Source organism: Nostoc sp. DedQUE12b (assembly GCF_034530835.1).
Classification (GTDB): Bacteria; Cyanobacteriota; Cyanobacteriia; order Cyanobacteriales; family Nostocaceae; genus Nostoc.
In genome coordinates this window covers 144,208-201,878 of sequence record NZ_JAVRCI010000003.1, presented here as the reverse complement: position 1 = coordinate 201,878, position 57,671 = coordinate 144,208, and the positions used below count along the sequence as shown (strand labels likewise).

Sequence of the window (57,671 nt, the reverse complement as noted above, 5' to 3'; positions counted from 1 at the left end):
AGATAAAAAATCTCTATTTTTTTCGTAGTTTTCGGTAATCTATTTTACGCATTACATTATTTATTGTGTACAAATCCCTATTTCATATCAATCAATATTAATAAAAAATCTTAAAAAGCTTTTCATGTTTGATCCTATGCAGAAACTCTTAAATCTAAATTTATGATAATTTACAACAAAAATAAACATTTTTGTTAGAATACTAAAAACCGATTGATTTACCGATGTTTGTCTAATATTGATAAATTACATCTTGTGCAAACATAAGTCAAGCACTATATATATTTAGCTGTGAAAAAGCTTAAGACCGCCTCACTTAGATATTGGTGTAGCCACAAAACCAGTTTTGATAACCTTCTTAAACGAGGAATAATATTTAACCCTGTGCCAACACCTGGCTCTAAAAAACAGGTTTCAGGAGTAGCACTAAGCTTAAGAATAAAATCGGCAACTTCCTCTGCAACTGATTCTGTTAGCCAGCGTATTTGGTCATATCTTTGTGCAGTATAGTCATAGTAGTTGGATTTTTTCATATCTATAGGCTTCAGTTGGTCTATAGCTATGTATATCTGTTCTACTGTATTTTTTATCCATAAAGCCCCGTTTCTGAAATTTGTAAATCCGAGGCAATATCAAGAGGATAATTGAGTATAATGCTGTTTGAGCTACTTTTACAAGCTTGTATTCAGGCAGCAGATGAGGGATTAGGCGGTATAGATTTCCTGTACGAACCGTATGACACCGAGGCGGATTGGACAACTGCCTATCATATCGCGGAGCGGGCTGCTGCGGTGGGGCTAGGTATTACCGCGCACGCGGGCGAATTCTCCACCGCCAATATTGCTGCTGCTCTGCGCGTTCTTGGACTGACCCGGATCGGTCACGCAACACAGGCTGTTCGTGACCCGCAGTTGTTAGAACTGTTGGCAACGAGCGGCGTTACCGTTGAGTGTTCCCTTAGTTGTAACGTTGTCCTGGGAGCCGTCGCTTCTTATACAGAGCATCCGGTTCGGCAGCTTGTGGAGTCTGGTATTGCGATCGCCCTTTGTACAGATGATCCTGTCCAAATCTGTACTACCATTGGGCGAGAGTATACAGTAGCCCATACCCTCGGTTTTTCAGCAGCTGAATTGCTTGCCATAACTCGTAATGCCATCAAAGTAGCATTTACATCACCAAAGCGACGAAACGAACTCTTAATCGAGTTGAGCCAATGGGGTAATCCTGATTCAGGTTGGCTGCAAACTCAAAGTAGCACTTTGTCAAACTAAATCAAATCTTAAAAGGGAACTCTTAACGGGCAACATAGCGTTCCCGTAGGGTAGCAACTGCACCAAGTCGTAAAGCCTGCGGCATAGCTACGCTTCGGGCGCAGCCTCTCGTAAAGAAGGGTATCAGTGTTTCAATTCCGAAGATCCTAGCTGCAAAAACACAGGAAATTGTTAAATAGCATTGCATACTACGGTAAATCTATCGGAATAATGCATAATATTCTCAGTTCTACTCCCAGCACAGGAATGTTGCGACCAGGTATTGGCAAAATTCCAAAGGAAACAGGCGAGTGTGAACACCACCCTACAGATCCAAACCTTGGAGAATCTACATGGGCTACAAACATATAGAAGTTAAACAAGTTGCTGGTTTCATCGGTGCTGAAATCGGGAATGTAGACCTTTCCCGTCCTCTTTCTGACGAGCAAGTTCAAGAAATCCGTAAAGCGTTATTGAAATGGAAAGTTGTATTCTTTCGTGGCCAGAACATCGATCACGCTGCTCAGGTTGAGTTCACATCTCGTTTCGGTGAAGTAACTTTCGCGCATCCACTCGGAGAGCCTGAACCAGTACCGGGATTCCCACAGATCAAACCCGTAGATCGTAAGCTCTATGAGAAGCAGTACGGTTTTCGCACTGGTGGCCCTTGGCACACAGACGTAACGGCAGCTATTAACCCACCAGCAGGGTCAATTTTACGCGCGGTTAATGTCCCCAGCTTTGGGGGTGACACTCAGTGGAGCAATCTAGTTGCGGCTTATGAGGGACTGTCAGCACCCCTACGGGCGCTAGCAGACACATTGAAAGCTGAACATCGCTTTAATGGGGGCGGGTATCAGCCCCGCAATGGCAAATTCGACGAGCGCATTGCTGTTAATCCACTAGTCTCAATCCACCCAGTAGTCAGGGTTCATCCTGAGACTGGTGAACGTGCGTTGTTCGTTAACCCTGGCTTTACCTCGCACATTATTGATGTGTCACCACAAGAGAGCAAACTGTTACTTGAGTTGTTCTTCAACCAAATCACCAAACCTGCCTACACCACCCGTTTCCGTTGGAACAATGGTGATATCGCGTTCTGGGATAACCGCGCCACCGTGCATTTAGCTCCTCAAGATTTAGATCATTTGGATGTGGAGCGTCTGTTATATCGCACCACTATTACTGGTGATGTTCCAGTTGGAGTTGATGGTTTCCGCTCCCAAGTGGTTCAAGGTGAGGTGTTCAACGCAGAAGTACCAACTGTCTTCAAGCAGAAAGCTGAGTCTAAGGAACCACAACCAGTGCTTTCGTAAACCTGAGTCCCGTTAGCTTTTTTTAAGGCAGTGCTGAGTAAATTTAAAAGTACTCTGAACCGAATGGCACGCTTGTTAAGATACAGCCCTTGCTCTGACTGGTTAAGAGCCTTTAGTGGTCTGCCAACCCAAAAATGCGCTTGTGGAGGTTGGGTAAAGGGTAAAGGGAAAAGGGTAAGGGATAAAAAACATGAGTCCCTTTCACCCTTCCCCTTTACCCCGCCAAGTTGCCTTGGCGTACTACTAGGCTCTTAACCCATTCTGGGACAATACGGTTCAGTTAAGGAAAATTGTAGGTTGGGTTAAGCAAAGCGCAACCCAACAAAGCCCCGAAAATGTTGGGTTTCGTTCCTCAACCCAACCTACACATTTCAAGGTTTTTGGCACTAACTGAACCGTATTGCATTCTGGGAGGCTCCGCCTCCGATCTTCTTGACAAGAGGCAGAAGCCCACTTTAAATACATTCCCAGCCTGGAGGCTGGGAACAAGATGACAAAAGCCTTTGGGCTTTACAAGCGTGCCATTCCATCCTGCACCTTACACCCTCGTATATTTACAAATCCAAGGAGACCCGATCGTGACACTCACGGCAAGTCGGATTGAAATTACATCTACCGAAGCAGCTCTTGGTGCCATTATTACCGGAGTCGATGCTAGTCGTTCTGCCCAACCAGAGGTGATTCTGCAACTAAAGCAGGCATGGCGCGATCGCCACATCCTCATCTTCAAAAACCAGACATTAACTGATGATCAGTTGTTAGCCTTTGCCAATTACTTTGGCGATATTCTTCAGCAGCCTGCTTACATTCGTAAAGGAGAAACGGAAGAATATCTACCACCCCTAGTTCTCACTCTCGCTAATGCTGCTACCCAAGAGAGTTCAGTCAATATCCGACCGAACTATCAAGAACTTTTACCTCACATCGATCACTACTGGCTTCCTGTGCCATCTAGCGGTTCCTTCTTATACGCAGTAGAAGTACCTGAAAATGGCCCCGATACCTATTGGGTGAATTTGGCTCAGGCTTACGAAGAGTTAGATGATGCGACCAAGCAACAAATTGCTGGCTTACACATACGCTACTTTAATTTTTATGGCAGCAAAGATCAAGATGAGTATGGTGAGCCGAAATATGCAGCTGGTCGCGAAGTTAAACCCGGCGAACGAGTTGCAATTCATCCTCTGGTTCGCACTCACCCAGATACCGGCAAAAAAATCCTCTTCTTCAATGCTGCTAGCGATGTGGATATTCTCGATTATGACCATGTAGAAGGAGCAAAACTAATTGCACGGTTGCAGGAGCATATTAAGCAACCCCGGTTTGCCTATCGGCACCAGTGGAACAAGGGCGACCTGCTTTATTGGGATAATCAGGCAACCTCTCACTACCGCCCTGAATTTGATGCCAATGCAACTCGTGTTCTGAAACGGGTCAGCCTTCGGGGTAGCCGTCCGTTCTAAAGTTCAGCTAGCTAACATTTGTAGATTATTTCTGATACAAAGACAAAGCATTTTCTCCCTTCTCTCTTAGAGAGAAGGGAGAAAAGCTAGTACAACAGTGCCTAAATTTTTACCTAAAGGTATCAACATCAAAGTTAGATGAGCAGTTATGAGAAAAGTACAAATTGGCGAATATTCGATATCCAGACGTGATTTACTCTACGCTTTCTATGGATTAATTTCTTTTACGACTTTAGCCAGTTGTGGTACAAACAAGACCAGTATCGGCAATAGTACTGCCAGTAACACTAATATTATTAAGAGTAGTAGCAGTACTAAGGTTGTTCGGCTTGGCTACCAAGTTTCTGGGGATCTAACACACGAAAAAGGCGTAATTGAAAAACGTTTAGCTCCTCAAGGAATAGGTGTTACTTGGTCTCAATTTGTGTCCGGGCCACCACTCTTAGAAGCCTTAAATGTGGGTAGTATCGATATGGGCCCAACCGGTGAAACACCACCTATTTTTGCTCAGGCAGCTGGTACTAATCTGATTTATGTAGTTAATACGCCGCCAGGTACTGGAGAAGGTTCAGCAATTGTTGTGCTAAAGGATTCTCCAATCCAAACATTGGCAGGTCTTAAAGGTAAAAAAGTTGCTTATTCTAGAGGGACGGCTCAGACCTATTTTGTGGTGAAAGCGTTTGAAGAGGTAGGGCTAAAAATCAGTGATATTGAATCAGTGAATCTAGCCATTGCAGATGGAAGAGCAGCGTTTTTGAACAAGACGGTTGATGCTTTTGTAGAAAGCGATCCTAGTCTGATCAAGCTGCAACGGCAAGGCACTATTCGAGTCTTACGAAACGCCCAAGGAATTAAGACGCCAGGGGGTTATTACTTAGCTTCACGAGATTTTGCCACTAATAACGCTGACCTCTTGAAAGCAATTTTGTCAGAGTACTATGAGATTGGGTTGTGGGCAAATAAAAATAGGCGTGCAGCTGCCGAAATCCTTGCCCCAAAGGTCAAGACTGATGTCGATACTATGGAGTTGGCGCTGACGAGAAGAAAATATGACATGAGACCAATTACTGAGGAAGTAATTAGCGCTCAACAAAAGGTTGCGGATCTTCTATATCAACTGAAAGTCGTGCCGAAACTAGTCGATATTCGAGGAGCAACTCTAACCGCCCAACAGTATGCAGCAATTACACCGGATGCCGTTAGGAATAAAGCTTAACCTTTGAATCAGCAAGCTTGCTACAAAACCAGAGGCGATGCCCTTCTCTACGAGACGCTCCGCGTAGCTTGCTTCTCCGAAGGAGTACGACAGCCTCAGGGTAAGACCTACGGTGGTCACTGAGCCTTGCCGAAGTGCGGTAAACTACGCATTATCCTATAATTATTAGTGAAACTAAATATTAGGTATTCTAAGATTTAGGATAACATCGTATAATTCCGCTAATGAAAATTTGGAATAGACAACTGGGCGATCGCGTAAGTAATATCATTTACCAATATTTACCCGCCTTTCGCTGGCGTAATTTTCGCCTGTTTTTTGGGGGACAGTTACTATCAATGTCTGGGACATTTATGACCCAGCAGTTAACTATTCCTTGGCTAGTATACGATTTGACTAAATCGGCTTGGTTGTTGGGAGTTGCGGGCTTTGTGCAATTTTTACCGACGTTATTAGTGATTCCCTTTTCCGGCGTATTGTCCGATCGCTGGAGTCGTCGTGACTTGTTAATGTTGGTGCAGATATTGGGAATTAGCGTTTCCCTAGCTTTGACAATTCTTACCTTTAGGAATTGGATTACGTTTCCCATCCTATTGGTACTGAGTGTTCTCAATGGTTTGCTCAAGGGATTAGATATGCCCGTGCGCCATACAATCGTCACCGAAACCGTAGATGATCGCGCTGATTGGAGTAATGCGATCGCCTTGAATTCAGTGATGTTAAGTTCCTCTTCGGTATTGGGGCCAGCTATGGGCGGGATTTTGATTGCGACGCTAGGGGTGAAATATTGTTTTCTCTACGATACCCTCAGTTATATCCCTGCCATCTTTACCCTGCTAGCAATGCGGCTGAAAATCAGACCGATGCAAACCCTGACGAGCCTGAGCGATACTTTGCAGAAATTGCGGGAGGGCTTTGAATATGTCTCCAAATTCCAGCCCATTAGAGCAATTTTATTAATACTGGCATTACAAGGTTTAGTCGGGATGTCTCATGTCGCGCTCATGCCTGTCTTCGCGGCTAAGATTTTAAATGGCGATGCAACTACGATGGCTCACCTCAGCACCTCAGCGCCCATTGGCTCGTTGTTTGCTTGTTTGTATCTGAGTGTTAGGCGAGGGATTGCGGGCTTAGAACGTTTGATTGTAGTCGCTCAAGTCTTGATTGGGATAAGTGTGATTTCCTTCTCACTATCGCGCCAAGTTGGATTATCCATAATCATACTGGTGTTTACAGGCTGCTTTTCTATCCTCCTGATTACCAGTAGTAATATGATTATCCAAACCTTAGTTGCCGAGGATAAGCGCGGACGGGTGATGAGTTTTTATGCCCTAGCAATGGTGGGTATGATGCCCTTTGGGAATCTGTTAGCTGGAACTTTGGCACAGAATTTTGGTGCAACTAATGCCTTGATCGTCTCTGGCAGTCTAAATATCTTAGGTGCTATATGGTTCTCTGCACAATTGCCAGCAGTGAGGCGTTGGATTGATTCTTAATTTTATAATCATTAACTCCGGCAACTCGATTGATATATAGTATTTAAATCCTAGCTGTTGCAAAATAATGCTCATCGCTTTGCAATACTCTAGGCAGATAAAGTGTACGAGAAAAGTGCAAAGCCTCTGGTAACAACATTCTACTGATTCATTAAAAATTAGCTTGAGAACGCACCGATGAAACCAATTGCACCTCCCAACTGCTTATAGAAACCTCACAACGTTATTAAGTATCCCAACAGAAGTAGAGCAGACAGTATGATCAAATATGTGAATCTTGGCAAAACTGGACTCAAAGTATCACGTGTCACCCTCGGCACGATGACTTATGGCTCCCGTAAATTGCGCCAATGGGTATTAGAAGAAGAAGAAAGTCGCCCATTTATAAAACTGGCTTTGGAATTGGGGATTAACTTTTTTGATACCGCCGATGTCTATTCCTTGGGCGCTAGTGAAGAAATTGTCGGGCGAGCGCTTAAAGACTTTGCAAACAGAGATCAGGTTGTTATTGCTACCAAAGTACATGGTAAAGTCGGCGATGGCCCAAATGATCGAGGACTATCTCGCAAACATATTTTTGATAGCATTGATGCTTCTTTGCGGCGACTACAGACTGATTATGTAGACTTATACCAAATTCACCGTTGGGACTATGAGACACCAATCGAAGAAACCCTAGAAGCATTGCATGATCTTGTGAAAGCGGGTAAAGTCCGTTACCTGGGGATTTCTAGTGTTTACGCATGGCAGTTTGCCAAAGCCCTTTATACAGCAGACATTCACGGCTGGACTCGCTTTGTATCAATTCAAAATCACTACAACCTAGTTTATCGAGAAGAAGAACGAGAAGTGATACCTCTAGCCCAAGATCAAGGGATTGGTATTATTCCTTGGAGTCCCCTGGCGCGGGGCTTTTTGTCAGGGAATCGCAGCAAGTCAGACTATGGGCAAACACTACGTGCAAAAACTGACGAATTCGCTCACAAGCTCTACTATCAAGATTCAGATTTTCAAATAGTTGAGCGCGTAGTTGAATTAGCTACAAAACGAGGGGTTAAACCTACACAAATTGCCCTAGCTTGGCTATTGCATCAACCAGGTGTAACATCTCCCATAATAGGCGCTAGCAAGATCGAACATCTCAAAGAGGCTGTCGAGGCGGTGGATTTAGAACTGTCTGATCAAGAGCGCAAATTCCTAGAAGAACCTTACACACCCCATCCTATCTTAGGGCATGAGTACCCTTCTGGAAATCGCCCATAGAGCGACTAAGTAATTGACCAACCCTTGCATTGCGATGTGCAGCGTCGTTTTTCCGTCTTGTTCCGAAGACGAGTTTGCGTGGGGCAATACTGCACGCTTTGTGCATTTTTAAGTCGGAATTGGATTTGGGGAAAAGGTTAAAGGGTAAAGGTTAAAGGTTTTTTCTTTCCCTTTTCCCATTCCCCTTTTCCCCAAAACCCGACAAGTCTTGTTGCGTAGGGCATTAAAGACGCGAGTTACGACGCTTTTTCTAACCAATGGCAATGTCAATCATAACCTATGAGCGATCGCGTTTCTTTTCCTCTGCTAGCAATTGTTGTAAATACTCATCCAGACGATCAAAACTCTGCTCCCAGAATTCAAATTTCAAAAGAAATACCACATTTACTCCGGTTAACCGATAAATTTAGTGTATATTCAAATTAATCAGGCTATGATGACCTAAATCTAAGGTGCTATAAGCGTTAAATAAGATACTTATAAAAGTATTAGTGAAAAATTAAATTCCTTAGTTAAATCATCAAACATAAAACAAGGTACAGAGAGACAATGTGCCTAATTCTTCTGTTTAATTATCTAATAATATTTGGTTTAAAAATATAACAATAATAATTGTTTATTTAAATATTAGTTATGCTAATATTTAAATAAGCTAAAACTAGCAAAAAATTATAGTGGTTCTCATTTTAGTGAGTTACATCTCGTTGAGGAGAGGGGCTAGAGGTTAGAAGCTAAGATGTACCTCATGCAATTAAGGATTGCTATAACTGGCTTTCTAAAAATACAGAATGCGTCAGAATAGTTGCTTGTTTTATCTGAAATACTAGTGGATCAATTGCTGTTTTTTGCAATTTTCTAGAAATCAGTCTCAATCAACTTCCTCTAACTCGATCTATGACGAGGAGTGGATAATAGTGAGAAAAATTGGTAATTAAGAATAGTAGAAGAAAGGAGGTAGAGACAAAATAACACTCTTAACTCCTCATTCTTGACTGTTTTGTATTCATCTTCAACAGGAGAAAAAACATGAAGAATACTCAAGTAACAATTAACGAAGCACTCAGTGAAACAGTTTGCAAATCTAAACAGAAAAAACTCACTTGTACAAAACCACCACAACCAGGTTCAACCCAAGGAAATTGTCCTTTTGATGGAGCGATGGTTTCTGTCGGAGCTATTACTGATGCTGTTCATTTAGTACATGGTGCTGTTTCTTGTACTCATAATCCTTGGGCAACTCATGGTAGCCTCTCATCAGGTTCTGAATTATATCAAACAGCTTTTACTACTGACTTTAGTGAGGGTAATATCGTTTTTGGTGGGGAAAAGAAACTGTACAAAGCTATTGTGGATGTTGCCGATCGCTATCATCCTGCCGCTATTTTTGTTTACGCTACTTGTCTGTCTGCTTTGATTGGTGATGATATTGATAGTGTCTGTAAACTAGCTACACAAAAAATCAATATTCCAGTTATCTATGTAAATGCGCCTGGATTTATTGGTAGTAAAAATTTAGGAAATCGCATTGGTAATGAAACTTTATTGAATGCTGTCATTGGTACAGCAGAACCTGAAGTTATCACACCATTTGATATTAATATTGTTGGTGATTATAATATTGCAGGTGAAACTTGGAATATCCTACCATTATTCACAAAAATGGGTATTCGCGTTCTTTCCAAAATCACAGGTGATGCTCGTTATCAAGAAATTTGCTATGCTCATCGTGCCAAATTAAATGTAGTACTTTGCTCAAATGTAGCTATACAAATGGCACAAACTATGGAAAAACGCTATGGAATTCCTTATATTGAAGAGTCTTTCTATGGTGCGACTAACTTAAACAATTGCTTACAGAATGTTGCGGCAAAATTAAGTATATCCTTGGGAGATAGTGTTGTTGTCCATGAACTTCAAAAACGTACAGAAAAGTTAATTGCCCAAGAAAATGCTGCTCTAGATATTGCTTTAGCTCCTTACCTTGCTGATTTAAAAGGTAAGCGAATTCTTCTTTCTACTGGTGGTGTGAAAAGTTGGTCACTGATCTTAGCAGCCCAAGACTTGGGAATGGAAGTTATTGCAGCTACGGATGGTAAAACAACACAGGAGGAGAAAGCTAAAGTTAAACAATATCTTGGTGAAGATGGAATGATTTTGTCGGACACAACTGCCCAGGCATTATTAAAGGTATTAAACCAAACAAAAGCTGATGTGTTGATTGCTGGGGCTGGAAATAAATATACAGCACTCAAAGCGCAAATTCCTTTTTTAGACATTAACCATGAACGTCACCATGCTTACGCTGGTTATGCAGGTTTGGTGGTACTAGCACGCGAACTACATGAAGCCTTGTATAGTCCTGTATGGAAGCAAATTAGCAAATCTGCCCCTTGGGATGAAAAAATTAGCTTGTGGGTTTAACCCCTGGCACCAGTTACATAAGCAACTGTTAAAGGATGTTGAGGATAATTAAAAACCGGGCAAGTTTTAAACTAACTTCTCGACGATGCTTAATAGATCGTCTAGAAGTTAGTTTAGTAGCGGGAAGAGACAGCCTGCTCATAGTTCAAGTTTCGTCTTGCATACCACTGAGCTTTGCGTAATAACCATCAAGGGCAATTAGTTCATCATGACTGCCAGTCTCCACGATGCGTCCTTGCTCAAGTACGTAGATCCTGTCTACATAACGTGCCGCTAACATCCGGTGAGAAACCAGCACCGTGGTGAGTCCGTCCCTAACCGATCGCAATTGGGACAGAACCAAGGCCTCTGTTCTGGTATCCAGCGCCGAAAAGCAGTCGTCCAGCAGCAAAATGGGGGTCTGGCGAATCAGACCGCGGGCTAAACTGGTTCTCTGTTTCTGTCCGCCCGATAAAGTTACCCCACGCTCACCAATCAATGTGGACAACCCTGCACTGAATTTGTTGATCGTTGCTTCAAGCTGGGCAGATCGGGCAGCCTGCCAGATTAAATCCTGTGGTCGCTCCGGGTTATCGAATGAGATGTTTTCCGAAATTGGTGCAGCGAATAGGAAAGTATCCTGGGGGACAAATGACAGGTTCTTGCGTAGATGACTTAGCGGGATGTCTCGTAGGTCTTGCCCATCCACTTTGATTTGTCCGCTATTAGGCTCCAATTGCCTAGCCAGCAGCCGCAGCAAGGTGGATTTGCCAGAGCCTACACGACCGATGATAGCAATCATTTCGCCAGGACTAATACTCAGGGATATCTGTTCGAGAACCAAACGCGATCGCACTTCAGCACTGACCGGGTAACTGTATGACAGATCATAAACCGCGATTTCGCCCTTGATTGGTTGGGCTGATGAGCCTGCCGGAGCATCTTCAATCTCAGGTTTTTCATCCATGATTTGAAATACTCTGGTTGCAGCTGTACTGGCATTCAGCAAAGCATACATTACAAAACTGCTCTCCTTGATTACCCCCAGAATCATAGCCAAATAAAAGATGAAAGCTGTCAGCGTGCCGATGCTCATTTGCCCTGCCAATACTTGGCTTCCACCGACGCCAACAACGATTAAGGTCATCAAACCACTGCCCAGCGCAGTGGAGGCAGTGAGAATAGCGTTCAAATTGATCAACTTTTGATGAGCTAGCGCATAACGATGTGATACTCCTGTAAAGTGTTTAATCTCTCGCTCTTCCTGGGCATGGGACTGGATGGTACGGATACCCTTGAGGTTTTGCTGCACCGTTTCTGTCAACGCACCAAAACCCACTTGCACTGCTGCCGATGCCAGCAAAATACGCCCAGCCAAATACCAGCCATTAGCGGCTATCACTAGCAGTAACGGAATGAGCAACAATGTCAATTGAACCGACTGTTGCACCATAAAAATCGGTGCAATCAACGCCACACCGATTAGGCTTACTAATCGATGCACCGCAGAACGAAAAAAGCGACGGATAGACTCCATGTCATTGGTCGCTCGTGCAATCAAGTCACCCAAGTGGTAATTCGCATAGAAGCCGCGACCAAGGGACTGTAAGTGTGCATAAAATGCTTGCCGTAAGTCATAAGATATGTAAATTGAAATCACCGCGTTGTTGCGGCGACCAAAATGCAGGATCGCAAAGCGCAGAGCCGTCAAACCAAGTATCGCCAGAACCGGCAATAAGATATTCTTGTCCTGTTTTGAAATCAGATCAATGCCGACTTTCAGATACACAGGAATGGCAGCTTCAACAACATGAACAGCCAGCAGGGCTAATACTGCTGTTAACCACTGAAAACGGTAAGCCTTGAAGTAGGGAAAAAGTCGCTGCAATGAGGTAAAGGTAGGTAAGTCCGATTTCAATCTTCCTCGGTCGGCTAGCATCAGTTTAATCTTGTTATATAGGGAAAAATCAATGTTGGATAAAAGCGATTATTTTGTCGAATTGCTCAATCACAGCAGGCGAGCATCTAAAAATGTACAGCTTTGTAATTCTCAAATAATCAGGCTAATACAGTCAGCAAATCAGTTTAATTGAGGTTAGTTGTTTGTACAAATGTATTTTTCGGAAATCACCTCGATATTAGAAATCTTTAGTTGGGCGGTTTAATGTGTTTTGACGTATACCCTTGTACAGTTGCGCTTCATAAAGCGTTTTATAAAAACCATTACGAAGCATCAATTCTGTGTGATTTCCAACTTCCACTAACTGGCCATGGTTTAATACAACAATGCGGTCAGCTCGGCGGATGGTTTGTAATCTGTGGGCAATGATGATGGAAGTTCTGTTGGCGGTGACTCTGGCCAGCGCTGCTTGGATAGTAGCTTCAGTTTCTGGGTCAATGCTGGCAGTGGCTTCATCCAGAATCAGGATTTCGGGGTCTAGAGCAATGACACGGGTAAATGCCAGCAACTGGCGTTGACCTTGGGATAGATTTTGGCCACGGTCTTCCAGTACCGTATCAAAACCTAATGGCAAGGACTCGATGAAACCCAAGGTCTGTATCAGTTCGGCGGCATGTCGGGCATCTTCCAAGGTAATGGTCGAGTTACCTAATGCGATGTTGTCATAGATGGTGCCAGGGAACAAATGAAAGTCTTGAAAGATCACACCTACGCGCTTACGGATCTGTGCAGGGTCTATCTGCATAATATCGATGCCGTCGATGAACAAGCTATTCTCAGGCACATCGTAAAAACGACAGATGAGCCGCGTCAGCGTGGTCTTGCCAGAGCCAGTAGGCCCGACAATGGCGATGTTCTCACCGGGTATCACATTCAGATTAAAGTGCTGGATAACCGGTTCGCCAGTTTCGTAACGGAAATTCAGGTCACGAAACTCGATACGGCCATGTAAGTCTTCGGGCAAAGGTATGGGCTGCGGCGGCACAGACAAAGACTCCTTCCAGTCCAGCAGCCGGAATATGCGATCGCAGGCTGCTGCCGCTCGGAACACCGCATTTGCTTGATCGCCCAAGGCCACAATTGGACGAAACAGCATGTCGCTGAATTGCAAGAACAACACGACCGATCCCAGAGTGGTAGTGTGGCTAAGTACATGCTGCCCGCCCAACCACAGGATGCAAGCGATCGCCAAATAAGATACGTTGTCGATGATCGGGTTATATACCGTCTCTACCATGATGGCCTTGGTCTCGGCGACGCGATTGGCCTCATTAATGGCAGAGTAGCGTTTAAAGCTCAGTGCCTCCCGCCCGGACATCTGCACGATTTCAATACCCGACAAATTTTCGTGCAAATGCTCGTTGAGGCGCGATAGTGTGCTGCGGATGACTTGATAAATCGGCCCAGAATAATATCTGAACACGATGATCACACCCGCCACAAAAAACAAAAAGGGCGATAGCTTTGCCATGAGCATCGAATCTAGAGATAGCATGACGCTAACGGCGATAACGAGGGGAATCAATTCTCCAGCCAGCGCGCCGACACCAGTCAGCAGTTCGGACAAACTCTCGATGTCATTGGTGATCCGAGTCAATACCTGCCCAACCATAACCCGGTCATAAAAAGCAGCGGGCAGACGCTCGACATGGGCAAACAGATCGCGGCGCAGATCGCAAAGACCCAACAGTGCCGAAAGGGACAACTGGGCGCGAAAGGCGTACCCAAAACCAGACCACAGCAGCACCCAGAGTAGGCCGACTACGCAGGCTGCGATTATTTGTTTGGTGCCCAGCGCGATCGCCAACCAGTGGATTAACGCTGTTTGTCCATAGTCTGGCAAATCTGTCCGGTAGTTGTGCATTAGGATACCGTCCACTACCACTCGACTAACCACGATTGGTACCAACACGGCGGCGGTTGCCGAGAGCATAGCAAACAGCAGCGCTAACGCAATGCGCCAGCGGTACGGAGCCATCCAGTGCCGCAGTCGCCAGACGTTGCTGACAAAGGAGTTATGCGTACCGATTGATGCTTCAAAGGGATCGAGCCTGTTGGAGGTCTTTGATGATGTCATATTTTGATCGCCCCAAGACTAACGCATTAAAAAATTAGATAAGTCTTCTGCATGGATTTGAGGACTTCTTCACAGGTTGCTTCTGGTTGTGACAAAGGTGTGCAATTCGTCAAGTCGTGTGTGTAGTCATTGCTTTCTTGATGTATTTGCTACTGAAGCAAACCGTATATCTCTAGTTTTGTAGGTTCCAGCTCAAGCTGAGATATTACGTCCTCTACTTTCTACTGCTTGTTTTAATCACTGGGACTACTTGTAAAATACTGTTAATCGGTCAAAATAACGTATTTTTTATGAAGCTTATAGTCTCATGAACAAGAGTAAAAAGCAAGCAGGCATACAGCCACATAACAATTCTCATTATGAGAATGATTGGTTAACTGGTGTAAGTTCACTCCAACATCTCGGCTCAACACCATATATCGCATTTTTACGCACAAGATTGTCCTTGTCGTCCTTGGGAATTAACGTATTCTGCATTACAGTACTCTAAAAGAGAGCGAATTACCCCATGTCAGAGAAAGGATTCTAATTATTCTGCTCCAAAACGATGGCAGAACACAACAAGAAATTTTTAAATTCTTAGGTTGCTCACCTAGAACAGTAGTATAGTTGCAATTTAAATGCTGATTAGCTTATGACAATCTTACAAGTTGTGGATAAAGAGTTTTCAGAAGTTCCCGTCATTGATATTAATCCATTGGTTTCTCAAACTAGCAACTATTCGGATGTAATTGCAGAGCAAATTAGACAAGCTTGCCAAGATTACGGTTTCTTCTATATCGTCGGACATGGAGTTGATGAGCAACTACAAAAGCAATTGGAACATCTCAGCCAACAGTTTTTCGCGCAGGATGTAGAAACAAAACTGAAGATTCGTATGGCTCTTGGTGGTAAAGCATGGCGAGGATATTTCCCCGTGGGTAATGAGTTGACATCAGGTAGACCGGACTTAAAAGAAGGTATTTACTTCGGTACAGAACTAGAAGAAGACCACCCACTTGTGAAAACTGGTGTACCAATGCACGGTCGAAATCTTTTTCCATCCAATATTCCACAATTTAGGGAAACAGTGCTGAATTATATAGACTCAATGACCAGACTTGGACATACCCTAATGGCTGGTATTGCTCTAAGTTTGGGGTTAGAAAAGTCCTACTTTGCAGACTGTTATACAAAAAACCCATTGATATTATTTCGGATTTTCAATTACCCTCCTAATTCATCATTATCTGAATCTAAATGGGGCGTTGGCGAACATACAGATTATGGAGTATTGACTATACTAAAACAAGATAATGTCGGTGGATTACAAGTCAAATTAAAGTCTGGTTGGATAGATGCACCTCCTATTCCTGGTTCATTCGTATGCAACATTGGGGATATGCTCGATCGTATGACACGAGGGCTGTATCGCTCAACACCCCACCGCGTTCAGAACCTATCAACAAGTAATCGCTTGTCATTTCCATTTTTCTTTGATCCCAATTTCAACATTGAAGTCAAACCCATTGAACCCAACGGCATAGTAGTGAATGACGATCAAAGCGATCGCTGGGATAAAGCCAGTGTCCACGAATGTCGCGGGACTTATGGCGATTATCTTCTGAATAAAGTCTCCAAAGTATTTCCAGAACTGCGCCAAACAGTGTTTTAGAGTGCTGTACATGGATAGCACGCCCTAACGAGTATTTTGGTGATGTCCAGCGATTCGGGATAGTAATGATTGCTTGGTTAGTGGTTTACTCTACTCTTCTAAACTGGGTAAGGAGTGGAGTTAGTGAGTTACAATTTGCACAGTTATATGAAATAGTTCGCTCCATAAGTACCGCTGTTTTTGCTATACCTTTAGCTTGGTTAGCAAGGTTCTTGACAAAGCCACATTCTCCTTACCCACAACAGCAAGAGTACTATTTACCGCTTTTTACCTTGTGGTATTGTTGTTTGATTTTGCCCTTGCATGAGATATCCGCCAGCTTGTGCCTCTAGGATTGTCAGTTTTGGAGGACAATCGAGAAAAAATTGCTCGTATTTCTTAGCACAGTTTGCTTGTAGTTTAGGTTGGATAGTTGGAATGAGAAAGACGCTATTGTTGATGGTGATAGTTTCCATAATTGCGTTGTTGTTGCTAAAAATTGCGTTGATATTGGATAGTGTTCGACTTAGCTATTTATGACAGTGCCAGGAATTGCTTTTAATTCGTATGTTAGCAGTTCAACTTGATGTAAGTAGGTTGGCACAATTAAACCGAACTATACAAAGTTTTGTATGGGTAAAGGGAAAAGGTTAAAGGGTAAAGGTTTTTCCCTTTTACCCTTAACCTTTACCCTTCTTAATTTAGTTGTGTTTTTGAGCACCTACTTACTTAAATGTTTGGTAATCTCTGCTTCTAAGAGTGTTTTCAACTCGTGTGGTGTCAGTAGTTAAAGCTAGTTATCCAAGCGATTTTCTTCATCTTGAGAATTGATATCAGGCATGATTATATCACCCCACTCTTCATCGTATTCATGGGCTAAAAGCTGTCGGTTAGGTAATACTTGATGCCGATGATAATTCCCTTTTCTGTACGTTGTCCTAAAGTGAAGTGGGGGTCTTTCCAACCGTGTGGAATTGATATTGTTGGTTGCATTATTCTGTCTCCTGATTAAACTTGACCTCAACGATTTCTTACACCTCTGCATCCGCATCTGTAGCAGGTAGGAGAATCTTGTCTTGACAGTCACCTACTTGAAGTAAGAGGTTACTTGCTGCATTTTGTGTCATGATTGTGTTTATTCGAGATTAAACTTGTTGGCGATCGCAATTCTTTTGGTGTGCAATCGCCTTTTTCACTTTCGAGACTAAACCGCTACTGCTGCTCGAACTCCCAACGACGCGATCACTTGTTCTGCACTCAAAGCCACGCGATTGAGTCCGTACTGTCTCAATACTTTTCGGTTAAGGGGGAAAGGGGAAAGGGAAAGGGTTTGATATTTACCTTTACCCGCAAACCCATTAACCTTTACCCAGACCAAAAGAGAGATTGTTGGATTTATCCGAAAAGTATTGCGTACTGTCTGGCTCTAAGAGAATCTGTACAAGGTTGGTGGTTCACTCAAACGTCTTAAAGTCGCAGAAACATTTCTTTGGCAAGGTCAGCTAGATTTAGCGATGCCTGCGGCGGACTACGCCTACGCACTATTTGTTGATTTGAAAAAAAGCCTGCACAAAATTTTATCAGCTATCTTAAAAAGCACTTGCTCGGAAGTCAAGTGCTTTTTTTATAACTTTGTTTAAGCTTATTTTACTTAATTTGTCAAGCTGACTCTATACTAAATTAGATGAGCTTACCCTGCTACTTTTATTGCTTCGTCACAGTTTTCGTATCGATATTCTCACTTTCCAATCTCAACCGATTTAATTTACATTAGGCGTAATTTAGCTGAGAATAACCCTAGCCATACCTAAACTGACAGTTAAAACAGCAGATGGTAGACCATTAATGTCAGAATACTGAATCTAATGATGAGAAAATAAAGGTAAGCAATGCCTACCTCCAAACTTGCTGGGCTATTTACCCAAGACAGATAAACAGCAAATTTTATCAGTCAAAATTTATGACTTCCTACGTTCCCTCTCCAACTCGAAAGCGACCCACTCAAGCAATAGGAGCCAAAATTTTCCACTGGTGTAATATCATTAGTCTATTTATCATGCTCACCAGTGGACTACAAATTTACAACGCCAACCCTGTTTTTGGTGGACGCGCAGGTTTGCACATTCCTCCGATATTTACTTTAGGAGGTTGGCTTGCAGGAGGTAGACACTGGCATTTTGCAGCAATGTGGCTATTCTCGCTGAATCTGTTGTGGTATGGAATTTACATTTTAATTACCCGACGCTGGCGACATCGCTTTGTCGGTGCTAATGACTTGAAAGCATTACAAAAAACTCAAAATTCCCAACGTCTAATTTATGCTTGGCATCGGATTGCTTATACAGCAATTATTCCTATTTTGCTGCTGGCATTATTTACAGGGATAGGAATGTATAAACCTGCTCAATTTCCCTGGATTGTGGATTGCTTTGGCGATTGGCAAGCATTGCGAATTGTTCACTTTGCCTCAGTGCCGATGGTTATCTTATTTGTAGTAATTCACTATCAATTAGGGCGTAAGGCTGGTGGTACGGAATTAACAGAATCAATGTTTTAATAAACAATTTTTTTAAACAAAAAAAATGAATTTTTTTGATAAATTGAATGGAAATATCTTACAAAATCAAAGCTTACTATTTGTAGGACTCGATCCAAATCCAGAGATGATGCCTGGGCGTTATGAATCTGAAGAACTCATCGCTGGTTTGGAAAAGTGGTTACAATTCATTATTGCAGAAACTTCTGATTTCGTTTGTGCTTATAAACCGACACTTGGCTTTTACGAAGCTTTAGGTATTCCTGGTTTAGAACTGCTGTACAAAACTTTAGCAGCTATTCCAGCCCATATTCCAGTGATTTTAGATGCTAAACACAGTGACTTAAATACTAGTACCATCTTTGCCCAGACTGTGTTTACACAATGGCAAGTGGACGCAATCACTCTCAGTCCCTATACAGGACAAGATCATGTAGCACCTTTTTTGGTCTATCCTGATAAAGCGGTGTTTATTTTATGCTGTACTTCTAATCCAGGTGCACAAGCTCTACAGCAATATCCTACAAACGAATCACCCCTTTATTTACAGGTAGTAAAAGAATCCAAAACCTGGGGTACTCCAGAACAATTGGGTTTGGAAGTGGGAACTACAAATCCTGAAGTTTTAGCACTTATTCGAGCAGTTGCACCTGAACGAATTATTATGGCGCGTAGCATCTGGGCGGAGGGACAAAACCTGAAGCAAATTTTAGAAGCTGGCTTGAATAGTAATGGTGATGGTTTACTGATTCCTGTTCCTCAAGATATGTTGGCAAATACGCAATTATCAGAGGAAGTTCAGTCTCTACGTGCAGAAATTAATCAAATCAAAACTGAAATTATTTACGAAAATTCTACTTGTTCTGTGTGGTTTCCTGATGTTTGTTTTCTAAATCAGCACCCTCACCAAGATTTGATTTTACAACTTTATGATATTGACTGCATTATGTTTGGCAGCTTTGTCCAAGCATCAGGAGCGATATTTCCTTATTACATCGACTTACGCAAAATTATTTCCAACCCCCAAGTTTTTAATCAAGTTCTCACAGCTTATGAGGATATTTTGAAGAATCTGAATTTTGATAGATTAGCAGGTATTCCCTATGGTTCTTTACCTACTGCGACTGGTTTAGCTTTGCGCCTTCATTGTCCGATGATTTTCCCGCGTAAAGAGGTGAAGGCACACGGAACTCGGAGAGTAATTGAGGGTAACTTTCATGCTGGTGAAACAGTTGTAGTGGTTGACGATATTCTCATTAGCGGCAAAAGTGTCATGGAAGGGGCAGCAAAGTTGGAATCAGCTGGATTAAAGGTTAATGATATTGTGGTATTTATCGATCACGAACAGGGGGTGAAAGATAGGTTACAGCAAAATGGTTATCGTAGCTATGCGGTTTTAACTATTTCGGAAATTACTAATACTCTGTATCAGGCAGGGCGAATAAATGAGGAGCAATTTTCAGCTTTCGCTGAAAGTTAATCATTTAAATAATGTGAAGTGGAGAATCTGGAAATATTTTCTTGTCTACTTCCTGTTTAACAGATTTAATTACTCGGTTCAATCTAGTAAATAGAATAATTTTTGCTTTGAAATTAATTATGAATTTTCCCCTAAATCAACTACTTAGATGGTTAATTTTTACGTTGTTATTTCCTCTAGTATTCCTCAATGGTTGGCTAGCATTTTTGTTGGTGAAAAACTTTCAACCTGTTGTGACAATTGTTGTATTGGCTACTTTGCTTGCATTCGTTTTAAACTATCCTGTTTCGATTCTGCAACAGCGGAAAGTTAAACGCAGCTATGCAGTAGCATTAGTTTTTATATTAGCATTGGTAATTGTTGTGGCTCTGGGTATCACTTTAGTACCCATTGTTTTAGAGCAATTTAATGAAATGGTTAAAGTCTTTCCTCGATGGATTGATTCTAGCGAAGAAAAACTTCAGATTGTAAATGATTGGTTGTTTAAACATAAAATAAATGTGAATCTAAGTCAGCTATTAGCACAAGTTACTGACCAATTACCTAATGAATTAGAATTTGTTTCAGATAAACTTTTAAGTATTATTATAGATACAATTGATAGTATTTCTGAGGCATTAATCACAGTAGTGCTAACTTTTTACTTGTTGTTAGATGGCCCAAGAATTTGGGAGGCGATATTTAAGAAGTTACCTGGAGATGTTGCCCAGCAGATAAGCCAGTCTATTCAGCAAAACTTCCAAAATTACTTAATTGGTCAGGGAACTTTGGCTTTGCTGATGGGTGTTTCAATAACATTATTGTTTTTAGCTTTTCAAGTCCAGTTTGGTTTACTCTTTGGTTTGGGAGTTGGACTTTTGAGCTTAATTCCTTTTGGTGATGTCGTCAGTCTGGTTTTAATAACTTTAATAATAGCGTCACATGACTTTTGGCTAGCAGCTAAGGTTTTTGCGGTAGCTGTTGTTATCGATCAGTTAATCGATCAGGCGATCGCACCACGTCTTTTGGGTAAGTTTACTGGTATTAGACCAATATGGGTATTAATTGCTTTGCTTGTAGGAACCAATGTTGGCGGAGTCTTGGGTTTACTAGTTGCGGTACCTGTAGCTGGTTTTATCAAAGATGTAGCAGATGGTTTTTCTAAATCTGTTAATTCTGATAACCTGGGTGAGGGTGAAGCAGCATCAGAATTGTTGGTAGAAAAATCAATATCGCATGAGTTGTAGATAAAAATTGCCATCTCTACCGTTAACGAGAAGTTGCAACGGTATCATTTAGGTCGTAATTCACTCAAGTCAACCTTATTCCCAAACCTCGTAAATTGGCTAAGGAATTAATATGGACAAATTGCCCCTAAAACAGTTAGTCAAAAACATTTATCAGGAACTACTGCCTAGATTACAGATTGAAAGTGTCAATCCCTGCGATCCAATTAAGGTAAGCTATCTTCCACAACCTTGGCGGCTGCTTGGCAGAGGAAATTACGCCGCAGTAGTTTATCACCCCGATTCCCTTGATTATGTAGTTAAGATTTATGCCCCAGGACGGGCAGGTTTTGAAGAGGAAGTAGAAGTTTACCGTCGTCTAGGTTATCATCCAGCGTTTTCTGAATGTTTGTACGCCAAGGATGGATTTTTAGTCTTGAAACGGCTTTATGGAACAACCCTCTACGATTGTATGCACTTTGGTTTACTAATTCCCAAGCAGGTAATAAAGGACATTGATGAAGCTCTTGACTATGCGCGAAGTCGTGGACTCTACCCTCATGATGTCCACGGGCGTAATGTCATGATGTACCAAGGCAGAGGATTAGTCGTAGACATATCAGATTTCTTGGATCAAGAAGCTTGCTCAAAGTGGAATAACCTAAAAAAGGCTTACTACTGGTTATATCTGCCCGTGTTTTACCCACTGCGACTGCGCGTACCATACTTTGCCTTAGATCTCGTCCGCAAATGTTATCGCTTGGGAACTTCTGTTAAAAATTTTTGTTACCAACTACTCTTAAGATTAACTAATATTAAGTATTTAAAACGTTAAGAGCGATTGATTGACAGACAATTTTTGTGCTGTCCAATTCTGGCATTTTCGTTATCAATACTTCGTTGAGAAATTCAAGATACAGCAGACTGCAACTTCTCTACGAGAGGCTACGCCAAGCTTGCAGCTTCTGCAATTGTTCATCGTAAATATCGATTGTGATGGAAGCTACAGCCTTTGCTCCTAAATTCTACAAAAGTGTAGCATTACTAGTATTTTAGGTTTTATGACAAGCGATCGCTATCTTTATTGTTGCTTGTATAGACGCAAAGCGACTTGTCGTCAGACATCGCTTCCGAGTATTTTAAGTTTTTATAATAAGCAATAATTAGATAAAACTGATTAAAAGAATTTTAAGTAATTTCTCTAACTATTCTTTAAACTTAATAAACTACTAATCAGTTTAGGCAAGCCACTACAACAGGGATTTGAATGTTCAGATAATTCATTACGTTCTATCTGCTTTGCCATCTTCTCAGCACGTTGAATCGCTTGTTCAGTTAAGGATTTCAATGGTTTTGGATACAAGCACATTGATTTGTCGTAGTCGGGTATATGCTTTTCGAGCAAATTAACTAATCTATCACGAGTGATTTGTGCAAAATGGTCTTGAAAGTGAATTAGATACCAGAGTTCAAAACAAGGATTGGTAATTGCCAGATTAATCTTTTGGCTTATAGCTCGATTTATTGCACTTTGCCAATTTGGCAGACTTTTTTCAATATGCTCATCTCCGTCAAAAACAGCCCAGGCTTTATCTTCTTTACTCCACTGCTGATTATCCTTCCTCTGCTGTCGTTCTTCGATAAGTCTTTCAATAATGCTACGTGGATCAGTTCTGTTTTGATGAGGCAATACAATAATATCTAAAGTTGGCAAACGTAATTCATTGCGGATACTATTGAAATAAATTGGTTCTGTTTTACTTCCTTCACAAGCAATTAGTATTTTATGAGCAATATTTCTGCTAGGTGGGCGACGGTTTAACTTTCTTGGCACTGCTCATCACCCTGTAAAATCATTTCCTCTTCAGATGGGAGAAACGGAACAGCTCCAAAATGACCATCTAAATAAGCTTTGTCAATAGCCAAATCATTTCGCACATGGAAATCAGTTAAGGGATACAACTCAGTACTTTGATCAGAGCGCTTTTGTGTAAACCAAATTTGATCACGTCGTAACAAGTTGTTTCTTGGTAACGTGTTATCATGACTAGTTAAAATCAGTTGAGCGCTTCTTGGATTGGTTTTAGGATTTTGAAATATTTTGATAATACGTTTTAAAATATTTGGATGAATATTTGTGCCTAATTCATCAAAAATTATCAATCCTCCTGTTTTCCTAACTACTACTATCCGAAATGCTAAATTAAATAAGCGTTGCGTTCCAAGAGATTCTTCATCAAAAAGCCAAGCAACTGAACCACCGTCATCGGTGTTATGTACAGCAAATATATTGTAGTCATTTGGATCATCATATTTCTTTACCATATCGATTCTTGACAGTCCTGTATCGAATTTTTGTAAAATTGTCAAGACTTCTTCAATAATTTCATTTGAGATGGAATTCTCAGTACCTTGTAGTGATTTAATCAATGTAATATTATCGTACTTTGGATTTTCCCAATTAATTCCAATCCAGCGAATTTTTAACCAGCGGACGATAGACTCAATTACATCTACTTTTAGCTTTACTAATATGCTAAAAAATAATTCATTTTCTCTAATATTATCCTGGAGTTGATTATGGTAGCCAGCAAAATGCTCACCAGTCTTCCATATAAAATTTTTATTAATTTCATCCCATTGGCGATGAAATAAACGACGAGTACGCTTAGTCGTATTTAAAGCATAGTCTAAGCTTTCTGAAATTATATTATTTTCATTAATTACTAACGAATAAGTGTAAATATTATTATTAAATAAAGTTCTCAATTCAAATTTTGTAGGTTTTTGAGCAGAGATCATATCTAACCTGAAAGGATCTAGTTTTGCCGATTTAAATAATTTCTGGAATGTGACTGCTTCCTGAATTCCTTTAGACATCATAAGCAATAAATAATCCAGAGCTTGGATAACATTACTCTTACCTGATGCATTAGCTCCAAAAATTGCCAGAACAGGTAAAAGCTCAATGTCCCAACCTTCAACATGATATCCAGGTGTAATTTCATGATCTGACTTTACCCGTTTGCGTTTGCTGCTTTGGCTTGTCTGACGATCGCTTTGTTTTTGAGCAACCGCACTTAGGGTTACAGGTTCTTTAATTGAGCGGTAGTTTTCGACTGTAAAATCTACAAGCATAATTCAACGGGCACAAGGCAGTTTTTTGTGATTTATTCACGTAAATATTATCTTAAAGGTAGGCAAATCTCCACTTTTACCACAACACATCACATGAACTAGCAGCCAGTGTAAGCTATTACCAGCAAATTCTTACACTTTAATATACGCAGTAATCCAGAACTCACTACAAGATAATTAGATCGACAATAGTAATATAAAAAGTCTAACTAAAGCAGGTATGAGGCAATGGTGCGATTAAAACTGTGGCAGTGGGTAGTCTTAGCAATCCCGATCGCGTTTATCATCATTTTCTTACTGGTGTCTGCCGGTTCACAAATTCATGCGTGGGGCATTAATTGGATTTGGGGTATATTCACCGTTTTATTTGTTGGTTGGCGTTGGCTGCTAGTCAAATGGACTCAACCAGCTGTTAATCAAGTAGAAGCTGTATTAACTCAAGTCCGTGAAGAACTGGAATCGACGGCAGAGGATACAGTAGCGCGGCCAGTGGGAAGTGACACCACAAAGCTTGCAGAAACCGCCCTTCAAGAAATTCTTCAAGCAGCGCAAAGCGATCGCCCGATTTGGGAAGACTGGCAAACTTTTTGGACGCGATGTCAGGATTTAGTCGTAGCGATCGCTCGTATCTACAATCCTCAGATTCAATATCCGCTGCTAAATATTTACGTTCCCCAAGCTTACGGGCTGATTCGGGGAACAGTGGATGATATGGATCAGTGGATGCAAAAGTTATCCCCGATCCTCAATCAGGTAACGGTTGGACAAGCATACCAAGGATATGAGGTCTACCGGAAGTTGGAACCATCGGCTCGGAAATTCTGGAAAGTTTGGAACTGGGCACAGTGGATCTTAAATCCGGTGGCGGCGGTGGCAAAACAAGCCAGTCAGGGTTCTAGTAACCAAGCAACTCAGCAATTATTGGGGAATTTGAGCCAGTTATTTCGGGAAGCTGCCCTGAGAAATTTATGCCTACAAGCGATCGCACTTTACGGACGTAGCACATTACCAGTTCCAGCAACCGTAGTTTCCACACCAACTTTACCCAAGGCAAAAACCCAAACACTCCGAGAAATCCTGACTCAAGCTCAACCAGCCGAGGCGGTTGAGGAAAAACCCGTGAATATTCTGCTGGTGGGGCGCACGGGATCGGGAAAAAGTAGCCTGATTAATACGCTATTTCAGGGGGATCTCGCAGCAGTTGACGTTTTACCCAGTACCGATCACATTCAGAATTATCAATGGCAAACTGAAAGTGGCGAAACTCTGACGCTTTTGGATACACCTGGTTACGAACAAGTCAACCGTGCCGAACTCCAAAACTTAGTGCTTGATTATGCCATCAATTCAGATTTGCTGCTGTTAGCTACTCCTGCCCTCGATCCTGCCTTGCAAATGGATGTGGACTTTTTGCAAGCTATTAAAGCAGAAATTGCAGATTTACCTGCGATCGCTATTGTCACCCAGGTAGATCGTCTCCGTCCCATCCGCGAATGGCAACCGCCTTATGATTGGGAATGGGGCGATCGCCCCAAAGAAATTGCCATTAGAGAAGCCACTGAATATCGCGCCAAACTGCTAGAAAACTTCTGTAATCTAGTTTTACCCGTGGTTACAGGTGACAGCAAAACAAATCGAGTTGCCTGGGGAGTAGAAGCGCTATCGTTGGGATTAGTGGATGCGATCGCACCTACCAAGCAACTCCGTCTCGCCCGCTTTTTGCGTAACCTAGAAACTCGCATCGTCGCCGCCGCCAAAATCATCGACCACTACACCTTCCAAATGACGACAACACAAGGATTAACGGCATTGCTCAAAAGTCCCGTCCTTCAGTTTGTTTCTACATTCTCAACCGGATCTCCAGCTCTTGCGTATATGTTGGCGGAGCAAATTCCCGTGGAACAGTTGCCAATTGTGATTGGTAAACTGCAAATGGGATATGAGCTTTTCTCACTCTTGAACCCCAAGTCGCTCAACTTTGAATTGCTATCCCTTTGGCCGCTACTGCTGGAAAACACCGCTTCACCCGATCGCAACGCCTGGGCATTTGGTCACGCTCTAGTAGAGTACTGGACTCAAAATTTGACGGTTGAACAACTCCGGGAGCGATTTGAGTATTATTTAGCGATCGCCAAATAATTTGTCTGCGATGGCGATGTCTACGAAGGATGGTGACGCATCTTCGATTCTCTTGCCAATACTACGTTTAAATAACGAGTTTAAGCGGTTACGTAACCACCATAGATGAAACACCAAAAGTTGCATGAATAAATAAAGTAAATTACGAATATTTACTTAGTAATTTTGAATAATTTCATCCTATATAAGGAAAAGTAAAAATGCGATAACAGATTGTAATCTCAAGATCGAGGTTAAGATGACGATTAAAAGTAGGTGTCTACGCAATACGGTTCGGTTAAAGGGTAAAGGGGAAAGGGGAAAGGTTTTGAATACATCCTTTCCCCTTTACCCGCAAACCCATTCCCCAGATCATAAGGAAAGTGAAAAATGCTTATCCGAACTGTATTGGGTGTCTACGGAACCTACCCGCTTTACCTAAGTTTTTATACAGATATATTTTTGTTCGGAGTTTTTATGAAAAATATATTACAAACCTCCATCTCTCAAGAACAGAATTCAGATCAAAGCCATAACATTTCCTCTTACAACAGGCTGCTTTCGGTAGTGAAGGATTTAGCTTGTGTGCGGACTATTGAAGAAATTATTGAGATTGTGCGTTTGGCTGCTCGCGATCTCACAAATGCTGATGGAGTAACTTTTGTATTGCGGGATGGTGAATGTTGCCACTATGTCGATGAAAACGCCATTGGGCCACTTTGGAAAGGTATGCGTTTTCCGCTCAAGTCTTGCATCTCCGGTTGGGCAATGCTCAATAAAAAAGCAGCCATAATTGAGGACATTTATCAAGATGCACGGATTCCGATTGAGGCGTACAAGGTAACTTTTGTCAAAAGTTTAGTGATGGTTCCTATAAGGGTTTCCGATCCACTGGGGGCGATTGGAGCCTACTGGAGTACACGCCACCTAGCCACGCCCGAAGAGATCGGAATGCTTGAGATTTTAACTGATACTACAGCAGTTGCGATCGCTAACGTGCAACTTTTCCAGAAACTAACGAACCAAAATGCCCTAAAAGACAAATTTATTGCCATGCTAGCTCATGAACTGAGGAATCCCGTTGCCCCCATCTCCAACGGCGTTCAGCTACTGAAGTTGAAGCTAGGACAGACTGGCGCAGTTGGGGAAACAGTTTTAATGATGCAAAACCAAATTAAGCACCTCTCGAAATTGATCGATGAGTTACTTGACGTATCGTCCATCACCTATGGGAAGATTTCATTAAATCTTGAGAAGATTAATCTGGTGGAATTGGTTCGCCAGAGTCTCAATGACCATGCACAAGCAATCAAAAAATGGAATCTTAATGTAGTAGAAGACCTGCCAAACAAGCCCGTGTGGGCTTATGTTGATTCCACTCGCTTCTTCCAAATCTTTGGGAACCTTCTTGATAACGCCTTAAAGTTTTCCCAGCCAGATGGGACAATCTGGGTGGATTTCTCAGTTATTCCAGGTGAGAATGGCTCAGGTAGTGTAGCGGTCTTATCAGTAAGAGATACAGGCATCGGGATAGACCCGACAATATTACCAGAACTTTTCGAGCCGTTTACCCAGGCTGATCGCAGTTTAGATCGTTCAAAGGGCGGGCTAGGTTTGGGACTTTCGGTAGTAAAAAGTCTTGTGGAACTTCATGGTGGTAATGTTGAAGCCTCAAGTAGAGGGATAAATTTGGGAGCAGAATTCAAAGTCACTCTCCCTATATGCGAAGAGATTACAACCTCGGACAACGAATTAGAAATTACAGAGGCGGCGAAAAAATCGTTGAAAATTTTAGTCATCGAAGATAACGAGGATTCAGCCGTATCATTACAAGCAGTACTTGAGTATTTTGGGCATGAAGTTTCCATTGCCGAGAATGGAATTTTAGGGGTAGAAACTGCAAAGAAGCTTGAGCCTCATGTAATTATTTGTGACATTGGGCTTCCCGAAATGGATGGATTCGCCGTTGCACAGGAACTGAGTAAAGACTCCAAATTTACTCGCTCAATTCTGATTGCACTGACCGGCTACGGTAGCCAGGAGGATCGGCAGCTTGCGCTGAAGTCTGGTTTCAAATGCCACTTGACCAAGCCTGTAGACTTTGAAATTCTGATAGCAGAAATTGATCGATACTTTGATGAAGTATTATCAAGTTGAGGAATTTTGCTACTTTTTTCATCCTTACTTCAATCCCCCCGTTTCTCTCAAGAATTACTTAGCACTCTTGAAGCCACAACCAGAAGATCGCGGTTTGCTGTACTAGCTGTCACGCGCAAATTACCCCACTTCCACTGCGATCGCATCGAGCCAACCCCCTTCAAAATGCACCACAAGCGCGTTAAGCTGAATTAGAGTGGCAATTTATTGCGCTTTTTAATATGCAAATCTCCGTTCTTGTCAAATTTTAATTTTTTCTGCTTGAGAAACCCGGAATGCTAGACCAAATTTTTGATTACCTCGACTTTCATTTCAGCCTTGAAGCCCTTATAGTTCTGGTGATATTGGTGCTTTTAGAGGCGCTGTTATCTGCCGACAATGCGATCGCTCTCGCTGCGATCGCAAAAGGGCTGGAAGACAAGGAACTGGAGCGTAAAGCCCTCAACTTTGGTTTAGTCGTTGCTTATGTGCTGCGAATCAGCCTGATTCTCACTGCCACTTGGGTACAACAATTCTGGCAATTTGAATTACTGGGCGCTGCTTATCTACTGTGGTTGGTATTCCAACACTTTACCTCGGAAGAAACCAAAGACGAACACCATCACGGGCCGCGGTTTAATTCGTTGTTGCAAGCAATACCCGTGATTGCATTTACAGATTTGGCATTTTCTTTGGATAGCGTGACAACTGCGATCGCAGTTTCTCAAGAAAAATGGCTAGTGTTAACGGGTGCAACAATTGGTATTATTACGCTGCGATTCATGGCGGGATTGTTTATCCGTTGGCTAGACGAATATGAAAACCTAGAAGACGCAGGCTATGTAACTGTAGCCTTGGTGGGCTTGCGCTTATTTTTGAAAGTGGTTAACGATAGTTTAGTTCCACCAGAATGGATCATGATTGCTGCCATCTTCCTGATTTTAGGCTGGGGATTTTCCAAGCGCGTTAGTACTGAATTACCCCAAGTAGAACCGGAAAAGAGCGAAGCCTCTAAGTAAGTGAGGAGTTAGGAGTGAGGAGTGAGAAATTTTTAACTCCTAACTCCTAACTTTTAACTCCTAACTCTCCATTACTCGTGTAACCAAGGCGTTAAGTGTGGTTGCCAACTGACCAATTCTTCATCCTTAAACCACAAGGCAATTTCCTGTTGCGCGGTTTCTGGAGCATCAGAACCGTGGATTAAGTTGCGACCAATATTTAGTCCAAAATCGCCGCGAATCGTTCCTGGCTCTGCTGTTAAGGGATTTGTCGCACCAATAATCTTTCTGGCAGATGCAATAACACCATCACCTTCCCATACCATCGCCACTACTGGACTAGAAGTGATAAATTCGACTAGACCACCAAAAAAGGGACGTTCTCGGTGAACACCATAGTGTTGTTCAGCCAATTCCCGACTGACTTTCAGTAACTTTAAACCAACTAGAGTAAAACCTTTGGTTTCAAAGCGGCGGATAATTTCCCCCACTAATGCCCGCTGGACTCCATCAGGCTTAATTGCTAAAAATGTACGCTCCATTGCTATCTCCCAAAGCTTAATAAAGTTTTTATCTAGTCAAGTGTCCTTTGTCCTTTGTCGTCCTCTGTCTTGAGTCCAAGGGTTTTGCACTAATGACTAATGACGAATGACTAACGACTCTTGACCAATCAGAGTTTATCTCAGAAATTATCTTTAGGTGCATATACGTTCCTAGATGAATGCGCTAAATTGTTAACTCGTGGGTGAAAAACAGAGGTTAGGAAGAAATGGGTGTTGAGTCAACAGCTACATCTGACGAGGTGGTACCAGTACCGTCCAATGGACAAAAAGAAGTGAAAAACCATAAGCACAAAAAACTGTTACCACCGAGTCCTACCACAGGAGATTTACCTCGCTCCTGGAAAATTGAGGATAGCGAAGCCTTGTACCGTATTGAAGGATGGGGACAACCTTATTTTTCCATTAGCGCTGCTGGTCACGTTACCGTGTCACCCAAGGGCGATCGCGGGGGATCTCTTGACTTGTTTGAATTGGTCAACGCCATGAAGCAGCGCAACTTGGGACTTCCCATGTTGATTCGCTTTTCCGATATTTTGGAAGACCGAATTGAGCGGTTGAATGCTTGTTTCGCCAAAGCGATCGCTCGCTATAATTACCCTGGTGTCTATCGTGGCGTGTTTCCCGTCAAATGCAATCAAGAACGGCATTTGATTGAGGATTTAGTGAAATTTGGCAAACCCCATCAATTTGGTTTAGAAGCCGGTTCCAAGCCAGAATTAATGATTGCTCTAGCTGTGTTGGATACACCAGGAGCATTGTTAGTTTGCAACGGTTACAAAGACCGAGAATACATCGAAACGGCGATGTTAGCCCAAAGACTAGGGCAAACACCAATTATCGTCTTAGAACAGATTGAAGAAGTTGATTTGGTGATAGATGCTAATCGCCAGTTAGGTATTAAACCGATATTAGGTGTTCGTGCTAAACTCAGTACCCAAGGCATGGGACGTTGGGGAACCTCTAGTGGCGATCGCGCTAAATTTGGTTTGACAATGCCTGAAGTAATCGAAGCTGTTGACAAGTTACGGGAAGCTAACCTGCTCGATTCTTTGCAGTTGATGCACTTCCACATCGGCTCACAAATCTCTGCCATCAATGTGATTAAAGATGCTATCCAAGAAGCCAGCCGCATTTATGTAGAATTGGCAATGCTGGGAGCAGATATGAAATATCTTGATGTTGGTGGCGGCTTGGGCGTAGATTACGATGGCTCCCAAACCAACTTTTATGCATCGAAAAATTACAACATGCAGAACTATGCCAACGACATCGTGGCAGAGTTAAAAGATACCTGTGCAGAGCGGCAGATTCCCGTACCAACACTGATTAGTGAAAGTGGACGAGCGATCGCTTCCCATCAGTCGGTGCTGATTTTTGATGTTCTCAGTACTAGTGATGTTCCTCTAGACAACCCAGAACCTCCACAAGAGGGAGAATCCCCGATTATTAATTATCTTTGGGAAACTTACCAATCCATTAACAAAGAGAATTATCAGGAGTTCTACCACGACGCTGCACAATTCAAAGAAGAAGCCATCAGCCGCTTCAACTTAGGAATTTTACGCCTCAGAGAACGAGCCAAGGCCGAACGCCTCTACTGGGCTTGTTGCCAAAAAATTCTTACCATCACTAGACAGCAAGAATACGTACCCGATGAACTGGAAGACCTAGAAAAAATTATGGCTTCCATCTACTACGTGAATATGTCAGTGTTCCAATCGGCACCAGATTGTTGGGCGATCGATCAACTATTCCCGATCATGCCAATCCACCGCTTGGATGAAGAACCAATCCGCCGAGGAATTTTAGCAGACCTCACCTGCGACAGTGATGGCAAAATCGACCGCTTTATTGACCTGCGCGATGTCAAGTCGGTTTTAGAACTACACACCCATAAGCCCGGAGAACCCTATTATTTGGGAATGTTCTTGAATGGAGCTTACCAGGAAATCATGGGCAATTTGCACAACCTGTTTGGCGACACCAACGCCGTTCACATCCAATTAACCCCCAAAGGCTACCAAATTGAACACGTTGTCAAAGGTGACACCATGAGCGAAGTAGTAAGCTACGTCCAGTATGACTCCGAAGATATGGTAGAAAATATTCGCCAGCGTTGCGAGAAAGCATTAGAAGAAAAGCGCATTACCCTAGCAGAATCTCAACGACTACTGCAAACCTACGAGCAGAGTCTTAGAAGATATACGTATCTAAATAGCTAGGATTGGGAATTAGGAATGGGGAAAGGGAAAGGGTTAAGGGGTAAAGTTAAATTTATCCCTTTCCCCTTTAACCTTTTCCCCTGTCCCTCATCCCCCCATACCCCATTCCCTAATTTATGTTTGTCCCCAACAATTCCTCTATGGCTTGTCGCTCAACAGGGGTATGTGATGGCGGTGTCTGACGGGCATCAGTAATCAGCCAGTCTAAAGCAGCAGCTTGAACATCGATCGCAGCGCCAGTTTTATCTACGCAATAACGTCCAAATACTAGCTTATCGACTAACCGGACTCCGGGGCCCAGGCGCGACCATTCAAAAATGACGCTGTTTTCTACTGTTGCACCACTACAAATCCAACAATTGGGGCCAATCATCGCTGGACCAACAATTTTAGCTCCGTCTTCGATTCTCGTCATACCACCAATGTAAACGGGGCCTGTGATATCTACTTTGTCCCAATTTACGGCAACATTTAAGCCAGTGTAGATACCGGGGGCGACTTCATGACCAGGAATTTGCACATTTTTGATTTCACCCAGTAGTACACCGCGAATCGCGCGCCAATAGTCTGGGACTTTACCAATATCTACCCATTCAAAGTCCATAGGAATGGCGTAAAAGGGGGCTTTGATTTCTACCAACTTGGGAAACAATTGGCTACCAATGTCATATTCGACATCAGAGGGAATATAGTTAAAAACCTCTGGTTCAAAGATGTAAATGCCTGTGTTGATGTTGGTGCTGAGGGCTTCTTCAGTTGAAGGTTTTTCTTGGAAAGCTTTGACACGACCCTCTTCGTCAGTCACAACCACACCATAGCTAGACACTTCTTCCTTGGGGACAGATTTTGTAATAATAGTAGCGATCGACCCTTTAGCTCTATGCCATTTAACAGCCGCAGTTAAATCCAAGTCAATTAAAGCATCACCGCACAAAACTACAAAGGTATCATCAAAAAACGGTGAGAAGTCTTGGATACGCCGCATCCCTCCAGCAGAACCTATCGCTTCGCCCACCAGTTTACCATCGTCATCAATTTTTCCTTCAAACGAATAGGCAATCTGCACCCCAAACCGCTGGCCATCACGGAAATAGTTTTCTATTTCCTCAGCCAAATGGCTAACATTAACTAAAATCTGGTCAAATCCATGATGGCGTAACAGTTCCAGCAAGAACTCCATCACTGGCTTTTGCAGGATGGGCATCATCGGCTTGGGCATAGTGTACGTAATCGGACGCACGCGAGTACCCTTGCCAGCTGCGAGAATCATCGCTTTCATAAAAATTTATTCCTCAACCACAAGCCAGTTTACTTTCATTGAGTGATACTTAATCATCAGTTTTTATTTCTACTCTAAGTCATCCCCCAGAATAGGGATAACAGGAATTTAGCGGTTATTACAACCATCGGTATACTTAGATGACAAGCGATCGCTTATCTTTTCAATTTACTCGGATTTTGGGGCTGAATCAAAAATCTATGACAATGTAGGAAGCAGCTATGCTGGAGCCAGGAGGAAAATCCTATAAATAAATTCCTATTTTTCTCACAAGGAAGCCTGAAATCTTGATGCTAAGGACTCACTTTGCTTCCTGCTTCACTTGGACTCCTTTCAACTCAGCACGGGCTAAACCTTAGCTTTCCGCTAACAGCACTCGGAACTCAGCACTCTTCATGGACTTAGTTCATCGGATTCTCAAAAGGTTTGCCGATATGAGCTGAATCTCTAATTAAGCGAATTTTAATTTCGTGATAAAAATCCTCTTGAAATAGCTCTACTTTCGATTGAGCCGAGAGTAATAGTAGTGCCCAGAAAACGCTAACTAGGTTACTGTGTTCAGACTCGTGTCCAGACCCATTTTGCTTGACAAGCTTTGTCTTAGTCCACAATTCTACAAGTTGTTCTAAATTCACCCAATTGTGTTCTAAACTTAGCTCTCTTGCCGACAATTTCAACACCTGCTCCAGTTCTCCAGCGACTTCTGTCAAATTTTCCTGGTGAGCTAACTCCAGCGCCTCCCGCATACTTTGGACGCTAGGTTGACGCCTGGGACGGATAGGTTTGCTGACTTTTTCTACCAGTTTCAGTTGGTTAGCCATAATCTGCAATTGCTCGATTAACTCTTGCAGACTCACCCGGCGCTTTGGTGGCGGCATTGCCGCTGGACGACGGCGCAATTGCCGTTCTAATGGTAGACGATGACCCTGATGTAATACACCGTCTTCACCTTCCAAAAGGGCATCATCTTCGATACCATCTTGTGCATCTCCGACTGTTGACAATTGCATCAAGGTATTGGCTTTAAATAATACCAACATTGATGCTGATAAAAATGCCTGTCCAGATTGAGACAAGTCCGCTTCATAGCCTCTTGTTATTGCCCCTGGTGCCATCAGTTCTAAATAGCGGTCAATCACCTCAATCACTTGGACATCCCAAGGATCAATTTCACCCTGCTCGGCTTGGTAAATCAAAAATGTGATTGTTTCTAACAGCTCGGAAGCTTCCATCAACAGGTTCTAAGTTAATTAATGAGAATCAAAAGACTGTAAATTTAACACTAAACGAATTGACTATTGGCAAAGCGTGTACTGTATACATTCGCTTGCGCTTCTTTGATTCAGAAATTGCCTGCTGGCAGTATCCTCTAAAATTTGTAATCGATCACCATTGTGAATTGTGAGATTGGATTATGCAACTTTTGATCTTAGGCATTGGGCGAAACAGTTCCGTTAGCGGAAGCGGGGCGTTTAGCCCGTTCCGAGTTCTGAGTTCCGAATAAATAAGTGAGATTCACAACTCAGCACTCCTGAAGGGCATTGGGCATGGAGAAGAGACAAGGTAGAAACTTGTTCAATAATTCCCCCCTGCTCCCCTGCTCCCCTGCTCCCCTGCTCCCCTGCTCCCCTGCTCCCCTGCCACCTTAATCAGGGGGCGAGTCATGGGCAATAGTAACAGTTGAGACAAAATCACTCGGCTTGCCGCTCTTAATCGCATCGAAAGTGCCCTTAATAGTACCAGCAATTGGAACAGCAACAAGTGTCCCTAACAAGCCAGCAATCTCAAATCCCATCAAAATAGCTACAAAAATCCAGATGGGATTGAGTCCGATAAAATTGCCTAGTAACCTGGGAGCTAACAAGTTATCTTTAAGCTGCTGCATGAGAATCGCCGCGATCGCAACTTGAACTGCTAACCACCAATTTTGCAGCAGTACTAAAATCGTCACCAGACCAATACCCAAAGATGCCCCGATAAAGGGAATGAGTTCTGAGATACCAATTAATATGGCAAACAACAGAGCAAAGGGCACCTTCATCACTAAGAAAATTGGTGTCAGGGTTAGCACCATGAACAGTCCTAGTAACAACTGGCTGAGGAAGAAGTTCTGGAAGTTTAGGCGCAAGGATGTGGTGAGGGGATCTCCAATGTTAGAAGGCAAAAGATTGATCAGACCATACCAGACGCGATCGCCATATAAAAGCATATAAAATGCAAGCACGATAACTAACACTACGCCAAGTAATCCTGACAGTAGTGTGCCAGCAAATCCCACTGCCCCAGAAGCTAGCTGTTGCACCACATTCTGAATGTTGGCATTGATTTGACTGCTGACAACCCTGAGATCGATTGGCAAACGTCGTTGCTTTGCCAACATCTCAAACTGCTCTAGGTTTGCTTGACTGGCGGTTAACCAATCAGGGATCTTATTTAACAGTTGGATTGTTTGGTCAATAATCAACGGTACTAGGGTGACGCCCAAAATCCCAAGCAGGGTTAATGTTGCCAGTAAAACTATGATCACCGCCTGAGTGCGGGTGATCTGAGCACGTTCAAAGAACTTAACCGGGTAATTTAGGAGAAAAGCCAGAATCGTCGCAATGCTCAATACAGTAATAGGATGCTGGAAATAACGAAAAAGTACAGACAGCAACCAGACATTAAGAGCGATAATCGGACCGCTCAGACCATAAATTAACAAGCGTTGAAGGGAGGCTGAACGGCGCATCTAACGCAACCTATTTTAGATATTCCTGGAGAGAATTTGTAAAATTCTTGATGGCACTGATTATCATCATAGATATTTTTGACAAAGATATATATAAGCGTATCTGATAGCAAGGAAACAAATCACAATGGACAAAACGGTAGCTGACCTTCGCAAAGACTACACCTTGGAAGGTTTAAGCGAACTCGAAGTAGAACTCAATCCTTTTATCCAATTTAAAAAATGGTTCGATCAGGCTTTAGCAGCACAACTCCCTGAACCCAATGCCATGACTATTGCCACAGCCACACCAGACGGTAAGCCCTCAGCCAGAATGGTGCTGCTCAAGGATTTTGATGAACGGGGCTTTGCCTTCTTCACAAACTACAACAGCCACAAAGCACAACAACTGGCAGAAAATCCCCAAGCGGCTTTAGTCTTTTGGTGGGCAGAACTAGAACGTCAAGTCCGAATTTCGGGGTATGTGGAGAAAGTTTCCGAAACTGAATCTGACCAGTATTTTGAAAGTCGCCCTGCCAAAAGCCGCTTGGGTGCATGGGTATCTAATCAAAGCGAGGTGATAGAAAGCCGAGAAGTTCTTGAGCGACGCGTGCAGGAATTCCAGAGCAAATATGAAAATCAGGAGATTCCTCGACCGCCTCATTGGGGAGGCTTACGAGTGATCCCTACAGAAATTGAGTTTTGGCAAGGACGCCCTAGCCGTCTGCACGATCGCTTACTCTATAGCCGTTTAGATAATAGCACTTGGAATATTGAGCGATTGTCACCCTGAAGAAGAGGCAGGGGGGCAGGGGAGCAGGGGAGCAGGGGAGACAAGGGGAAATTCTTGAACAAGTCTTTCCCTTGTCTCTTCTCAATGCCCAATACCCCGCATCACATTACCACTGCGCGATCGCATTTTGAATTGCTGCCCTTGCTTCTGATAACGATTGGGTACGGGCATCACCTTCATTCAGGCTGTTGGCGTTAATAAATTGAATGTCTGTAAGCCCAATAAAGCCGAAAATCGTCCGCAGGTAGGGTTCTTGGAAGTCGTAGGCAACGAAAGGAGATGTCGGGCTAAAGTCACCGCCACGAGCAGTAATGATAACCGCTTTTTTGCCCTCGACTAACCCTTTAAAACCTTGAGCTTCTATTGCAACAGTTCGATTAATACGAACAATTTGGTCGATGTAAGCCTTAAAAGTGGAAGGTATATTGAAGTTGTACATTGGCACTCCAAAGACGTAGCGATCGGCTGCCAAAAACTCATCAACCAGTTCGTTAGAAATCCTCAGTGCTTCAGTTAATTCTGGGGTATGGGTTTCTGGTGGTGAAAATGCCGCCGCAATCCAAGCTTCATTAACATGAGGAACTGGGTGACGCCCTATATCTCGATAGGCGATCGCATCTTCAGGATGCGCTGTTTTCCAAGCAGTGACAAATTCTTTGGATAGTTCTCTAGAGTGCGATCGTTCACCACGAGGGCTGGAATCAATATGTAGGATGTTTACCACCAAATATCTCCTGATTGGCTAGGATTTACTGCTTTTATTTTTTTGAGTTTCTATTTCAAAGTATTACATCAGATACTAAAAGTAACTAGTTACTAAAGTAAAGTAGTTACCATAAAGTAACTATCGGACAATTTTAGCTAACTTAACGATGTCTGTCTCTAAAAATTCTGATGCTTGCCCTGTTAGTATTTTGATGTCTTTACTATCAGGGCCCTGGACAATGTATATACTGTGGGTGTTGTGTAATAGTGGGCCTACTCGCTTTGGTGCATTGAAGCACCTAGTCGAGGGCATCTCAACCAAAGTTCTGACGGAAAGATTGAGAATGCTTGAGGCAGCAGAGATTATTTATCGCCAGTATGAACCAAGTATTCCACCCCAAGTAACTTACGGTCTCACAGAACGTGGTCAGGAACTTATTGAAATCCTTCATCAACTCAATGCACTTGCTGAACGTTGGTATGGTAGGGAACAACGGGAACATAGCAACACTAATGTTTAACTCGAAATTTTACAAGTCTTATCTCAAAGCTAAGTATTTTTAGGGTTGTTCAAAAATATTATGACTGTGGGCTTCAAGACAGTTCCATCCATACCGAAAGTTCTTCCATGTCAAACAGAGGAAGTTTTTGAATAGCAGCTTTTTCGAGGCTATTGTCTTGTGTACTTCCGCGCCATATTACGCAAATTACGAAATCCACGATCGCTCCCTCATTACGCAGCGCTTCGGTACTTTTTACAACCTGGCCACCTGTTGTAATCACGTCTTCAATAATACACAATTTTTTACCTTGGATATTAATTCCTTCTGCTATTTTCTCAGTACCATATTCTTTTTTTGTCTTCCGAACAAAGACAACTGGTAATTCAACTTCTAATGAAATTGCTGTTGCTAAAGGAACTCCCCCTAATTCTAGTCCTGCTAGAATTTCCGTTCCTGGTGGAATCTTTTTTACCATTTCTTTAGCTAACTGCTTCAGTAACAAAGGATTAGATTCAAACTGATATTTATCAAAGTAATGGTCAGATATCTGACCAGAACGTAACCGAAACTCGCCTTTCAAATAGGAAACACGAACAATTTCTTTCGCTAATTCGCTATGACTCATTTTTACAAAAAGCTGGGGAAAAGGTAAAAAAGCCGATGGAAAATGTATCGGCTTCGCTAACAATATTTAACAGATAAATAGTCTACTGTTCTTGGATTGCTGCTTTGGGAGGAAACTGAATTCTAGGATCTGGCATGAAATTATATCTCAAGTACAATCCTGCCGAGACAAACAGGATAATTAACAACCCACCGATACCAAGGGGACTAGGAAGCCAGAAAACAGCTTCTATGTGGTTTAGCTCACCAGGCTGGAGTTTCCACACTAATTGATTGCCATTTTTTTCTGGCTCAATTGCAGTTTCAGTTAGTCGAATATTTTTGGCTCCCCAAGGAGTCTTTAAACTAAATTCCAAATCGAGAATTGAACCAGCATTTGCTAGAACATTACCTTTGCTAGCAATTAGAGAGAGCGATCGCAAATCCAAATCATAAATCAACCGATTTCGGACTAAAAGTAAAAAATTGTTCTGCTCCAAAAGGACGTTTGATTCAATTTTCGGCAGTTCTGAGTCAGATTGGCTCTCTACAGACTCAGAGGGTTGATTTGCATGGGAGTTAAAGAATTCGTTGAATTTCTCTTGCAATTCCCTACCATTGCTAAAAGGAATTGTGACGATGATTTCTTCTTGGGAAACTCGCTGTGCTTTACCCTCAAGTTGACGGGCGCGGCGTTCTATGCTTTTTAACCATTCGTACACCGAATCGCCGCTAAAACTGGTTAACCGTTCTCCCAACTTAATATGCTGTATTAGTTCGCCACTATTTGAGTTGTCAAAATTAAGTCCCACATCGTACTTCACACAGCCAGTAAGTAGCAGAGATGTTAACAGCACGAGCCACAGAATAGGATTTCGCATGGGAAAGACCCGTTTGATTCGATTTCGACCATTCAGTGGTGAGGACAATCTCATATTTACCAACACAAAACTAAACGGTCTGACTAACCACAAGAAAATCTTTCCGAAAATTGAAAAATTCATAACTATAAATCTCCCCAAAAGTCAAACTTTTTAACCAATCTTGACTTCTTAGTATTGTTTGAGATTCCTGGAATACCATTTTGATCCCTTCGGGACTGGGTAAGAAAATATGAGTAAGATTTAGTTTGGCTCTGAATCTTCATTCAAATCTTCCCAATTCCTAGTCCCTAATTCCCAATCCAAAATTGTTATCAGCCAGGAGTTCCTGAAAAATTCAACCAAACCAAGTACGAGATGGTTAAACCAATAGCAATTAACGCCACCCATATAAAGCGATTATCTCTGGTATTGACCTGACTGAGGTCAACGAATTCTGGCTCGGCAGGTTTTGGCTTTTGCTCCCCAGAAGATTTTGGAGACTTAGCAGGTACAGAAATTTTGAGTTCATTATCGGCTAGTGTGCCCAAATCGGGGATTTCGGTCATCCATTCGCTGGGTCTTTTCAGCTTTGGTGCTTTTAAGATATAAAGCATCCGCCGCGCTTGTTTGCCAATTTCAAAATGGGCATGGCGTTTGAGTCTTTCGCAAAGAGCGATCGCATCATCCGTGCGTCCAGCCGCTTCATAAGCTGTTACTAGATGAATTTCTACTTCGCCCCCAAGGCGAGAATTACGAGCTAATAGAGCGCTGGCCTTTTCTAAATTTTCTACGGCTTCACGGTATTGCCCATTCTCAAAGGCAACTTTCCCAGCCTGGTAGCGGGTTTTAGCAATTTCTAAACTTTCTGTATTCACGTCTTATACAAAAATTAGCACTATTTTCATTTTGCCAATGCCAGCAATCTTTTTGGAATCTTTTCAAAAGCTGGCAATCTGAAAGTGGATAAACTTCTAAAATTTTAAGTAAGTAGCTGCAATTATTTTCTGATTAAAAATTCCGGTATCAAATGCAGGTGAGCAAAATTATGTTGAAAATCAAGCATTCGCAACTGAATTGGCTCTTAGCAGGTATGACTTTAGCAGTGATGGGTGTAAGCATTGCTCCAGCTTCCGCCCAACGTGCGATCGTGATTGATGGTGGTTATGGAGTTAGGCAATCGTCGCCTTCTGTGGGTTCCTTTATTTATGGTAGTCCGATTCCCACACCTATGCCTGTAGACCCAACAACAGGACTAATGCCACAACGTAATCATTACCGCAATTATTCCTATCCCCAGGTAAGGAAAAATATTAGAAATTCCACCCTGATTAATCCGACAATTCGAGATTCAACCCTAGTTAATCCGGTGATTATCAATAATTCATGGCATCGTACACCATTTAGCGGCGGGCGATCGCGGGTTATTATTACCTATCCTCGGTAGAGTAGGGAAATGAGGGGATAATAAGAACTTTTTACTCCTCACTCCTCACTCCTCACTCAGCACTCAGCACTCTAATAGGTAAACTGCGAACCCAAAATCATTGTCCCAATGCCAACATCAGTAAAGATTTCTAGTAACAGGGCGTGAGGAATGCGGCCATCGATGATGTGCGCTGCACGGACTCCTTGAGCTAGCGATCGCACACAACAATTCACTTTGGGAATCATCCCACCGCTAACTATACCATTAGCAATTAACTCGCGGGCTTCGCGGATATCTACTTTCGGAATCAAAGTAGATTGGTCTTTGTAATCTTTTAAAATTCCACTAGTGTCGGTCAATAAAATTAACTTTTCTGCTCCTAATGCAGCAGCGATTTCCCCGGCTACTGTATCAGCGTTAATGTTATAAGCTTGCCCTGTCTCGTCTGCGGCGACGCTAGACACTACTGGAATATAGCCATTGCTAGCCAGGGTTTCCAAAATCTTGATGTTAACATTGCTGACTTCTCCCACAAAGCCGATGCCTTCTTGACCTTGGGAACGCGCTGTAAATAGATTACCGTCTTTACCGCAAAGTCCGACAGCCAAACCACCAGCTTGGTTAATCAGGGAGACAATTTCTTTATTAACTCGACCAACTAAAACCATTTCCACCACATCCATTGTGGCGGCATCAGTGACTCGTAGACCATTTTTAAATTGTGGTTCGATGCCCAGCTTGTCTAACCAACTGTTAATTTCTGGGCCACCGCCGTGGACTACAATCGGACGCAAGCCCACGCAGGATAAGAATACAATGTCGCGGATAACTTTGTCTTTGAGTGTGCTATCTTTCATCGCTGCGCCACCATATTTAACAACAACAGTGCGACCGGCGAATTGTTGAATATAAGGTAGTGCTTCGCTTAGTACACGTACACGAGTGGCTTCAGCTTGCCTAATGTATTCAGAATCGTTGACCGTCATGAGGAGCCTAACAGAGAGAGTTAAAACCTATGCAGTCAGTGTAGAAGACTTTGTAACTCCTCACAATCTCTGATGCCAAAGTTGAGTATGTTTGTACTGATAAGCCATAGCTGTTTAGTTCGTCTCAGAAATGTGAAAATCTATAAAAGAAGGACTAGCAACCAAAATCGAAAATTATCAGGACAAATATGGATACACCGATTCTCGATCGGCTAATTGAAGAATTAAAAGTGATGCCTGAAGACTTGCAATATCGAGTGCTGGAGTTTGCCCGAACTTTACTAGGTTCACAAATTCATGGTGTTCCAGGTAAACAATTATTAAATTTTGCAGGTTCAATATCACCAAACGATATTCAGTTGATGCGCGAAGCGATTGAAGAAGGTTGCGAACAGGTAGATATAGATGAGTGGTAGATACCTGCTTGACACTAATATTATTATTGCTTTATTTGCAAATGATATCGAGGTAAATAATCAGCTGGTAAATGCAGAAGAAATTTTTATTCCTAGTGTTGCTATTGGTGAATTGTTTTACGGTGCAATAAAATCAGGGCGATCGCAAGGGAATTTAAAACGTATTGAGGAATTTATTGCCAGAAATACGGTCATTGGATGTGATGTAGAAACTGCCCGTAAATATGGTGAAGTTAAGAACAAATTGCGCCTCAAAGGTCGTCCATTACCCGAAAATGATATTTGGATTGCATCTGTTGCAATTCAGTATAATTTAATTCTTGTTACGCGAGATGCTCATTTTCAAGAGGTTGAAAACCTACAAACAGTAGCTTGGTGAATATGTCTTGTACACAAGTAGCTTCAGCTTGCCTGATGTATTCAGAATCGTTAATACTATTATGCCCAGTGGTAGGATTTTTGTTGGCCCAGATTGGGTTGAAGGGTAAACAATTCTCCGTTTCTGTGTGGGATCACAGTACCATTTTAGGAAAACTGTCGGCAACCAGTTCGCCGATTCAATACCTTTATTATCGACTCAAACCTCCCGTTGCAAACATAACAGATATTAGGCGATCGCTCCTTCAAACCTCTAGAATTGTAATCATTCGGCTGAAGCTAGGGAATGAAAATGACCACGCTGCTAATCCAAACTGAAAGCACACCCCTAACGGTAAATTTCCCCTCGCTTGTGCAGATGACAAATGAGCAGTTCTACGAATTTTGCCAAGCTAATGGAGATTTGCGAATTGAGCGAACTGCCAATGGGGAAGTCATCATTATGCCACCAGCTTTTTCAGATACGGGCAACCGTAACTTTAACATTGCTGCACAGCTTGGGTATTGGACTGAACAAGATGGCACAGGGATAGGCTTTGACTCCAGTGCAGGTTTTACACTACCCAATGGAGCGATGCGTTCCCCTGATGCTTCCTGGATTGAACTGGAGCGCTGGAACGCCTTAACAGATGCACAAAAAGCTTCATTTGCACCAATTTGTCCCACCTTTGTGATTGAGTTACGCTCCTTTAGTGATCGCCTGATAAAATTACAAGAGAAAATGCAGGAGTACATCGATAACGGTGCATCGCTAGGCTGGTTAATCGATTGGCAAAATCGAAAAGTCTACATTTATCGTCCGAATCGAGAAGTTAAAATTTTGGAAAATCCTGAAGCAGTTAGTGGCAATCCAGAATTACCAGGATTTATCCTACGGATGGCTAAAATTTGGTAATTTGAGTCTTATTAATGAGAAACTTGTGTTTTGAGAACGCTAGGAATTGCCTCAAGTATTCGTTTGGCAACGTCTTCAGGTGTATCTCCCTCTCGCTCGGTGATGTGTAAATCAGCTTGAGAGTAAAGTGGTGTTCGTTGTTCGAGGAGCGATCGCAACTTAGCTTTAGGATCGCCATCTTGCAGTAGTGGTCTTGTGGTATCCTCAGCTAAACGGCTGTAAATTATCTCCACTGGCGTATCTAGCCACACTATCAAACCGTGGTGCAAGTAACCCCAATTTTCTCGCCGCAATACAATGCCCCCACCAGTTGCGATAGTCAACTTTGTAAAAGCACAAACTTGTGAAAGTACGTCGCTTTCTAACTGGCGAAACCCTGCTTCACCAACTTGTGCAAATAACTGATTGATAGATTTACCTGTTGTTTGGGCAATGACATTATCGGTATCCACAAACCCATAACCCAATTCTTTTGCTAGTAAACGCCCTACTGTCGTCTTACCAACGCCCATTATCCCAATTAAGTACAGGTTGACTCCTTGTAATAAGCTGCTCACCAGTCGATTCGCTCCAATTCTGAGTGCTGAGTCACAGTTTCTAATTATAAACTCAATGACTCAATCTAGGATTTAAAAATACGGAGTTTTATATATATCGCGCAAACTCTAACAGTTTATACTACGACTTGATGCCGATATTAGTAATTTCCGCAAGCATACAAAAACAAAATAAACCTCCAAGAAATTTATTTTCAACAGATATCAAAGTTTTTCACTTTATGTATCTCAAATTTACTTATAAATTTTCTAACTTAGAATTATTTTTAAAACATTTAAATTCATCTTCTATTCAACAGAAATTAACTGTCATCATTACTGTTGTTAATGTATTTAAAGTAACTTAGGCAATAAATTAACGATTCTTCTGTGAAATTACTATCAGTAATAACCGACGAATTTCTTAGGAATGTAGTGATTTTTCTGAAGTAACTAGGTAATTGCTGCATAGTAATCGCTATACTTAACCAAAAAATTAACTTAGCTTGTTTGAAACTTTATCCAAACAATATCTGTCTATCTAAATAATCAGGGTTTTTACTCTGGTGGGTAATTTTAAGTATACACAATACCGTGTTTCTAACAGCACAGGGTCGTTATTCTAAAAGTTCAGTTATAACAAGACCCGTTCAATTAAATGTTTCTGATAAAGGTGTAAATAATGACTGATTTACTGCGATCGCCCAAAAAAAACTTGCAAAGAAATTGAAGTTTAGACACAAAAACTACTGTATATTCCACCCCGATAAGCCTGAATGAATAAATATAGAATGAATGAGGTGTCAACCATGACTCGAATTCGTGACGTTGTAAAAAGAGCTTTAGCAACTGGTTATTTGACAGTTGAAGCTGAAGATCAACTACGACAACTGTTGACTACCCGATATGACTTGGAAGATTTTAATGCTTTCATGACTTTGCAGGAAGCCGCCATGACTGGTAAGGTCAAGCAGGAGTCTAGAGAGCGATGCGGCATTAAATAGAGAGAGATGTAGCCTGCTACATTTCACCGACGGGGGCGTTTACCATCATCTTCAAAATCATCATCATCCTCAAAAAAGTCCCAATCATCATCATCTGCTTGATTGGTAGTTGGCGGCTGGTAAGGGGGGATAATTACCCGGTAATCGGCATCGTAAATTGATTCAGTTTTTCCGGCAGCCGTATTTTTTGGCTCGCGGTAGCTGTAGGAATAAACTGAACCAGACCGGGAACTGCTTTTGGCTTCTGATTGACGTTCGTAAGTTGTTGAGTCTCTAGGTTGTTGAGCCTGAGAGTTAGGAATAGGCGCTTCCTCTGAGTTTTCATCAAAGTTCCAATCATCTCCACTGCTATTTGTCTCCCAATCATCAAATCCCTCACTGCTAGGCTCTTCATTTTTACTAGCTGGTGGTGGAGGACTGGCAGGACGAGATGTCGGTTCTTCTCTTTGGGTTGCCTTCGCACGACTTGAAGGGGTGGTTGCTCTGTTAGAAGTTTGGCGTTGTCCTGCCACAAAATAATTGGATAAATTAAATAAGGTAGCAATCAATATCGATGTGAAAGCACCAGTGACAGTACTGAACAAAATCCATATCGCTAGTGGTAATGGTTGAGTTCGCACGCCCAAAAATACTAGCGGTAGGGCAGGTGAGAAATTTTGGACTAATAACAGCGTTAGTCCTCCCAGTACTGCCACCAATAAAATTAAGCGAATTACAGCCATAGCAATTTTGTCAGTTGTCAATAATCAGTGGTCAGTTGTCAATAGTCAGCGAGCAGTCTGGTTATTCTTCACTAATTACTGTTCACTGACTACTGACACTATCAGCCATCTCTATCATTACCTTTTTAGGACTATTGTGAAATTTACAATAGAATCCACTCAGGGTGTTAGCGACGACCTTGCCACCGCTGAATTGGAATACAGTCAATATCTAGTTGATCCAAAGCACGGGCAACTACAAAATCAACTAAATCCTCGATGGTTTGGGGATTGTGATACCAGGCGGGAATAGCGGGAACAACTCTAACTCCAACTTCTGCTAAAGAAGTTAAGTTACGCAGGTGGATGAGGCTAAAAGGCGTTTCACGCGGTACAATAACCAGCTTTCGCCCTTCTTTGAGTTGGACATCCGCTGCCCGTTCTAGTAAATCGGAACTCAAGCCAACTGCTAGCTTTGCTACTGTACTCATGCTGCATGGAATAATCATCATCCCCAGAGTGGCAAAGGAACCGCTGGCAATTCCGGCTCCAACATCGCTCCAAGGATGACACCGGAGTTTACCGGAAAGTGCAACACCAGCTTGCTCTCGCCAGAATTGTTCTTGCGCGGTTGGTTCTGGTGGCATCCGAATTTCCTGTTCTGACTGCCAAACCATGTAAGTTGATTTAGAGGCAACTAATTCAATGCTATACTCCGCTTCTAGCAAAAATTTGATCGCGCGAACAGCGTAAATCAGACCAGATGCGCCCGATACGCCTAAAATTAAAGGTTTGGTGTTATTTGACACGTAAATTTTAGTGGATTTTACTCGTCCTCAGAGTAAGGATCTAGGTCATCAGGCTCCATATCATTTGGTAAGTATAGGTCTGAAAGGTCGTCACGAGAATCATTGCCAGTTAAACCTTTGGCGACGCCATCGCTGCCTACTGTTACCAAATCAATTTGCTGACGGTAGTAATCGACACTCTTAACTTGGACGGCGACGCGATCGCCTAGTCGATAAGAAGCGCGATTTTTGCGCCCAAACAGTGCCTGTTGTCTGGCGCGATATTCATACCAATCATCTTTGAGAGAACTGACGTGTACCAATCCCTCTACCCGCAAAGGCACACCAGGATTACTGCTAGACTCCACCTCAGCCGCGGATACTTCAATTTCCACAAAGAAACCGTAGGATTGAACCCCGGTAATCACGCCTTGGAATACCTGACCGATGCGTTGCTTCATCAGTTGGGCTTTTTGCAGCCCAGCTAAATCGGCTTCGGCTTCTTGGACTTCTTTTTCTCGGTCGTTGATTTGAACAATTACCCTAGTCAAATCGCTTTGCAGTTCTTGTTGCAATTCTGGGGGTAAAACGTTCCAGTTAATTTCCTCGTGGCTGGAAGAGTGGCGTAGGTTAACCCGCTCTCTGACACGGGTATTGCGGCGATCGCGTCCGTTTTCGAGTAGCGCGTAATACACTCTCTGCATGAGCAAATCTGGGAAACGCCGCAAGGGAGCGCTAAAGTGGACATATTGCGGTAGTGCCAGACCAAAGTGAGATCCTTTGGTGGTACTGTATGCAGACGGCTTCAGTGTATCTTGTAATAAGTAAGTAAGAACTTGCTCAGAGGGAGATTCCGCAAAAGCTGTGGTCAAATGTTGGTAATCTAAGGGTTGGATATCGGCTTCTGGATCTAATGTGAGGTCAACGCCCAAATTGACTGCCAATTTCAGCATTTCCTGGACATCTTCAACATCAGGAGTACCTTGAACTCGCCAGATAGCCGGAACACCAAGGGCGTTTAAGTGAGTTGCAAACAGTTGATTAACTAACAGTACCAACTCCGTGAGTAGCGATCGCACTGGCAAATCATTCACCACCACAGCGCCGAGAATCCCTTCATCATAATAGGCGTTTTGGCTAGGCGGCAGATTCAACTGGAGACTACCACGAGTCAAGCGTACCTGTTTCACGGCTGTTTGCAAGGCTTGGAGGTCTTGCAGGATTTGGGAAACCTGTGATGATTTATCTTCAACTTCACCTGTGAGAATTGCTTGAGCTTGTTCTGTAGTCAGTGCAGTTTCGACATTAATTACACTGGGTTGAATTTCCCATTCCAGCACTTCTCCCGATTGGGGATCGATAGTAATTAAAAAAGAGATGGTTAAGCGATCGCTCCCAGGTACTAAAGAACAGCGTTCTGCTACAGATGGGGGCAAGATTGGCAACACCAATTCTCCTAGATACACTGATTTGCCTCGTTTGAGTGCTTCTCTATCTAGGGCTTCGTCAGGTTGGACATAGTGAGAAACATCGGTGATATGAACGCCCAAAAGCCAATTTCCGGCTAAGTTTTTTTCTAAACTAAAAGCGTTTTCTATAACTTTGGTATCACTATTTACCCCTTCAATCGTGAGAGTAAACAAATTACGTAAATCCAACCGATTTTTCAGGTCTGCTTTCAGGAGCTTCTTGGGCAACCTCGCAGCTGCTTCTAGAACATTATCTGGAAAAGTCCGGGAAAGGTCGTGTTTGCACGTAACTAAATCTATATCAGCAGCGGCTTCGGCATCACTGCCGAGGATTTGCACCACTCGACCAAGGGGAGGATATTGTGCCAATGGATAACGCAAAACTTCCACATGAACCAGATGATCAATCGCTTCTTCTAACTTTGCCCCGTTAGGTTGAATCTTGAGTTCAAACAGCAATCGATCGTCTAAAGGCACAGCCCGAAAACCAGTTTCTACTTGCTTAATTCGTGCCAGTAAAGTGTGGTTAGAACGTTCCAGAATCAGCTTCACCTCACCTTCGGGAGAGCGACGGCGACTGCCTTCTTTCAGAACTCTCACCAAAACGCGATCGCCATTCCAAGCATTACTCAGATGACTTTCGCGGATGTAAATATCCTCGGCTCCTTCCACATCTTGAATAGCAAAGCAAAAGCCTTTACTAGAACAACGCAGTTTTGCCTCGATTATTCCCTCTTCTGAGACACGACGATACTTGCCCCGTTCTTTTACTAAAATACCGATTTTTTCCAGAACATCTAAAGCAATGTGAAGTTTTTGTAAACTTTTTTCATCTTCACAGCCAAGTTTCTTTTCCAAAACCTTCCGAGCTACCAATTTATCATCGGTGAAATTGGCAAGGAGTGTAGCGATTGAAAATTCCATGCAGTGAACCGACCTTTGGTCAAAACATCATTTGTTGTTTAATCTGGTTCTTTTCTGTATACCCTCACGGCTTACAGAAACAAGCTGGAAACTAATTGCCCTGAAGCAAGCTTCCTAAGTTCTAAGGAAAGGAAGCCCGACCCAGTAAGAGCGGGAAACTACTCCCGCAGTTCCTTTGCAAAGAAGCCGACCCACGGACAACTCTGGGCGTTTACGAACTTCTCACTACACGATGCTCTCAGAATTTGCCTGCGTTCAACTTCCTTCACCTAACCAAACTTAAGATTGCACGCCTGATTACAATTTAGCCCCGCTAGGTAATTACGCGATGGGTTTTTGAAAAGCTGGGTTTAGAGAATCCATACTGTCCAAAAGCGCTATGCAGGGGAGCCACTGTGGTCTTGTCCCAAGGGGGAGACGCTAAAAGCGATAGCGCAGCATTAGCGAGTCTGCGAGCGTCTGGGGTCTCCCCAAGTGGAGGAGGCAGTGCGGTCTTCTCCCAAAGGGAGAGGCTAGCGCCAAGGGGTCCCCCCAAGTGGAGCAACTGCCGTCAAGTGGCGTGGAAACTACAGGTGTTTGATTGTCTAGAGAGAAGGTAATTTTACGCCATTAGACTCTGATTTGTAACTAGGAGGAACTGCTGGTGAACCCAATTTTCCCACATGTAGAATCGGTAACAATTAGGTAAGCAGCTTAATGAGCAGCGAGGGCGAACCTTATCTCCATTATTGTAGATTTAGAGCGCACTTCCAGAAAATAGTTCTAGATATCGACTTGGGTAATCAGTATAGCATTGCAAGCAAGACTACCCAGATAAGTTAGCACTGACCAAAAATTTCGTCAAAAAATAGCTACTGCTACAATTGGGACACCAGGCAAAGCAAGAATATCACCTTGACGGCTCAGAGCAGAGAATTATACCTACTCATCGCCTGCCAAGAAACTGATGACAGATAGTAAACAATTAAAAATAAATAAATGCAATATTGGCAGGCATCCTGGGTATCGAGTGGATGTAAATTAAAGTAAGGGCAGCCGATCACGCTTGAATATACAGGCAGTATCAACCCCGTTATTAAAAATATTTAGATTGGTAGCAGTATTATGTTGGCTCAATTCCAGAGCTTGTATCCCCAGGGCAGTTTGATTTCTGAATTAGTGCAAATTTTTCAAGGAAAATATATTGTTCGGGCAAGCGTGCAAATTGAAGGCGTAACCCGTGCTACGGGTATGGCAGCAGCAGAAACAGTAGAAGCCGCAGAAGACCAAGCCAGAACTAGGGCGCTGATAGTTTTGGGTATTACAAACGCGCCACTAGAATCAGTGGCGTTGACCTCAAATCCAGTTCCCCCAGCACAGCTAAATCCTGACTTGAATACTAAAGGTGGATTGAGTGAGCCTGCTGCTTATTCCTCTCCAAAAGCTGAGGATTTTGTTAGTAGTCAGTGGCCAGCAGTCAGCGATAAAGAAATATCTATACCGCCTTCCAAAGAACGGAACATCAAACCAGAAGTAGTAACAAGCAGTAACGAACAGTATGGCTACAGTAATGCTGCGCCCCTAGCAAGCGATAACTATAGCCAAGATATAGGTCAAAACTTTCCTATGACTGCCAACCGGGAGCTAGAATTTGATCCTCCAGTTGAAAACTTGGAAATAAACTTTGATAGCCAGCCAGAAAATCAAACCTTTCCCACGATTTCTGCCAACAATGTCACACCATTTACACCCCGGAGTTACAGCCCTCAAGAAAATGCCACTACCCCGTCAGTGACAGGCAAGAGAAAGAAAAAAGCTGAACCCGTAGATTTATCAGATGTAATTGCTAAAACAGATGTCGAACTTCAGCGTTTAGGCTGGACACCAGAACAGGGACGGGAGCATCTGATTGAAACCTACGGGAAGCGCGGGCGGACTTTGCTGACTGAAGAAGAATTACACGGATTCCTCAAATACTTACAATCTCAGCCAGACCCAATAGCGGGATTTTGATTAGTCATTTGTCATTTGTCATTTGTCATTTGTCATTGGTCATTAGTCATTTGTAAGGGCTAATGACTAATAACATAGGCTCTTGAAACAGTAAGGAAGCTATGACCTGTGAATTTTTCTGAAGTAATTGCTCAAACAGACGTTGAAATGCAGCGACTAGGGTGGACAATAGACCAGGGACGGGAACATCTCATAAAAAATTATGGGAAGCGATCGCGGACTTTACTAACACAAATAGAATTACTAGACTTCCTTCAATACCTTGAATGTCAACCATTAGATGAAGTTGTAACTGCCAAAATTAATGTTGACATGGAACAGTTATGTTGGATGGAACAGCAGGGGCAAATTAATTCTGAAATCGAACGGTTATGTTGGATGAAAGAGGAAGAACAGGAGTATGTTATAACAACTTCTAGCAAGCAAAGTCAGAATTCGCCTACTCAAGAAGAACTATTAGAATTACTCAAATATTTTGAAGCTCAACCTATAGTAGAATACCCCAGCAATCTTGATGCAGAATACGAAGAGTTCCAAAATTTCTCTACATACTCAGAAGAATCAGACAATGTAATTACTAGAATATCTTCTGAGGATTTATCTCGGATATTAGCTAAGACCGATGTCCAAATGCAGCGTTTAGGCTGGACAACAGAACGGGGACGGGAGCATCTGATTAAAACTTATGGTAAGCGATCGCGTACTTTGCTGACAGAAGCAGAATTACTAGACTTCCGGCAATACCTTGCATCCCTTGCATCTCAACCAACACCAGCAGATTTGTCGGATGTAATTGCTAAAACAGATGTCGAAATCCAGCGCTTAGGCTGGACACCAGAACAAGGACGGGAACATCTGATTAAAACCTACGGGAAGCGCGGGCGGACTTTGCTGACTGAAGAAGAATTACACGGATTCCTCAAATACTTACAATCTCAGCCAGACCCAATAGCGGGATTTTGATTTGTCATTAACTATGCCTTGTGTGCGAATTGAAATTGTACCGCACCTGGGCTATCTAAAATTGATTCGTCTAGTAGTACGCCTTGGGAACGCAAGCAGGGTAAAGGGTAAGGGGAAAAGGGATTCATGTTTTTAATCCCTTTCCCTTTCCCCTTTAACCTTTCCCCAACCTCTACAAGCGCATTTTTGGGTTGGCAGAGTACTAGAACTTATGCATTGACAAAGTAGACAATTAGTGAGTTAGGGTTAACGAGGGAAAAATACCCTCTTGAGTTGAGGAAGATCAAAAGCGCGATCGCGCTTTTGATCGGCAAGTTTACAGGATTGACTACACCCGTGCATCTACACTGACTTGATACTGAACTTTGTTTGAGCTAAACTGTCTGCTCCGGATAATGATGAAGTAATTTCCTGCGGCTAGATTCTGGCGTGTAATTTGGTGGGAAAATGAATCGCGACTTTGTCCAATCACTTCGCCTTGATTGCGATCAATTTGACCATTGTTGTTTGAATCTCTAACTAATAACAAATCTGTCCGTCCTCCATTCGGGGCAACGCCTTCCAGTTTTAAACGTAAGTTAGAGCGCCCCGTGAGTAGCACTTTTCTAAAGTCTTCTAAGTCATCGGTGGTGGTCACATCGCCTTTAATCTGAAGAAATCCTTGACCACTATTCAAATTCCCCTCAAAATCCGCTGCAAAAATGCTATTGTCGTTATCGGGTGTCGCAAAAGCTGGGGAAACCAATCCACAAGTTAATAAAGTTAGCAACGTTAGCTTGAGACTTGATTTGAAGTAATTCATGATGTTTATTCCTGAAGATAAATGTATTGATTTTTGGGATTACGCACTGTACAAAATGACTTAGTGTCTTTGTAACCTAAATCTAAATTAAGCTTTTAATAAAAAAACTACAGTCTGAAAAAGACTTTAATAGTATGAGGTTAAAAATAAAATTCAAATTGCTTGGTATTATTTAGTCACAAAAAGTTTGTTTTGATAACATTGCTCTACTCCAGCAGACTAGTTTTAAGGCTATTGTAGAGCGATAAATTATGGTTATTCCCAACTTTTGATGATCCTATGTCAGGATCGAAACGTGTATCTTCAGACAATTAAAAGTTGGAATTTCTTCAATATCTGCTACCGTATCAAGACTACATTCATTTCGACAAATAGGATCTTGACCCTTTAAAATCGAGTTTTGAAGTCAAATAACCCCTCTTCAGTTATGAAAAGGGGTTATTTTTAGAGTTTAAGGAAATTAAAAGTGGTAAATCACCATTTACCAATGGTGACTATTAATTAAGAACAGCAACTGCTGGGCGACTACCAGCAGAGTGACGGTCAATCACTTGGTCAATCAAACCGTAGTCCTTGGCTTCCTCTGGCGACATGAAAAAGTCACGTTCAGTATCTTCAGCAATGCGCTCAAGTGGTTGACCTGTATGTTCAGCTAAATAGTTGTTTAGCCGCCGCTTGTGGTACAGAATTTCCCGCGCCTGAATTTCAATATCAGTCGCCTGTCCTTGAGCGCCGCCTAAAGGTTGGTGAATCATAATCCGAGAATGGGGTAGACTCATCCGCTTACCCTTAGCACCCGCGCTGAGGAGAAAAGCACCCATACTCGCTGCCAATCCGGTACAAATTGTACAGACATCAGGGCGAATATGCTTCATAGTGTCAAAAATGCCCATACCAGCCGTCACCGAACCACCGGGAGAATTGATATACATATAAATGTCTTTCTCCGGGTCTTCAGCATCCAAATACAGCAGTTGGGCAACAATCAAGTTGGCAATATTGTTATCAACTTGTTGTCCCAAAAAGATGATGCGCTCACGTAACAGCCGTGAGTAGATGTCAAAGGCGCGTTCACCTCGACCCGATTGTTCAATAACGATAGGAATCATGGAAGCGTGTTTGTGGCTACTTTAAATACATTTTATCGGTGACAGCACGAAACTGGGGCTGATCTCTACTATTCCCAAGTAGATATAAGTAAATCTTGGCTATTCTGTCTTATTCAACAAAGGAGCAAAATGTGCTTTTGCAATAGATTCAACTTCCAAGGGCACTTTTTAGCAACGAAAGCTGTCTAAGAAAATATCCCGGTTTCGGGAAGAATAAATCAAAAAACTGCAATTGTTGCCAATCTAACAGCAAATTTCAAGTTGGTGAGGTACACAAGCTAAATCTTTTATCCAGGTATAAAGGGTGTTTTATTCCTGAATTATGAATTCTGCTGTATATCTCGGACTTTGCTGCACAACCTTGGCTATGTATTGATTAGACCGATAACCGAAATCCGATTTGCTTAGGGAATTATATTAACTGTCAGTAACATTTTAAACATTTTTTTAGGATTTCCTTCAGCATTTATCAAGTTATTTTTGTTAGATTCGGTAAATCGGGAGTACGAGGTGTATTTAGAATAACCAGTCGTAATTGAAATGCTATCCATTCAGAGAGAGACGTGCCATGCTGGAAAAACTTATACAAGCCGCCATCATCACCTTCTTGCTCCATCTGATAGCAGGACTTAGCCCAAATACTTTAATTCAAACAAAAACAGCATCACCGATGCAAGAAACGCCACCGAATATTGTCAGTTTGCTATTGCGACCTTTTCAATAAGAATGTTTCAGAAGTTGCACAGGTGTAAGTAAGTCGGCGTAAATAAACCCAATTATATAGATGCTTCCCTTGTAGTTAGCGCTGACTACAAAACTGCAATTTTTACACCAACTTACTTAGGCGATATTAAAAACAAAGGTATAATTCGCTCGTTGAGTTTCTGACTTAATCTACATAGCTATCTAGGCTAACACGCCTGAGAACAGGCTAGACTGAGCAAAGAAGGCAACTACTTGCGTTTGATTATGACTAATCGCCTTGCTGAAGCTAAGAGCCTCTATCTCCGCAAACACGCCGAAAACCCCATTGATTGGTGGCCTTGGTGTGATGAAGCACTTGCAACTGCAAGGGCGCAAAATAAACCGATTTTTCTCTCCATTGGCTATTCTAGTTGCCACTGGTGTACTGTGATGGAAGGCGAGGCTTTTTCTGATATTACGATCGCTGACTACATGAATACCAATTATCTTCCCATCAAAGTAGACAGGGAAGAAAGACCTGACCTCGATAGCATCTATATGCAAGCTTTGCAGATGATGAGCGGTCAAGGGGGTTGGCCTTTAAATATTTTTCTTTCCCCAGAAGATTTAGTGCCGTTTTACGCTGGTACTTATTTTCCTGTAGACCCGCGCTATGGTCGTCCGGGATTTTTACAGGTGTTGCAAGCGCTTCGCCGTTATTACGATACAGAAAAAGCGGACTTACAACAACGTAAAGCCTTAATTATTGAGTCTCTGCTCACATCTGCGGTGTTGCAAGATGGTACAACAACCGAGCTTGAAGACCATGAATTACTCCGCCAAGGTTGGGAAACTTGTACAGGTGTAATTACTCCTAGTCAATCTGGCAACAGTTTTCCGATGATTCCCTATACAGAATTAGCACTGCGGGGAACTCGATTTAATTTTGAATCTCGCTATGATGGCAAGCAAATTTGTACCCAGCGGGGACTAGACTTAGCGCTGGGCGGCATTTATGACCATGTAGGTGGTGGTTTTCATCGCTATACTGTTGACCCCACTTGGACAGTACCCCACTTTGAAAAGATGCTCTACGACAATGGGCAGATTGTGGAGTATCTGGCTTATTTATGGAGTGCAGGAATACAAGAGCCAGCCTTTGAGAGGGCAATTGCTGGAACTGTACAATGGCTAAAACGAGAGATGACTGCGCCTGAAGGTTACTTCTATGCTGCTCAAGATGCGGACAGCTTTACAGAATCGACGGCGGTAGAACCAGAAGAAGGAGCTTTTTACGTCTGGAGTTACAGCGAATTACAACAACTGTTAACGCTTGAAGAATTAACGGAATTACAACAACAGTTTACGGTGACGCCTAACGGCAACTTTGAAGGACGTAATGTTTTGCAAAGACGGCATTCAGGTCAACTGAGTGCAACCCTGGAAACAGCACTGAGTAAGCTCTTTAACGCTCGCTATGGCGTTAGTTCTGAGTCTTTAGAAACTTTTCCCCCGGCCCGTAACAACCAAGAAGCAAAAACTACTAACTGGCCAGGTCGCATTCCCTCGGTGACAGATACGAAAATGATTGTTGCCTGGAATAGCTTGATGATTTCCGGGCTGGCTAGGGCTGCTGGGGTTTTCCAACAACCTTTATACCTAGAATTAGCAGCACGAGCGGCGAATTTTATTTTGGAAAATCAATTTGTCGATGGGCGTTTCCAGAGACTCAATTATCAAGGAGAACCAACCGTTTTAGGGCAGTCTGAAGATTATGCTTTGTTTGTTAAAGCTCTACTAGATTTACAAGCTTCTAACCCTGAGCATGAGCAATGGTTAGAAAATGCGATCGCTATCCAAGATGAATTTAACGAATTTCTCTGGAGTGTAGAATTAGGTGGTTACTATAACACATCAAGCGATTCTAGTCAAGATTTAATTGTCAGAGAACGTAGTTATGCAGATAATGCGACACCATCAGCTAATGGAATTGCGATCGCTAACCTTGTCCGTCTTGCCCTACTCACTGATAATCTAGATTATTTAGATTTAGCGGAACTTGGTTTGAAAGCTTTTAGGAGTGTAATGCATCGCGCTCCCCAAGCTTGTCCCAGCTTATTTACAGCTTTGGATTGGTATCGTAATTCTACCTTGATTCGCAGCACAACTGAGCAAATAAACTCTCTGATCCCCAAATTTCTACCAACGGCTGTGTTTGCCATCACATCTGATTTACCAGAGGGAAGTGTTGGTTTAGTTTGCCAAGGTTTGAAGTGTCTTGCACCAGCTGAAAGTGTAGAGCATTTATTGCAGCAAGTGGAGAAAAGTCAAAATAGGGCATAGGGCATTGGGCATTGGGCATTGGGCATTGAATATGTATTATTCTCCTCTCTAGTGCCTAATCCCCAGTTACTAGTACCCAGACCCCAATTTGATGTATAACTATGACGACCAGAAGCGAATTAACTGCCATTGTGTTAGCTGGCGGTAAAAGTTCTCGGATGGGTCAAGATAAAGCCTTGATTCCCATTCAAGGGATACCATTGTTGCAGCGAGTTTGTGGGATTGCTCAAAGCTGTGCTGATGTTGTTTATATAGTAACTCCCTGGCCAGAACGCTATCAAGACTTGCTTTTGCCTGGTTGCCATTTGATCCGAGAAGTTCCTTTGTCT

53 protein-coding genes (1 of these 53 running past the window's edge) are annotated in these 57,671 nt (G+C 42.5%); 31 read left to right on the top strand and 22 right to left on the bottom strand.

Features of this window, described 5'->3' with window-relative positions; all coding sequences use genetic code 11:
• Positions 1-275: 275 nt before the first annotated feature.
• Positions 276-533, bottom strand: coding sequence for a hypothetical protein (locus tag RMY16_RS02925; protein WP_322735112.1), 258 nt, complete (start codon positions 531-533; stop codon positions 276-278).
• Positions 534-653: 120 nt separating this feature from the next.
• Between RMY16_RS02925 and RMY16_RS02920 the strand changes: the two genes are divergently transcribed.
• The 8 genes from RMY16_RS02920 (at position 654) to nifE (ending at position 10,425) form a co-directional block, all read left to right on the top strand.
• Positions 654-1,271 carry a hypothetical protein gene (locus tag RMY16_RS02920; RefSeq protein ID WP_322735111.1) on the top strand — a complete coding sequence of 206 codons (618 nt, stop codon included), beginning with the start codon at positions 654-656 and terminating at the stop codon, positions 1,269-1,271.
• Between the two features lie 210 nt (positions 1,272-1,481).
• On the top strand, positions 1,482-1,622 hold the full coding sequence (locus tag RMY16_RS02915; protein ID WP_322735110.1) for a hypothetical protein: 141 nt from the start codon (positions 1,482-1,484) through the stop codon (positions 1,620-1,622).
• Entirely contained in the window at positions 1,604-2,566 is a 963-nt protein-coding gene (locus RMY16_RS02910; RefSeq protein ID WP_322668845.1) for a TauD/TfdA dioxygenase family protein, read from the top strand. The genes RMY16_RS02915 and RMY16_RS02910 overlap by 19 nt, the downstream gene beginning before the upstream one ends.
• 578 nt (positions 2,567-3,144) lie before the next feature.
• Entirely contained in the window at positions 3,145-4,029 is an 885-nt protein-coding gene (locus tag RMY16_RS02905) for a TauD/TfdA family dioxygenase (protein WP_322735109.1), read from the top strand.
• Between the two features lie 148 nt (positions 4,030-4,177).
• Positions 4,178-5,245: an aliphatic sulfonate ABC transporter substrate-binding protein gene (locus tag RMY16_RS02900; RefSeq protein ID WP_322735108.1), complete on the top strand. Its 1,068-nt coding sequence runs from the start codon at positions 4,178-4,180 to the stop codon at positions 5,243-5,245.
• A gap of 224 nt (positions 5,246-5,469) precedes the next feature.
• The gene (locus RMY16_RS02895) at positions 5,470-6,741 is read left to right on the top strand and encodes an MFS transporter (protein WP_322735107.1); all 1,272 of its coding nucleotides are present in this window, start codon (positions 5,470-5,472) and stop codon (positions 6,739-6,741) included.
• A gap of 258 nt (positions 6,742-6,999) precedes the next feature.
• Positions 7,000-8,004: an aldo/keto reductase gene (locus RMY16_RS02890; RefSeq protein WP_322735106.1), complete on the top strand. Its 1,005-nt coding sequence runs from the start codon at positions 7,000-7,002 to the stop codon at positions 8,002-8,004.
• Between the two features lie 1,026 nt (positions 8,005-9,030).
• Positions 9,031-10,425 (top strand): nitrogenase iron-molybdenum cofactor biosynthesis protein NifE, encoded by a 1,395-nt coding sequence (gene nifE, locus RMY16_RS02885; RefSeq protein WP_322735105.1) that lies wholly within the window; start codon positions 9,031-9,033, stop codon positions 10,423-10,425.
• Between the two features lie 145 nt (positions 10,426-10,570).
• On the opposite strand, the gene RMY16_RS02880 is transcribed toward nifE, so the two are convergent.
• Positions 10,571-12,343 carry an ABC transporter ATP-binding protein gene (locus RMY16_RS02880; RefSeq protein WP_322735104.1) on the bottom strand — a complete coding sequence of 591 codons (1,773 nt, stop codon included), beginning with the start codon at positions 12,341-12,343 and terminating at the stop codon, positions 10,571-10,573.
• Between the two features lie 199 nt (positions 12,344-12,542).
• Positions 12,543-14,441 (bottom strand): ABC transporter ATP-binding protein, encoded by a 1,899-nt coding sequence (locus RMY16_RS02875; protein ID WP_322735103.1) that lies wholly within the window; start codon positions 14,439-14,441, stop codon positions 12,543-12,545.
• Between the two features lie 634 nt (positions 14,442-15,075).
• On the opposite strand from RMY16_RS02875, the gene RMY16_RS02865 reads away from it, so the two are divergent.
• Positions 15,076-16,095 carry an isopenicillin N synthase family dioxygenase gene (locus tag RMY16_RS02865; protein WP_322735102.1) on the top strand — a complete coding sequence of 340 codons (1,020 nt, stop codon included), beginning with the start codon at positions 15,076-15,078 and terminating at the stop codon, positions 16,093-16,095.
• A 257-nt stretch (positions 16,096-16,352) separates the two neighbouring features.
• Here RMY16_RS02865 and RMY16_RS02860 read toward each other — a convergent pair whose 3' ends face one another.
• A complete protein-coding gene (locus tag RMY16_RS02860; protein WP_322735101.1) occupies positions 16,353-16,550 on the bottom strand; it encodes a hypothetical protein in 198 nt (65 codons plus the stop codon).
• A 1,484-nt stretch (positions 16,551-18,034) separates the two neighbouring features.
• Here RMY16_RS02860 and RMY16_RS02855 point away from each other — a divergent pair.
• The 4 genes from RMY16_RS02855 (at position 18,035) to RMY16_RS02840 (ending at position 22,130) form a co-directional block, all read left to right on the top strand.
• Positions 18,035-18,631 (top strand): cytochrome b/b6 domain-containing protein, encoded by a 597-nt coding sequence (locus tag RMY16_RS02855; protein ID WP_322735100.1) that lies wholly within the window; start codon positions 18,035-18,037, stop codon positions 18,629-18,631.
• A 25-nt stretch (positions 18,632-18,656) separates the two neighbouring features.
• Positions 18,657-20,090, top strand: coding sequence for a bifunctional orotidine-5'-phosphate decarboxylase/orotate phosphoribosyltransferase (locus tag RMY16_RS02850; RefSeq protein ID WP_322735099.1), 1,434 nt, complete (start codon positions 18,657-18,659; stop codon positions 20,088-20,090).
• Between the two features lie 119 nt (positions 20,091-20,209).
• Positions 20,210-21,316, top strand: a complete 1,107-nt coding sequence (locus RMY16_RS02845) for an AI-2E family transporter (protein WP_322735098.1) — start codon at positions 20,210-20,212, stop codon at positions 21,314-21,316.
• A 112-nt stretch (positions 21,317-21,428) separates the two neighbouring features.
• Positions 21,429-22,130 (top strand): serine/threonine protein kinase, encoded by a 702-nt coding sequence (locus RMY16_RS02840; protein WP_322735097.1) that lies wholly within the window; start codon positions 21,429-21,431, stop codon positions 22,128-22,130.
• 366 nt (positions 22,131-22,496) lie between these two features.
• On the opposite strand, the gene RMY16_RS02835 is transcribed toward RMY16_RS02840, so the two are convergent.
• Positions 22,497-23,129: an RloB family protein gene (locus RMY16_RS02835; protein ID WP_322735096.1), complete on the bottom strand. Its 633-nt coding sequence runs from the start codon at positions 23,127-23,129 to the stop codon at positions 22,497-22,499.
• A complete protein-coding gene (locus tag RMY16_RS02830; RefSeq protein ID WP_322735095.1) occupies positions 23,114-24,433 on the bottom strand; it encodes an ATP-binding protein in 1,320 nt (439 codons plus the stop codon). Before RMY16_RS02830 ends, RMY16_RS02835 begins: the two co-directional genes overlap by 16 nt.
• 228 nt (positions 24,434-24,661) lie before the next feature.
• Here RMY16_RS02830 and RMY16_RS02825 point away from each other — a divergent pair, with 228 nt between their 5' ends.
• Entirely contained in the window at positions 24,662-26,572 is a 1,911-nt protein-coding gene (locus tag RMY16_RS02825) for a GTPase family protein (protein WP_322735094.1), read from the top strand.
• Here the strand turns inward: RMY16_RS02825 and RMY16_RS02820 are convergent.
• The gene (locus RMY16_RS02820; protein WP_322735093.1) at positions 26,555-26,698 is read right to left on the bottom strand and encodes a hypothetical protein; all 144 of its coding nucleotides are present in this window, start codon (positions 26,696-26,698) and stop codon (positions 26,555-26,557) included. The genes RMY16_RS02825 and RMY16_RS02820 overlap by 18 nt on opposite strands.
• 243 nt (positions 26,699-26,941) lie before the next feature.
• Between RMY16_RS02820 and RMY16_RS02815 the strand changes: the two genes are divergently transcribed.
• From RMY16_RS02815 to RMY16_RS02805, 3 genes are all read left to right on the top strand, one after another.
• Entirely contained in the window at positions 26,942-28,708 is a 1,767-nt protein-coding gene (locus tag RMY16_RS02815; RefSeq protein ID WP_322735092.1) for an ATP-binding protein, read from the top strand.
• Positions 28,709-28,714: 6 nt separating this feature from the next.
• On the top strand, positions 28,715-28,903 hold the full coding sequence (locus tag RMY16_RS02810; protein WP_322735091.1) for a hypothetical protein: 189 nt from the start codon (positions 28,715-28,717) through the stop codon (positions 28,901-28,903).
• Between the two features lie 80 nt (positions 28,904-28,983).
• Positions 28,984-29,706: a TerC family protein gene (locus RMY16_RS02805; RefSeq protein ID WP_322735090.1), complete on the top strand. Its 723-nt coding sequence runs from the start codon at positions 28,984-28,986 to the stop codon at positions 29,704-29,706.
• Positions 29,707-29,777: 71 nt separating this feature from the next.
• Here the strand turns inward: RMY16_RS02805 and ndk are convergent, their stop codons facing one another.
• On the bottom strand, positions 29,778-30,227 hold the full coding sequence (gene ndk / locus RMY16_RS02800) for a nucleoside-diphosphate kinase (protein WP_194044575.1): 450 nt from the start codon (positions 30,225-30,227) through the stop codon (positions 29,778-29,780).
• A gap of 227 nt (positions 30,228-30,454) precedes the next feature.
• On the opposite strand from ndk, the gene speA reads away from it, so the two are divergent.
• On the top strand, positions 30,455-32,470 hold the full coding sequence (gene speA / locus RMY16_RS02795; protein ID WP_322735089.1) for a biosynthetic arginine decarboxylase: 2,016 nt from the start codon (positions 30,455-30,457) through the stop codon (positions 32,468-32,470).
• A gap of 109 nt (positions 32,471-32,579) precedes the next feature.
• On the opposite strand, the gene RMY16_RS02790 is transcribed toward speA, so the two are convergent.
• The 3 genes from RMY16_RS02790 to RMY16_RS02780 form a co-directional block, all read right to left on the bottom strand.
• Positions 32,580-33,749: an NDP-sugar synthase gene (locus tag RMY16_RS02790; protein WP_322663174.1), complete on the bottom strand. Its 1,170-nt coding sequence runs from the start codon at positions 33,747-33,749 to the stop codon at positions 32,580-32,582.
• A 401-nt stretch (positions 33,750-34,150) separates the two neighbouring features.
• Positions 34,151-34,981 (bottom strand): ScpA family protein, encoded by an 831-nt coding sequence (locus RMY16_RS02785; RefSeq protein ID WP_322663172.1) that lies wholly within the window; start codon positions 34,979-34,981, stop codon positions 34,151-34,153.
• Positions 34,982-35,394: 413 nt separating this feature from the next.
• Complete coding sequence (locus RMY16_RS02780) at positions 35,395-36,480, bottom strand: AI-2E family transporter (protein WP_322735088.1); 1,086 nt, start codon at positions 36,478-36,480, stop codon at positions 35,395-35,397.
• 127 nt (positions 36,481-36,607) lie between these two features.
• On the opposite strand from RMY16_RS02780, the gene pdxH reads away from it, so the two are divergent.
• Entirely contained in the window at positions 36,608-37,252 is a 645-nt protein-coding gene (pdxH, locus tag RMY16_RS02775) for a pyridoxamine 5'-phosphate oxidase (protein ID WP_322735087.1), read from the top strand.
• Between the two features lie 106 nt (positions 37,253-37,358).
• Here the strand turns inward: pdxH and RMY16_RS02770 are convergent, their stop codons facing one another.
• Positions 37,359-37,976 (bottom strand): FMN-dependent NADH-azoreductase, encoded by a 618-nt coding sequence (locus RMY16_RS02770; protein WP_322663164.1) that lies wholly within the window; start codon positions 37,974-37,976, stop codon positions 37,359-37,361.
• 148 nt (positions 37,977-38,124) lie between these two features.
• Between RMY16_RS02770 and RMY16_RS02765 the strand changes: the two genes are divergently transcribed.
• Positions 38,125-38,478, top strand: coding sequence for a helix-turn-helix domain-containing protein (locus tag RMY16_RS02765; RefSeq protein WP_322663163.1), 354 nt, complete (start codon positions 38,125-38,127; stop codon positions 38,476-38,478).
• Between the two features lie 73 nt (positions 38,479-38,551).
• On the opposite strand, the gene pyrE is transcribed toward RMY16_RS02765, so the two are convergent.
• The 3 genes from pyrE to RMY16_RS02750 all read right to left on the bottom strand — a co-directional run bounded on the left by pyrE (position 38,552) and on the right by RMY16_RS02750 (position 40,801).
• Positions 38,552-39,085: an orotate phosphoribosyltransferase gene (pyrE, locus tag RMY16_RS02760; RefSeq protein WP_322735086.1), complete on the bottom strand. Its 534-nt coding sequence runs from the start codon at positions 39,083-39,085 to the stop codon at positions 38,552-38,554.
• Between the two features lie 82 nt (positions 39,086-39,167).
• A complete protein-coding gene (locus RMY16_RS02755; RefSeq protein ID WP_322735085.1) occupies positions 39,168-40,067 on the bottom strand; it encodes a DUF3153 domain-containing protein in 900 nt (299 codons plus the stop codon).
• Positions 40,068-40,258: 191 nt separating this feature from the next.
• On the bottom strand, positions 40,259-40,801 hold the full coding sequence (locus RMY16_RS02750) for a tetratricopeptide repeat protein (RefSeq protein WP_322663159.1): 543 nt from the start codon (positions 40,799-40,801) through the stop codon (positions 40,259-40,261).
• Positions 40,802-40,971: 170 nt separating this feature from the next.
• Between RMY16_RS02750 and RMY16_RS02745 the strand changes: the two genes are divergently transcribed.
• Positions 40,972-41,370, top strand: coding sequence for a hypothetical protein (locus RMY16_RS02745; RefSeq protein WP_322735084.1), 399 nt, complete (start codon positions 40,972-40,974; stop codon positions 41,368-41,370).
• Between the two features lie 71 nt (positions 41,371-41,441).
• Here RMY16_RS02745 and argB read toward each other — a convergent pair whose 3' ends face one another.
• Complete coding sequence (gene argB, locus RMY16_RS02740) at positions 41,442-42,338, bottom strand: acetylglutamate kinase (protein ID WP_322735083.1); 897 nt, start codon at positions 42,336-42,338, stop codon at positions 41,442-41,444.
• Between the two features lie 188 nt (positions 42,339-42,526).
• Here argB and RMY16_RS02735 point away from each other — a divergent pair, with 188 nt between their 5' ends.
• Genes RMY16_RS02735 through RMY16_RS02720 form a run of 4 tightly spaced genes read left to right on the top strand, consistent with a single transcriptional unit; the run spans position 42,527 to position 44,027 of the window.
• Complete coding sequence (locus RMY16_RS02735) at positions 42,527-42,754, top strand: hypothetical protein (protein ID WP_322735082.1); 228 nt, start codon at positions 42,527-42,529, stop codon at positions 42,752-42,754.
• The gene (locus RMY16_RS02730) at positions 42,744-43,133 is read left to right on the top strand and encodes a type II toxin-antitoxin system VapC family toxin (RefSeq protein WP_322735081.1); all 390 of its coding nucleotides are present in this window, start codon (positions 42,744-42,746) and stop codon (positions 43,131-43,133) included. The genes RMY16_RS02735 and RMY16_RS02730 overlap by 11 nt, the downstream gene beginning before the upstream one ends.
• A 2-nt stretch (positions 43,134-43,135) precedes the next feature.
• Complete coding sequence (locus RMY16_RS02725; protein WP_322735080.1) at positions 43,136-43,450, top strand: hypothetical protein; 315 nt, start codon at positions 43,136-43,138, stop codon at positions 43,448-43,450.
• Positions 43,425-44,027: a Uma2 family endonuclease gene (locus RMY16_RS02720; RefSeq protein WP_322735079.1), complete on the top strand. Its 603-nt coding sequence runs from the start codon at positions 43,425-43,427 to the stop codon at positions 44,025-44,027. The genes RMY16_RS02725 and RMY16_RS02720 overlap by 26 nt, the downstream gene beginning before the upstream one ends.
• Before the next feature lie 11 nt (positions 44,028-44,038).
• On the opposite strand, the gene RMY16_RS02715 is transcribed toward RMY16_RS02720, so the two are convergent.
• Positions 44,039-44,584 (bottom strand): shikimate kinase, encoded by a 546-nt coding sequence (locus tag RMY16_RS02715; RefSeq protein ID WP_322735078.1) that lies wholly within the window; start codon positions 44,582-44,584, stop codon positions 44,039-44,041.
• A gap of 788 nt (positions 44,585-45,372) precedes the next feature.
• Here RMY16_RS02715 and RMY16_RS02710 point away from each other — a divergent pair.
• Positions 45,373-45,567: a hypothetical protein gene (locus tag RMY16_RS02710; protein ID WP_322663147.1), complete on the top strand. Its 195-nt coding sequence runs from the start codon at positions 45,373-45,375 to the stop codon at positions 45,565-45,567.
• 23 nt (positions 45,568-45,590) lie between these two features.
• Here RMY16_RS02710 and RMY16_RS02705 read toward each other — a convergent pair whose 3' ends face one another.
• The 3 genes from RMY16_RS02705 to RMY16_RS02695 form a co-directional block, all read right to left on the bottom strand.
• Positions 45,591-46,289, bottom strand: a complete 699-nt coding sequence (locus RMY16_RS02705; protein ID WP_322735122.1) for a LapA family protein — start codon at positions 46,287-46,289, stop codon at positions 45,591-45,593.
• 167 nt (positions 46,290-46,456) lie between these two features.
• Positions 46,457-47,077 carry a flavin prenyltransferase UbiX gene (locus tag RMY16_RS02700; protein WP_322735077.1) on the bottom strand — a complete coding sequence of 207 codons (621 nt, stop codon included), beginning with the start codon at positions 47,075-47,077 and terminating at the stop codon, positions 46,457-46,459.
• A 17-nt stretch (positions 47,078-47,094) separates the two neighbouring features.
• The gene (locus RMY16_RS02695; protein WP_322735076.1) at positions 47,095-49,449 is read right to left on the bottom strand and encodes a ribonuclease R family protein; all 2,355 of its coding nucleotides are present in this window, start codon (positions 49,447-49,449) and stop codon (positions 47,095-47,097) included.
• Positions 49,450-50,553: 1,104 nt separating this feature from the next.
• Here RMY16_RS02695 and RMY16_RS02690 point away from each other — a divergent pair.
• Together RMY16_RS02690 and RMY16_RS02685 are read left to right on the top strand one after the other, a co-directional pair.
• A complete protein-coding gene (locus RMY16_RS02690) occupies positions 50,554-51,441 on the top strand; it encodes a hypothetical protein (protein ID WP_322735075.1) in 888 nt (295 codons plus the stop codon).
• Between the two features lie 108 nt (positions 51,442-51,549).
• Positions 51,550-52,404: a hypothetical protein gene (locus RMY16_RS02685; protein WP_322735074.1), complete on the top strand. Its 855-nt coding sequence runs from the start codon at positions 51,550-51,552 to the stop codon at positions 52,402-52,404.
• A 328-nt stretch (positions 52,405-52,732) separates the two neighbouring features.
• Here the strand turns inward: RMY16_RS02685 and RMY16_RS02680 are convergent, their stop codons facing one another.
• The gene (locus RMY16_RS02680; RefSeq protein WP_322663138.1) at positions 52,733-53,206 is read right to left on the bottom strand and encodes a hypothetical protein; all 474 of its coding nucleotides are present in this window, start codon (positions 53,204-53,206) and stop codon (positions 52,733-52,735) included.
• Between the two features lie 497 nt (positions 53,207-53,703).
• Complete coding sequence (gene clpP / locus RMY16_RS02675) at positions 53,704-54,315, bottom strand: ATP-dependent Clp endopeptidase proteolytic subunit ClpP (RefSeq protein WP_322663136.1); 612 nt, start codon at positions 54,313-54,315, stop codon at positions 53,704-53,706.
• Between the two features lie 568 nt (positions 54,316-54,883).
• Between clpP and RMY16_RS02670 the strand changes: the two genes are divergently transcribed.
• The 3 genes from RMY16_RS02670 to RMY16_RS02660 form a co-directional block, all read left to right on the top strand.
• Positions 54,884-55,039 carry a hypothetical protein gene (locus RMY16_RS02670; protein WP_322663134.1) on the top strand — a complete coding sequence of 52 codons (156 nt, stop codon included), beginning with the start codon at positions 54,884-54,886 and terminating at the stop codon, positions 55,037-55,039.
• Between the two features lie 245 nt (positions 55,040-55,284).
• A complete protein-coding gene (locus RMY16_RS02665; RefSeq protein ID WP_322735073.1) occupies positions 55,285-57,342 on the top strand; it encodes a thioredoxin domain-containing protein in 2,058 nt (685 codons plus the stop codon).
• Positions 57,343-57,443: 101 nt separating this feature from the next.
• A protein-coding gene (locus tag RMY16_RS02660) for a molybdenum cofactor guanylyltransferase (protein ID WP_416211643.1) crosses the window boundary here: on the top strand, positions 57,444-57,671 show its 5' end (the start). It continues 369 nt past the right edge of the window; 228 of the gene's 597 nt are visible here — the first part of the coding sequence; it begins with the start codon at positions 57,444-57,446; its stop codon lies off the right edge, out of view.

What these genes read in the sequence shown, in the direction of transcription:
- RMY16_RS02925 (WP_322735112.1), bottom strand. Translation starts at nt 533, where the DNA reads ATGAAAAAATCCAACTACTATGACTATACTGCACAAAGATATGACCAA.
- RMY16_RS02920 (WP_322735111.1), top strand. Translation starts at nt 654, where the DNA reads ATGCTGTTTGAGCTACTTTTACAAGCTTGTATTCAGGCAGCAGATGAG.
- RMY16_RS02915 (WP_322735110.1), top strand. Translation starts at nt 1,482, where the DNA reads ATGCATAATATTCTCAGTTCTACTCCCAGCACAGGAATGTTGCGACCA.
- RMY16_RS02910 (WP_322668845.1), top strand. Translation starts at nt 1,604, where the DNA reads ATGGGCTACAAACATATAGAAGTTAAACAAGTTGCTGGTTTCATCGGT.
- RMY16_RS02900 (WP_322735108.1), top strand. Translation starts at nt 4,178, where the DNA reads ATGAGAAAAGTACAAATTGGCGAATATTCGATATCCAGACGTGATTTA.
- RMY16_RS02895 (WP_322735107.1), top strand. Translation starts at nt 5,470, where the DNA reads ATGAAAATTTGGAATAGACAACTGGGCGATCGCGTAAGTAATATCATT.
- RMY16_RS02890 (WP_322735106.1), top strand. Translation starts at nt 7,000, where the DNA reads ATGATCAAATATGTGAATCTTGGCAAAACTGGACTCAAAGTATCACGT.
- nifE (WP_322735105.1), top strand. Translation starts at nt 9,031, where the DNA reads ATGAAGAATACTCAAGTAACAATTAACGAAGCACTCAGTGAAACAGTT.
- RMY16_RS02880 (WP_322735104.1), bottom strand. Translation starts at nt 12,343, where the DNA reads ATGCTAGCCGACCGAGGAAGATTGAAATCGGACTTACCTACCTTTACC.
- RMY16_RS02875 (WP_322735103.1), bottom strand. Translation starts at nt 14,441, where the DNA reads ATGACATCATCAAAGACCTCCAACAGGCTCGATCCCTTTGAAGCATCA.
- RMY16_RS02865 (WP_322735102.1), top strand. Translation starts at nt 15,076, where the DNA reads ATGACAATCTTACAAGTTGTGGATAAAGAGTTTTCAGAAGTTCCCGTC.
- RMY16_RS02860 (WP_322735101.1), bottom strand. Translation starts at nt 16,550, where the DNA reads ATGGAAACTATCACCATCAACAATAGCGTCTTTCTCATTCCAACTATC.
- RMY16_RS02855 (WP_322735100.1), top strand. Translation starts at nt 18,035, where the DNA reads ATGACTTCCTACGTTCCCTCTCCAACTCGAAAGCGACCCACTCAAGCA.
- RMY16_RS02850 (WP_322735099.1), top strand. Translation starts at nt 18,657, where the DNA reads ATGAATTTTTTTGATAAATTGAATGGAAATATCTTACAAAATCAAAGC.
- RMY16_RS02845 (WP_322735098.1), top strand. Translation starts at nt 20,210, where the DNA reads ATGAATTTTCCCCTAAATCAACTACTTAGATGGTTAATTTTTACGTTG.
- RMY16_RS02840 (WP_322735097.1), top strand. Translation starts at nt 21,429, where the DNA reads ATGGACAAATTGCCCCTAAAACAGTTAGTCAAAAACATTTATCAGGAA.
- RMY16_RS02830 (WP_322735095.1), bottom strand. Translation starts at nt 24,433, where the DNA reads ATGCTTGTAGATTTTACAGTCGAAAACTACCGCTCAATTAAAGAACCT.
- RMY16_RS02825 (WP_322735094.1), top strand. Translation starts at nt 24,662, where the DNA reads ATGGTGCGATTAAAACTGTGGCAGTGGGTAGTCTTAGCAATCCCGATC.
- RMY16_RS02820 (WP_322735093.1), bottom strand. Translation starts at nt 26,698, where the DNA reads ATGCAACTTTTGGTGTTTCATCTATGGTGGTTACGTAACCGCTTAAAC.
- RMY16_RS02815 (WP_322735092.1), top strand. Translation starts at nt 26,942, where the DNA reads ATGCTTATCCGAACTGTATTGGGTGTCTACGGAACCTACCCGCTTTAC.
- RMY16_RS02805 (WP_322735090.1), top strand. Translation starts at nt 28,984, where the DNA reads ATGCTAGACCAAATTTTTGATTACCTCGACTTTCATTTCAGCCTTGAA.
- ndk (WP_194044575.1), bottom strand. Translation starts at nt 30,227, where the DNA reads ATGGAGCGTACATTTTTAGCAATTAAGCCTGATGGAGTCCAGCGGGCA.
- speA (WP_322735089.1), top strand. Translation starts at nt 30,455, where the DNA reads ATGGGTGTTGAGTCAACAGCTACATCTGACGAGGTGGTACCAGTACCG.
- RMY16_RS02790 (WP_322663174.1), bottom strand. Translation starts at nt 33,749, where the DNA reads ATGAAAGCGATGATTCTCGCAGCTGGCAAGGGTACTCGCGTGCGTCCG.
- RMY16_RS02785 (WP_322663172.1), bottom strand. Translation starts at nt 34,981, where the DNA reads ATGGAAGCTTCCGAGCTGTTAGAAACAATCACATTTTTGATTTACCAA.
- RMY16_RS02780 (WP_322735088.1), bottom strand. Translation starts at nt 36,480, where the DNA reads ATGCGCCGTTCAGCCTCCCTTCAACGCTTGTTAATTTATGGTCTGAGC.
- pdxH (WP_322735087.1), top strand. Translation starts at nt 36,608, where the DNA reads ATGGACAAAACGGTAGCTGACCTTCGCAAAGACTACACCTTGGAAGGT.
- RMY16_RS02765 (WP_322663163.1), top strand. Translation starts at nt 38,125, where the DNA reads ATGTCTGTCTCTAAAAATTCTGATGCTTGCCCTGTTAGTATTTTGATG.
- pyrE (WP_322735086.1), bottom strand. Translation starts at nt 39,085, where the DNA reads ATGAGTCATAGCGAATTAGCGAAAGAAATTGTTCGTGTTTCCTATTTG.
- RMY16_RS02755 (WP_322735085.1), bottom strand. Translation starts at nt 40,067, where the DNA reads ATGAATTTTTCAATTTTCGGAAAGATTTTCTTGTGGTTAGTCAGACCG.
- RMY16_RS02745 (WP_322735084.1), top strand. Translation starts at nt 40,972, where the DNA reads ATGTTGAAAATCAAGCATTCGCAACTGAATTGGCTCTTAGCAGGTATG.
- argB (WP_322735083.1), bottom strand. Translation starts at nt 42,338, where the DNA reads ATGACGGTCAACGATTCTGAATACATTAGGCAAGCTGAAGCCACTCGT.
- RMY16_RS02735 (WP_322735082.1), top strand. Translation starts at nt 42,527, where the DNA reads ATGGATACACCGATTCTCGATCGGCTAATTGAAGAATTAAAAGTGATG.
- RMY16_RS02730 (WP_322735081.1), top strand. Translation starts at nt 42,744, where the DNA reads ATGAGTGGTAGATACCTGCTTGACACTAATATTATTATTGCTTTATTT.
- RMY16_RS02725 (WP_322735080.1), top strand. Translation starts at nt 43,136, where the DNA reads ATGTCTTGTACACAAGTAGCTTCAGCTTGCCTGATGTATTCAGAATCG.
- RMY16_RS02720 (WP_322735079.1), top strand. Translation starts at nt 43,425, where the DNA reads ATGACCACGCTGCTAATCCAAACTGAAAGCACACCCCTAACGGTAAAT.
- RMY16_RS02710 (WP_322663147.1), top strand. Translation starts at nt 45,373, where the DNA reads ATGACTCGAATTCGTGACGTTGTAAAAAGAGCTTTAGCAACTGGTTAT.
- RMY16_RS02705 (WP_322735122.1), bottom strand. Translation starts at nt 46,289, where the DNA reads ATGGCTGTAATTCGCTTAATTTTATTGGTGGCAGTACTGGGAGGACTA.
- RMY16_RS02695 (WP_322735076.1), bottom strand. Translation starts at nt 49,449, where the DNA reads ATGGAATTTTCAATCGCTACACTCCTTGCCAATTTCACCGATGATAAA.
- RMY16_RS02690 (WP_322735075.1), top strand. Translation starts at nt 50,554, where the DNA reads ATGTTGGCTCAATTCCAGAGCTTGTATCCCCAGGGCAGTTTGATTTCT.
- RMY16_RS02680 (WP_322663138.1), bottom strand. Translation starts at nt 53,206, where the DNA reads ATGAATTACTTCAAATCAAGTCTCAAGCTAACGTTGCTAACTTTATTA.
- clpP (WP_322663136.1), bottom strand. Translation starts at nt 54,315, where the DNA reads ATGATTCCTATCGTTATTGAACAATCGGGTCGAGGTGAACGCGCCTTT.
- RMY16_RS02670 (WP_322663134.1), top strand. Translation starts at nt 54,884, where the DNA reads ATGCTGGAAAAACTTATACAAGCCGCCATCATCACCTTCTTGCTCCAT.
- RMY16_RS02665 (WP_322735073.1), top strand. Translation starts at nt 55,285, where the DNA reads ATGACTAATCGCCTTGCTGAAGCTAAGAGCCTCTATCTCCGCAAACAC.